Below are 55,659 nucleotides of genomic sequence, written 5' to 3' on the forward strand. Positions count from 1 at the left end.
GGTAGAGGGTGAAGCCGAGCCCGTCGACGACCACGGTGCCGAGCTTGGCGGTGCTGTTCGCGCTCACGATCGTTCCCGGCGGCCGCCCGAGCTCGGTGACGGGCGCGGTGCGGCCGGGCGATGCGGGAACGGGGACCTCGCTCACGCTGCAGGCGGAGAGTGCGACGGCGGCGACGGCAGCCAGCGCGATGGTGCGGAACATGCGGGAACCTCCGAGTCGGATCCGGCCTTCGACTCGAAGCACGGGCCGCGGCCCGGGCGGTTCGGACCTCCTCGGCGAGGGGTCCGGCGCCGTCGACGAGCGGCACCACGGAGACCGTCAGCCGAGCAGGTGGTCACGCAGCAGCGACTCGGCCGCCTCCGTACGTCCGCGGGCGGCGAGGAGCCCGGCGGGAACCACCGCGAAGTCGGAGTCGACCACGACCGGCGCGTCGGCGAGCACCGGCGCGAGCACGGGGTCGGTGCGCAGGGTGGCCACCACCGCAGGGAGGCCACCGGCGAGGTTCCGCTGGCGGAACACGCCGCCGGCCAGCACCACGAGCCCCACGTCACGCCCGGCGTCGCCGTGCACGCGCAGGTGCCTGCGTACCGCGATCACGGCCGCGAGGGCGGCGATGCGCCGGTCCTCGGCGGCGCTGCCCCGGTCGCGCGGGACGTAGCCGGTCTCGGTGGCCATCCGGGCGACGGTGGGGCCCAGCAGGTCGGCCTCCACCGGGTCGACGATGCCCTCCGCCTGGCTCTCGACGAGCACGCCGCCCGCGGCCGCGCGCACGCCGAGGTCGCCCTCGACGGTGCGGACCGGCTCGGCCCGGTCGGCGGAGTGGACGTCGGTGGTCGCGCAGCCCACGTCGACCACGAGCACCCGCGCGTCGCAGATCGCGGCGAGGCTGGTGGCCGCGTGCCCCACCGCCTCCGGCGTGACCACCCGCACCAGCCTGCGGAACCGGGGCGCGACGGCCGGGCCGCGGCCACCGATCGCGTGTCGCCGGTACAGGTCGGCGAGTGCGGCGCGCGCCGGGCCGGGCACCACCTCGCCCAGGCGGGGAAGCACGTTGTCGCACGCCACCACGCTGCGGCCGGTGGCGCGCAGCAGCGCGAGCGCGTCCTCGCGGGCCGCGGAGTTGCCGGCGAGCACGATCGGGTGGCGGATCCTGGCCCTGGCCAGACGACTGGCGTTGTGCAGCAGCCCGGCCGGGTCGTCGCCGTCCGCGCCGCCCACGAGCAGCACCACGGCCGGGCGGGCACTGCGCAGCAGCCGGACGTCCGACGGCTCCAGCGGACCGGCGTGCACGTGGACCACGTGCGCCCCGGCGGACACGGCCACCCGGTGGCCCGCCTCGGCCGCCGACAGCCGGTCGGCCCCCACCACGGCGAGGCGCAGCCCGCCCCCCGCCGACGAGCAGGCCAAGAGCTCCGGCTCCTCGCCGCCGCCCGCCGCGGACACAGCGCGCACGGCGGCGTCCATGCCGGCGAGGACGTCACCGGTGGTGGTCGGGTGCTCGGCGAACCCCGCCAACGAACCGTCCGCGTGCACCAGCGCCGCCTTGGTCCACGTCGACCCCACGTCGAGGCAGACCGATGCGGCCTGGTCGGTGGGAGTCACGGCGCACGAGCCTAATCGCTGGTGACCCGGTTGGCGCTCGATGGAGCCGATGGTGCGGCCACTCGTCCGGAGGTAACTTTCGGTGACGCATGCCACAGCCGCGCCCCAGGAGGCCCTCGATGCTCGGTCTGATGCAGGATCGACCGCTCGCCCTGCCGCACGTCTTCCACCGGGCCGAGCAGTACTTCGGGCACAAGACGATCGTCACCGCGGGCACCGCGGAGGAGACCCGCACCACCGTGGCCGAGTGGGCCCACCGCGTGCGGCGGCTGGCCACCGTGCTGGACACCCTCGACGTCAGCGCGGACGGGCGGGTGGGCACGTTCGCCTGGAACACCGCTCGTCACCTGGAGCTGTACCTCGCCGTCCCGTGCACCGGACGGGTGCTGCACACGCTGAACATCCGGCTCTTCCCCGAGCAGCTGGTCTACGTGGCGAACCACGCCGAGGACGAGGTGGTGTTCGTCGACCGCTCCGTGCTTCCGCTGTTCTGGCCGCTGGTGGACAAGCTGGAGACCGTCCGGCACGTCGTCGTGCTCGACGACGGCGCCGACACCGAGATCCCCACCGACCCGCGCGTGCACGACTACGAGGAGCTGCTCGCCGCGGCGACCCCGTTCGAGGGGCGGTTCGAGATCACGGACGAGAACACCGCGGCGGCGATGTGCTACACCTCGGGCACCACCGGCAACCCGAAGGGCGTGGTCTACAGCCACCGCTCCACCGTGCTGCATTCCCTGATCACGCTGATCGCCGACGGTGCCGCGCTCTCGGAGCGCGACGTGCTGCTCCCGGTCGTCCCGATGTTCCACGCCAACGCGTGGGGCCTGCCGTACGGGGCCCTGCTGGCGGGCGCCGACCTGGTGTTCCCCGGCCCGAACATGACCCCCCAGGCCATCGCCGGGCTACTGGAACGCCGCCGCGTCACCGTCACCGGCGGCGTGCCGACGATCTGGATGGGGATGCTGCCGCTGCTCGCCCAGCACGACCTGAGCGCGCTGCGCACGATCCTCTGCGGCGGGTCGGCCGTGCCGAAGGCGCTCTCGGAGGCCTACCGGGAGGCCATCGGCGTGCCGATGCTGCACGCCTGGGGGATGACCGAGACCAGCCCGATCGCCAGCATGTCCACCCCGCGCTCGCACCACGCGTCGCTCACCGAGGCCGAGCGCGCCGACGCCCGCGCACGGCAGGGCCAGGCCGTGCCGCTGGTCGACCTGCGGCTGGCCGACCCGGCCACGGGTGAGCCGCAGCCGTGGGACGACGTCGCGACCGGCGAGATCCAGGCCGCCGGACCGTGGATCGCCGCCGAGTACTACCGCGGCGAGGGCGGCGGCGCCCAGTTCACCGACGACGGCTGGCTGCGCACCGGCGACGTCGCGGCCGCCGACCGGTACGGCTTCCTGCGGCTCGTCGACCGCACCAAGGACCTCATCAAGTCCGGCGGCGAGTGGATCGGCTCCGTCGAGCTGGAGAACGAGATCATGGCGCACCCGAAGGTCGCCGAGGCCGCCGTGATCGCGATCCCGCACCCGAAATGGGTGGAACGTCCGCTCGCCTGCGTCGTCGTCAAGCCGGGCGAGACGCTCACCGCCGACGAGGTCATCGCCCACCTCGAGTCCCGCGTGGCGAAGTGGTGGCTCCCCGATGCGGTGGAGTTCATCGACGAGGTGCCCAAGACCAGCGTGGGGAAGTTCTCCAAGAAGACGCTTCGTGAGAAGTTCGGTGGCTACCAGGTAACCGCACCCGCAGCGGCCAGCACGACCGATGACGGCAGGACATGACAACGGCACGACTCGTCTCGACCCGCACCACCACCAACCGCCCGAACGGGAGCCTGCCGCACACGATGAGCGGTGCTTCGCGGAGCGACCCCCCGCGAACGTCACCGCTGCAGAGCCCGGAGCTCACCGCCCTGCGGATCGCGTACTCCGACATCTCGACGATCGCCTCCTCGCTCGAGGAGGAGGACTCCTGGCTGCCCACCCGCTGCCTGGGGTGGACGGTGCGCGACCTGCTCGTGCACCTGCTCGGCGACGTCCAGCGGGCGCTCGTGGCACTGGCCAGCCCGGCCGCCGGGCCCGCCGACCGCGACGCCGTCACCTGGTGGTCGGACGTCGAGCCGACCGACGACCCCGGCTTCCGCGAGCTGCGCAACCTGCGCACGATCGCCGGGGCCTGGGAGCTCGAGGACCTGGTGCGCACCTTCATGGAGACCACGCGTGCCGTCGTCGGGCTCGCCGGGCGCACCCCGCCCGAGGCGCTGGTCGCGACGCGCGGCCACGTCCTGCAGGCGGTGGACCTCGTCACCACGTTGGCGGTGAAGGCGGCCGTGCACCACCTCGACCTCGTACTCGAGCTGCGCCGCCCCGGCCCCCGGCCCGAGCCCCTCGCGCTGGTGCGCTGCACGCTCGACGCGCTGCTCGGCCACCCGGCGCCCACCGACTGGCCGGACGAGCGCTGGGCGCTGCTCGGGACGGGCCGGGTGCCGCCGGGCGGCGGCGAACGCCGGGCGCTGGGAGCGGCGGCGGCCCGCCTCCCGTTGATCTGCTGACGCGGGCCGCCGCCACGTAACCTGCCGTCGTGGAGATCGCCGCGCTCGCCCAGCGGGTACGCACGGCGGCTCCCCGGTGCGGCCCGACCCGCCTCGTCTGCATCGACGGCCCGTCGGGCTCCGGGAAGACGACGCTCGCCGCCCGGCTCGCCGCGGCGCTCGACGACCCACCGGTGCTGCACATGGACGACATCTACCCCGGGTGGGACGGGCTCGCCGCCTCCGTCCCGCTGCTGCACGAGCAGGTGGTGGCGCCGCTGGCCGCGGGCCGCTCCGCCGCCTACCGCCGCTACGACTGGCACCGCGGCGGGTTCGCCGAGGCCCACGACCTCGGGATCCCGGAGGTGCTCGTCGTCGAGGGCGCGGGTTGCGGGGCGCGCCTCATCGCCGATCGGGCCGTCCTGCTCGTGTGGATCGAGGCGCCCCGTGACGAGCGGTTCCGGCGCGGGATCGCCCGCGACGGCGAGACGTACCGCCCGCACTGGGAACGGTGGGCCCGGCAGGAGGAGGCCCACTTCGCGGTCGAGGGGACGGCGCTCCGGGCGGACATCCGCGTCGACGGCGCGCCGACGCCACCCCACGACCCGGCCCGGGAGCTGGTGCTGCTCCCCGGGTAGCCGCCTGCGGGCGCTCAGCGGCCGGTCGGCACCGACGCCAGGCGCTCCAGCAGGTCCGCGATGCGCGCGCGGTCGGCGGCGAGCGCCGCATCGGGATCGCCCCCCGTTCCGGTGTGGGTGAGCACCAGCCGGGCGCCGTGCCCGGTACCGGCCACCAGCTCCCACCGCACCGAGCCGCCCTCCTCGGCGTCGTGCTCCAGCACGTGCTCGCGGGCGGAGGCGCCCGGCGGGGCCAGCTCGGCGAGCACGCCCCACACCCCCTCGACCGGGCGGGTGAGCTGGCGCTCGTGCCGCACCCGCCAGCCGTCGGCCCCGGTCTCGACGGTGCCGGCATCCAGCCCGAACTGCGCGACGAGCCGCTCGTGCAGCGCGATGTCGTCCACGCCGGGGTCGGTGCCGGGGCGCCCGTCGAGTGCGAGGTCCAGCGCCACGATGCAGGTGTGCCAGCCGGCACCGAAGCTCGCCGCGCCCGCGCGGTCGTCGAACGTGTGCAGCAGGACCAGCCGGGTGCCCTCGCCGTCCGGATGGATCTCCCAGCGCAGGTGGTCCGTGCCCCACGTGTAGGCGATCAGGCGCGGCGGGTCGAGGTCGGTGATGGTGCCCGTATCGCCATCACCGTCCAGCTCGAAGGTGAGCGCACCGCCCGCCCGCAGGTCGAGCGTGACGTTCCCGGGGAACCAGTCCGCGAGCCGGTCCGGCTCCGTCACCGCCTTCCAGACCTTCTCCGGCGGGTGCTTCAGCCACCGCTCCATGCGCAGCACGGAACGTCCTTCGCTGGTCTGCAGGCTCTCGGTCATGTCTCCTCCGGGTCGGCATCGAGGTGCCGCTCGAGGGCGTCGAACCGGTCGGCCCACATCCAGCGGTACGGCGCGAGCCACTCGTCGACCTCGGCGAGCGGCGCCGGGTCGAGCTCGTACCACCGCCGCTGCGCATCGGCCCGCACCTTCACCAGCCCTGCCTCGCGCAGCACCCGCAGGTGCTTGGACGTGCCCGGCTGGCTGAGCCCGAGCTCGGCGGTGAGCTCCCCGACCAGACGCGGGCGCTCCCGCAACAGGTCGAGGATCCGCCGGCGGACCGGTTCCGCGAGCACCTCGAACGTCACCTGGCGAACATACCTCTAGAGCTATATAGCTGCAAGTGCATGTTCATCGCTGACGTGCACGCCGACCCAGCATCGAGTGCGAGCGTCCGTAGGCGAAGTAGACGACGAGGCCGATCACCATCCAGATGACGAACCGCAGCCAGGTTTCGACCGTCAGGTTGATCATCAGCCAGAGGCATGCCAGCACGGAGAGGATCGGCACCAACGGCACGAGGGGTGTGCGGAACGCCCGCGGGAGGTCCGGACGGGTGCGCCGCAGGATCAGCACACCGATCGACACCAGCACGAACGCGAACAGCGTGCCGATGTTGACCATCTCCTCCAGCGCCCCGATGGGGAAGAACGTGGCGACGACCGCCACGATCGCACCGACGACCAAGGTGGCTCGGTAGGGCGTGCCGTGCGCGCCGGTGTGCGCGAGCCAGCGCGGCAGCAGCCCGTCGCGCGCCATTGCGAAGGCCACGCGGACCTGCCCGAGCAACAGCACCATGACCACGGTGGTGAGGCCGGCGAGCGCGCCGATCGCGATGATCGTGGCCGCCCAGTCCACGCCGAGCGTGGCGAAGGCCGTGGCGAGCGTGGCCCGGGTGCCGTCCGGCTGGGTCTGGAGGTCCGTGTAGGGCACCATCCCGGTGAGCACCAGGGAGACACCCACGTAGAGCACCGTGACGATGGCCAGCGATCCGAGGATGCCGCGAGGGACGGACCGCTGCGGGTTCTTGGTCTCCTCGGCCGTCGTCGCGACGATGTCGAACCCGATGAACGCGAAGAACACCAGCGACGCCGCGGCGAGCAGGCCGTACACCCCGTACGTGCTGTTCGCCCCGCCGCCGAGCACCGAGAGCAGCGACTGCTGCAGGCCGGAGTCGGACGCGGTGGCCGGGGCGGGCGGCGGGAGGAACGGGCTGTAGTTCGCGGCGTTGATGTAGAAGAACCCGAGGACGATCACGAAGAGGACGATCCCCACCTTGATCGTCGTGATCACCATGCTGAACCGGCTGGAGAGCTTCGTTCCGAGCGCGAGCAGGGTCGTGAGCACGGCGACGAGCAGCAGTACGCCCCAGTCGACGTCGACGCCTCCGACGGTCACCGTGGTGGGCACGTCGGCGCCGAACTGCTTGAAGACGGTCTGCAGGTACTCCGACCAGGCCTTACCCACCACAGCGGCCGCCACGGCGAACTCCAGCACCAGGTCCCAGCCGATGATCCACGCGATGAACTCGCCGAAGGTTGCGTAGGAGTACGTGTAGGCGCTGCCCGCCACCGGCACCGTGGAGGCGAACTCGGCGTAGCAGAGCGCGGCGAGGCCGCACGCGATCGCCGCGAGGACGAACGCCAGCGAGACCGAGGGGCCCGCCACATTGCCGGCGGTGCTCGCGGTCAGGGTGAAGATGCCGGCCCCGACCACGACCGCGACGCCGAAGACGATCAGGTCCCAGGTCGTCAGGTCCTTGCGGAGCTTGGTGTCCGGATCGTCGGTGTCGGCGATCGACTGCTCGACCGACTTGGTACGCATGATCCCGTTGCGGGTCTCGCCGAGGGCCATCCGGGCAACCTAACCGTCGGCCCTGTGGGCGGCCAATCCTGCAGAAGGGGTGGTCAGCCCGCCAGAGTGGCCCGGTCGAGGTCCGGCTCCAGGTAGATCAACCGGGCGACCGGCACGCGTTCGCGCACCCTGGCCTCGGCGGCGTCGATGGCGGCCGCGACGCCCTCCAGCGGCAGGCCGGGCGCGAGCGCGATCTTCGCGGCCACCAGCAGCTCCTCCGGGCCGAGGTACTGGGTCCTGATGTGGATGACGCGCTGCACGTCGCCCGTCTCCAGGGCCGAGCAGATGTCCGCGAGCACCGGCGGTGCGACACCCTCGCCGATGAGCAGGCTCTTCATCTCGACGATCAGGATGACCGCGATGACGCCGAGCAGCACACCGATGCAGATCGTACCGACGGCGTCCCACACCGGGTCGCCGGTGAGGACGCTGAGACCGACGCCGAGCAGGGCGAAGACCAGCCCCACGAGCGCGCCGAAGTCCTCCAGCAGCACCACCGGCAGCTCCGGCACCTTCGCCTGGCGGATGAACTGCCACCAGGTGGCCCTGGCTTTCAGGGGACGGGACTCGTGGATCGCCGTGCGGAACGAGAACCCCTCCAGCGCGATCGCGACCAGCAGGATCAGCACCGCGACGATCGGCGACGTGAGCGGCTCGTGGGACTCCAGCTTGTGGATGCCCTCGTAGATCGCGAACACCGAGCCGAGCGTGAACAGCAGCAGCGCGACGACGAACGAGTAGAAGTACCGGTCGCGGCCGTAGCCGAAGGGGTGCTCCGGGGTGGCCGCTCGCCGCGCCGTGCGCCCGCCGAGCAGGAGCAGACCCTGGTTGGACGTGTCGGCGACCGAGTGCACGGCCTCGGCGAGCATCGAGGACGACCCGGTGACCAGGAACCCGATGAACTTCGCGAGCGCGATCCCCGCGTTGGCCAGCAAAGCCGCCACGATCGCCCGCGTTCCCCCACCTGCTGCCATGGAGCAAAAGCCTAGACCGGACGAATCCCGACAGCCGGGAGGATGGCCTGGTCGACGATCTCCGCCAGCAGATGAGGTCGTGAGTGGATACGAGTGCTCCAGCACTCGTATCCGCTCACGGGTTGGTCAGGCCTCGAGGGAGTCGCTCGCCAGGAAGAGCTGGGTGCCGTCGGCGCGCGGCTCGACCGTGACGGCGGTGTCGGTGGCGCTCAGCCACAGCGAGGCGCCGCGGCCGATCTCCAGCTCGCCGCCGAGGGACCGCACGTACGCCTTCCCCGCGGTGCAGAGCACGATGCGCGGTCCGCCGTCGGGCACGGGCACGGGAGCGCCCGGGGCGCCGTCGAAGCGGCGGAGCAGGAACTCCTCTGCCGGGGTGTCGTAGCGCACCCAGTCGCCGTCCGGCTTCCCGGCGACGATCGGTGGGGGCGTGGCGTGGAAGTCGAGCACGCGCAGCAGCTCCGGCACGTCCACGTGCTTGGGGGTGAGCCCGCCCCGCAGCACGTTGTCCGAGTTGGCCATGAGCTCGATGCCCGCCCCGGACAGGTACATGTGCAGGTTGCCCGCGGGCAGGTACAGGGCCTCGCCCGGCTCGATCGTGACCCGGTTGAGCAGCAGCGCGGCCAGTACGCCCGCGTCGCCCGGGTAGCGCTCCGACAGTTCGAGGGCGGTGCGCGCCTCGGTGGAGAACTCGCCGTCGCCGCCCGCGAGGCCGACGCAGCCTTCCTGCAGCGCGGGCACGAGCGTGTCGAGCACGGCCTGCGGCAGCGTGATCCAGGTCGTGAAGAGGGCGCGCAGGCCGTCGGCGTCGGGCTGGGCGGCCAGCAGCTCGGCGTGCCCGGCCAGCTCGCGAACCCCGAGGGCCCGCAGCAGCCGCACCGTGACGGCCGGGTCGCGGAAGCCGACGAGCGCGTGGAACTCGGTGAGCGCGCAGATCAGCTCGGGCTTGTGGTTGGCGTCCTTGTAGTTGCGGTCGGCCGCGTCACGGGCGATCCCCGCGGCCTCCTCGCGGGCGAACCCCTCCCGGGCCTGCTCCAGGCTCGGGTGCGCCTGCAGCGACAGCGGCTCGTCGGCGGCCAGCACCTTGAGCAGGTACGGCAGCGTGGAGTCCCAGCGCTCGCTGCGCTCGGGTCCGAGCAGCTGCTTCGGGTCGGCGCCCAGTGCGTCGAGCAGCGAGGTGCGGCCCCCGTCCGAGTGGACGAGGTGCGACGGGTCGGCCGGATGGGCCCCGAGCCACATCTCCGCCTGCGGATGCGCCGAGGGCACCTCCTGCCCCAGCAGGTCGGGAATCATCGTGCGCGAGCCCCACGCGTAGGCACGCACGGGGTTGTCCAGCAGCTCCACGTCCGGTCAGCTCTCCTCAGGCAGGCTCGATGGTGCGGGTGGCCAGTCCCAGGTACACCGCGGCCACGTCCAGCCGGGACGCGAGCAGCGCGGCCCGGAGCAGGGCCGCGTGCCGGGTGCCGCGCGCAACCTCGTCCACCGGGTGCTGCACGTCGGCCGCCGGCCATCCGCGCCCGGCACGCCGCAGCGTCACCTGACCGGGATCATCCTCCCCGGTGGCCAGTAGCACGAGCCGGACGGGGGGTGCATCGGCGGATCCGTCCGGATCGGCGAACGGGTCGCGGAAGATGTCGGTGCCGGAGGCCTCGCGGTCGAGCGCACGCACGAGCGCGGTGGCCCCGGCCCCCTCGGTGACCTCTGCGGAATGGGCGACGACGCCGGCGTGCGTGGCGAGCGCGGTGGCCCCGTGAGCGGCGACGGCCGCCGCGAGCCGGTCGGTGCCCCACAGTAGCGGGGTGTGGTCGGCGAGGCGGAGCGCGAGCGACTTGGCCGGGTTCATGAACGGTTCGTGGCCGGGCTGGTTGCGCTCGGCCTCGGCGTCGAGGGCGTCGGCGACCGCGTCCATCCCCAGGTCGAGGGGCGCGTCGAGCAGGCCGAGGGCGCGGATGGCGGCGAGGCCGACGGCCAGCGCCCGCGGCAGGTCCAGCCCGGGCGGCACCGGGATGCGCGGCTCCACCAGCCGGGCCCGGCCAGCGCCCGCCGACGCCACCGGCCCCTCGCCGGGCGAGGACAGCACCACCTCGGCACCGCGGCGCACGGCGAGCACGACGCTGTCGGCGAGTTCGGCGTCGGTGGCCTCCGCGGTGTGGGCCACCACGACGTCGAGCGGCCCGATCCAGGACGGCGTGGCGTCGGTGAGGACGACCGGCACCGGCGCCGCCGGGCCCAGCAGCGCGGCCAGGATCCCGAAGGCCGTGGCCGACGCACCCGGCCGGTGCAGCAGCACCAGCGCGCGCGGCCGGTGGCCTGCGAGCTCGCCGACGCCCGCCTCGGTGGCGCCCTGCGCGGCCGACCTCACCTGCGCGCCCGCAGTCGCCGCCGAACGCAGCACACCGCCCGTGTCGAGCGCCGCCAGCGCCCGCGGGTCGGCGAGCAGGGTGTCGTCGAGCACGGTCAGCCGCCGGCCGACGCCGGGTCGGGCGGGATCGCCTCGTCCAGCAACAGCACCGGGATCCCGTCGACGATCGGGAACCCGCGCCCGCACTCGGTGCAGGTGAGCACGTCGGCATCGGGGTCGGCCGGCGTGCCGGCCCGCAGCGGGGCGTGGTCGTCGGACGGGCAGGCCAGGATCTCCATGAGCTGGGGGTCGAGCTGTACGGCCACGAGCCTCCTCCTTCGCAAGGGCACGCGGAACTGACCGCGATGTTGCCAGTGCGCGGCGCGGTCCGCCCGGTTCGGCTGCCCGGAAATCGGGCGCCGCGGCTAGGCGCGGACCACCCCGAGCACCTCGTCGCGCAGCGCCGCCATCGCGGCGGCGTCGGCGGCCTCGACGTTCAACCGCAGCAGCGGCTCGGTGTTGGACGGGCGCAGGTTGAACCACGAGCCGTCCGGCAGGCTCACCGTGAGCCCGTCGAGCTCGTCGAACTCGACCCCCTCGCGCGCGCCGTACGCCTGCTTGACCGCGGCGATCCGCTCGGCCTGGTCGGCCACCGTCGAGTTGATCTCGCCGGAGGCGGAGTAGCGCTCGTAGACGGCCATCAGCTGCGACAGCGGCGCGTCCTGCTCGGCGAGCGCCGCGAGCACGTGCAGCGCGGCCAGCATGCCGGAGTCGGCCTTCCAGAAGTCGCGGAAGTAGTAGTGCGCCGAGTGCTCGCCACCGAACACCGCGCCGGTCTCGGCCATCGTCTGCTTGATGAACGAGTGCCCGACGCGCGTGCGCACGGGTGTGCCGCCGTGCTCGAGGACGATCTCGGGCACCGCCTTGGACGTGATCAGGTTGTGGATGACACTGGCGCCCGGGTCCTTGGCCAGCTCGCGGACGGCGACGATCCCCGTGATCGCGCTCGGGCTCACCGGTTCGCCGCGCTCGTCGATCACGAAGCAGCGGTCGGCGTCGCCGTCGAACGCGAGGCCGATGTCGGCGCCCTCGGCGACGACGCGCTTCTGCAGGTCGACGAGGTTGGCCGGGTCGAGCGGGTTGGCCTCGTGGTTGGGGAACGTGCCGTCGAGCTCGAAGTACATCGGCACGACGTCGAACGGCAGCGGCTCGAACACGGCGGGCACCGTGTGGCCGCCCATGCCGTTGCCCGCGTCGACCACCACGCGCAGCCGGCGGGACCCGCTGAGGTCGACGAGCTTGCGCAGGTACGCCGCGTACTCCGAGAGCAGCTCACGGTTGCTGACCGTGCCGCCACCCGGCCCGGCGAACACCCCCGCCTCGACGGCGGCCCGGATCGTGGCGAGCCCGGTGTCCTGCCCGATCGGCGTGGCGCCCGCGCGGCAGAGCTTGATGCCGTTGTACTTGGCCGGGTTGTGGCTGGCGGTGAACATCGCGCCGGGCAGGCCGAGGGTGCCCGATGCGAAGTAGAGCATGTCGGTGCTCGCGAGCCCGATGGAGACGACGTCGAGGCCCTGCCCGGTGACGCCCTCGGCGAACGCGGCCGAGAGCTGCGGAGAGCTGTCGCGCATGTCGTGGCCGATCACGACGCCCTGCGCGCCCTCGTCCCGTACGAGCGCGGCCATCGCCGCACCGATGTCCCTGACGGTGGAGGCGTCGAGCTGCTCGCCGACCACACCGCGGATGTCATACGCCTTCACGATCGCGCCGAGATCTGCCACGGGACAGACCCTAGCGACCCCCACCGGACGTCCCGCACATACCTCGACGGCCCAGGTTCCCGCTGGCCGCACCGCCGAACCGCCGAGTATGTCCAATACGAGGCCGGTCCGCCGGCGCACCCACCGAAAACCTGGATCCGCCGATCTACGCACCGGACGTCCGGCGGGGGCCGCTAGCGAGGCGCTCCCTCAGTCCTCCGCGGGCCCGGGGAGGACCCGCAGATGACCCCGCCGCCCCGTGCCCGTGGTAGGCACCGGATCAACGGGCCGGTCGGCACGCCCGGCCTCCCGCACCGCCTCGGCGAGGGCGGTGAGGTCGTCGCTGTTGTGCTGCGGCGGCGCGAACTCGCCCTCGAACCGCACGACCTCCCAGCCCCGCGGCGCCGTAAGGCGGTGGGCGTGCTGGGTGCACAGGTCGTAGGAATGGGGCTCGGCCTGCGTGGCCAGCGGGCCGACGACCGCCGTGGAATCGGCGTAGACGTAGGTGAGCGTGGCCACCGCGGGCTCGGTGCACCCGGTTCGTGAACACCGCCGCACACTCAGCACGTCGGGGACGATACCCCGTCCGGCCCCCGCTACCCCGCCGCGACGCGCGGCCGTCCGCGACTGACTCCCCCTACCCGGCGAGCGGTTCGGCCATCCCGGCGAGCCGCGCGTCCGTTCGGGGGAGTCGCGCGTTCGGCCGGCCGAGTCGTCCCGCCCGAGGTGCCGGCCGACGACCATCGCCGGGCCGGGTGGTGTCGCCGCCGCGGCGGTGTCGCGGAGTGGGGCGGGCGACCGCGGGGCCGTAGCATTCACGGGGTGACGACCGCGCGCCGCACGCTGCGCCGCTCTCCCCGGAGGCGGGACCGCCGGGGTCGCGGCCTGCGCGGGCTGATGTACCCCGCCACCACCCCGGCCTCGCGCACCCGGGCCGAGAAGTTCGACGCGATGGTCCTGGAAGCGCTCGAGCCGATCGAGCTGCGCTGGGGATCCGAGCTCTCCGACCTCGACCTCGCCGTCGACGAGGTCCCGGAGGTCGAGGAGACCTCGCCGGACGACGTGGTCTGGGGCCAGGGCGTGCTCGCCGACGTCGGCGTGCCGCTCGCGCAGCTCGTGCCCGCGGGCGTCGACCCGGAGGGGTTGCCGTCACGGGCCCGCATCGTGATCTACCGCAGGCCCCTCGAAGCGCGGGCCCGCGACGGCGCCGATCTCGCCGACCTCCTGCACGAGGTGCTCGTCGAGCAGGTGGCCGAGTACCTCAACATCGAGCCCGACGCCGTCGACGGCGGCGAGAGCTAGCGGCTCAGGAGGCCGCGCGGCGCAGCCTGCGCCGCTCGCGCTCCGAGAGCCCGCCCCAGATCCCGAAGCGCTCGTCGTGCGCCAGGGCGTACTCGAGGCACTCCGCCCGGACCTCGCAGCCCGAGCAGATGCGCTTGGCCTCCCGCGTGGAGCCGCCCTTCTCCGGGAAGAACGCCTCCGGGTCCGTCTGTGCGCACAGCGCACGCTCCTGCCAGTCCTGCTCCTCGCCGTCCTCCTCGGCAAGGGCGACGATGGCTTCGCCGAACGGGTCGGTGGCCGGATCCGGCACTCCCGCTGAGGTTTCGACCAGCCCCATCGTGGCTGTGATCACATTCACTATTGCCCACCTCCCCGCGCGCCCCCGGCGTGGCTGCCACCAACCCTACGGGCTGGGAATGACAGCGATGTAAGTACAGCGCTGTCGGTTCGAGGTTCGCAAGCTGAAGCTGCCGACCGGGTGATGCAGTCCACCCGGTCGGTCGCTTGTTCAGCACAATGATCCGGTGCGTGTCGAACCTCATCGGGTCAGCCCGTGGTTCCTGCTGCTCGTGGTGATCACGGCGGCCGGGGCCCTACTCACCGTGATCGGCACGCCGACCGCGGCCACCGAGGGCACCCCGGTGCTGCTCACGACGGGGGTCGTGCTGCTCGTGCTCGGCGGGTGGGCCGTGTCGCTGTGCCTGCACGAGTTCGGGCACGCCATCGTCGCCTATCGCGCGGGCGACCGCTCGGTGCGCGCCAAGGGCTACCTCACCCTCGACATCCGCCGCTACGCCGATCTCGGCCTGTCGCTGGTGCTCCCGATCCTGATCCTCCTCATCGGCGGGATCCCGCTCCCCGGTGGCGCGGTGTGGATCGACCACGCCGCGATCCGGTCCCGGGGCGCGCGGAGCCTCGTGTCGCTGGCGGGCCCCGCGACCAACCTGGTGCTCGGCGCGGTGCTCACCGCGGCCGTCGCACTGGTGGAGATGCCGATCGGGCTCGCCGTCGGGCTGTCGTGCCTCGCGTTCATCCAGGTGATCGCGTTCGTCCTCAACATCCTCCCGATCCCCGGCCTCGACGGGTTCGGCGTGATCGAGCCGTTCCTCTCCCCGAACGCGCGCCGGATGGCGGCGCGGGTGCGGCCGTGGGCGCCGCTGGTGCTGTTCCTGCTGATCATCGGCGTACCGGGCGTCAGCTCGGCGTTCTTCCAGGTCGGCGGCGCGGTCTTCGCCGCGGTCGGCGGCGAGGCCACGCTCGCGTTCGCCGGCTACGGGGAGCTCCTCTTCTGGCGCTGACCGTCCGGAGGCGGATCAGGAGAGGCGGCGGCGGGCGGCGGCGACCATCGCCGGCACGGTGTCGGTTCCGCCGGGCAGCGCGTCCAGCGGCCACCAGCGCAGGTCGTCGGACTCGGCGCTGATCCGCGGCACGGCGCCGGCCGGCGCCCGCACGAGGAACCGGACGTCGAGGTGGCGCGTGGGCAGCCCGAGCGAGCAGGTGATCGGGTGGACGTCCACGTGCAGCGGCTCCGGGTCGAGCACGAGCCCGGCCATGCCCGACTCCTCGGTGGCCTCGCGCAGGGCCGCGTCGGCGAGGGACGCGTCGCCGGGCTCGCAGTGCCCGCCCAGCTGGATCCAGCGCCCCACGCGCGGGTGCAGGGTGAGCAGCGTGTGCTGGGCGGCGGCGTCGACCACGAGCGCGGACGCGGTGAGGTGGCCGGGCACGCAGGAGCGCGAGCACGCGTCCTCCGGGCGCGCGTCGAGGAAGGCGAGCAGCGCGTGCCGCAGGCCCTGCTGGCCGGCGTCCACCGGGTCCCACGCCCGCAGCTCGGCGGCCGCGGTGGCGGGCGCTACCACTCGACCAGCCCGGCGCCCGGGTCGCCCGGTGGGCGCGGCTGCAGCGGCTCGGCCGGCACCCCGACGGCGGCGACGCCGAGCGGCCGCAGGCCGGGTGGGACGTCGCCGACGGCGTCCACCGCGTCGGTCGCCGTCCAGCGCGCACCGAGCCCCTCGGCGGCCACCGCCACGAGGAAGGCCTGCACGGCCGCGTCCTCGCCCGGCGAACCGTCGCCGAGGACCACCACCAGCTCGGGCGGTTCGTCCTCGGCGCCGACGGCGTCGAGGAACGCGGCCCGGCGGGCCGGGTCACGCACCCACGCGAACCGCACGGGCGCGGCGGACGCGGCGAGCGCGACCCCCACCGCACGCCGGAGGGCCGCCTCGTCCACCGGGTCGTCGCCGAAGTCGTGGACGTCGCGGGGCAGCAGCAGGGCCTCCCGCCGCCCTTGGGCGATGGCCTCCTCGGTGCCGAGCGAGAACAGGTCCTCCTCGACCGGGCGGACGAGGTCGCGTGCGGTGGACCCGTCGTCCACCGGGTGCAACCCGCGGACGACCGCCACGGGCAGCCCACCGAGCTTCCCCTTCACCAGGTCGGCGGCCGCCGCCAGCTCGTCGGCCAGCGCCACCTCGGTGACGAGCAGCTCGTTGCCCTCGGCGTCGTGCGTGCCCTCGTAGCGGTGCAGAACGGGCAGGCCGGCCGAACCGATCGCCACGTCGGTCTGCCCCACCCGCCAGGTGCGTCCCATGGTGTCGGTGACGACCACCGCGACGTCGACCCCGCGCAGCCGCCGCAGGTCGGCGCGCAGCCTCGCGGCGCTCGCGTCCGGGTCGGCCGGGAGCAGCGCGAGCTCGTCGCGCCGCACGTTGGAGCCGTCGACCCCGGCCGCGGCCTGCACGATGCCGAGCTTGCCCGCCACGATCAGCGTGCGCCCGCGCCGGGCGAGGACGCGCTCGGTTTCGGCGTCGACGAGCTCGCGGCGCAGCGCGTCGCGGGCCTCCGGGTCGGCGGGCGCGGGAACGAGCCTGCCCTCCGCCTTGGAGAAGACCTTCGACGTGACGACCACGACGTCGCCGTCCTCGAGCCACGGCGCCGCAGCGGCCAGCGCACCGGCGAGGTCGTCCCCGGGACGGAACTCGGGGAGCCCGCGGACCGGCAGGACGGTGATCCCCTCGGGAGCGGCGTGATCACGCAACGGTGGTCCCCGCGAGCTCCAGGGCGCGCCGCGCCATCTCCGCGGTGGCCTCGACGTCGGTCATCAGCAGCGGCACGGACCGCACGTCGACCCCGGGAACGTCGGCGGTGTCGCCGCTGTGCACGAGCCAGCCGTCGAGCACGCCCCCGTCGGCGCGCGCCCCGAGGTGCCGGCCGACGGCCTCAGCGGTGGTCTCGACGCCGATCGCGGTGAGGCAGGCGTCGGCCATCCCGCGCACCGGTTTGCCGCCGACGATCGGCGAGAGCCCGACGACCTTCGCCGTCGTCTCGCGCAGCGCGTCGCGCACACCGGGGACGGCGAGGATCGTGCCGATGCTCACCACCGGGTTGGACGGCGCGAGCAGCACGGCGTCGGCGTCCCGGATCGCGTCCCGGGCCGCCGGCAGCACGCTCGCCCGGTCCGCGCCGACCGAGACGATCTCGTGCGCGGTCGGCTCGGCGTGGTGCCGTACCCACCACTCCTGGAAGTGGATCGCCTTGCGCGCCTGCGGGCCCGTGTCCGGGTCGTCCACGACCACGTGCGTCTCCACCCGGTCGTCGGTGGCCGGGAGCAGCCGGACGCCCGGACGCCAGCGGTCGCACAGCGCTGCGGTGACATCCGAGAGCGCGTAGCCCGCGCGCAGCATCCGGCTGCGGACGAGGTGGGTGGCGAGGTCCCGGTCACCGAGGCCGAACCAGGTGGGGTCGGCACCGTAGGCGGCGAGCTCGTCGCGCACCGTCCACGTCTCACCGACCCGGCCCCAGCCGCGTTCGGTGTCGATACCGCCGCCGAGGGTGTACATGCAGGTGTCGAGGTCGGGACAGATGCGGACTCCGTGCATCCACACGTCGTCGCCGACGTTCACGACCGCGGTGACCTCGTGACCCGGGTCGCCCTCGCCGACCGCGGGCAGCCCGAGCGCCGCCTTCACCCCGAGCAGGAACCGGGCGCCACCAACACCGCCCACCAGCACCGTGACCTTCACGCGCGCGAGCCTACGCGCGCGTGATCGCCCCTCCGCTGCTCCGGGTTCCACGGCCGCGGGCGCGGCAGCCGGAGCACCTCCCACGGCGAAGCGCGCGAAGGCCGCGGTGATCACGCGGGCCGGCCGGAGGGGTCAGTCGGGCAGGGTGGAGGCGCGGATCACCAGGCGGGCCGGCATCTCCAGGGTGCCGTGGTGGGGGTGCCGGGCCACCGCGTCGAGCAGCATCCGCGCGGCCCGCCTGCCCAGCTCCTCCAGCTCCATGTCCACGGTGGTGAGCGGGGGACGGCAGGCCAGCGCCATCACGTCCCAGTTGTCGTACCCGGTGACGGCCACGTCGTCGGGGATGCGCCTGCCCAGCTCGCGGAGCCGCTCGCAGACCCCGCGGGCGATCTGGTCGCTGCCGCACGACACGGCGTCGAGGTCGGGGTGGGCGCGCAGAAGCAGGTCGACCGCGCCGCGACCCCACCGCTCGCTCCACTCCCCGTACAGCACCGGGCCGCGGAACGCCGCACCTGCCGTGTCGGCCGCCGCCGCGGCGCGCTCGACGGCGCTGCGGTGCCGCTGCGGCCCCGTGACGTGCGCGATCGCGGTGCGGCCGATGTCCAGGAGGTGCCCGACGGCCGTGGTCGCCCCGCCCCGGTCGTCCACCACGACCGAGGCGTCGGCCGGGTCGGTGGAACCCGAGAAGGCGTACACGACCGGGACCGGCACCTTGATCGGTGACCGCGGCTCGGTGCGCCGTCCGGTGACGATGATCCCGTCGACGCGCCGGGCGAGCAGCGTGCGGACGTAGTGCTGCTCGCGCACCGGGTCGTCGCGGGTGTCGCAGAGCAGCAGCGCCATCTCCCCCGCGGAGAGGGCGTCCTCGGCGCCGAGCATGATCGGGATGCTGAACCGGCCCGAGCTGTCGGTGGTGATCAGCCCGACCGTGTAGCTGCGCCCCGACGACAAGGCCCGGCCACGGCCGTCGGGGGTGAAGCCGAGCTGTTCGGCCGCGCGCCGGACCCGCTCGCGCGTCTCGCGGCGCAGCTGGCCGGTGTCGTTCAGCGCCTTGGACGCCGTGCCGGGTGACACCCCGGCCAGCGCCGCGACGTCGGTGATGCGGACGGCGCCGGTACGGCCACTCGTCACCGGCACTCCTTTCCGTACGTTCCGAACGATCGCAGCTTACCCGTGGGAGCAACCGAGTTCCGCTTGACTCTGCCGTGGCGCCCGCCTACGGTCCGTTCGGAAAACGAATTCCTAATTTTCCGCGAGATTGGGAGTGGCATGACGGCGACCTCGCCCTCGACCAGCACGAGCAGGCCCGCGGCCCCGACGTCAGCGGCCCGGGTGGCGCTACGCCCGCTCGGCATCGGCGACGTCCGGATCGGTGGCTTCTGGGCCGACCGGCAGCGGGCCAACGCGTCGGCCATCCCTTTGGGGCGGCAGCGGCTGGAGGAGGCGGGCAACCTCCAGAACCTGCGCATCGCCGCCGGGCAGGCCGACGGCGAGGCGATCGGCCCGGTCTTCGCCGACTCCGACGTCTACAAGTGGCTCGAGGCCGTCGCGTGGGAGTACGCCCGCGAGCCGTCGGACGCGCTGCTGGAGATGCAGCGGGAGGTCACCGCGCTCGTCGCGGCGGCGCAGTCGGACGACGGGTACCTCAACTCGGTGGTGCAGGTCCGCCACCGCGACCAGCGCTACACCGACCTGCCGTGGAGCCACGAGCACTACTGCGCGGGGCACCTCGTCCAGGCCGCCGTGGCGCAGGTGCGCTGCACCGGCGACACCGCGCTGCTCGACGTGGCGGTGAAGCTCGCCGACCACCTCGCGGACACGTTCGGCGAGGACCGCCGCCACGACGTCGACGGGCACCCGGTGATCGAGATGGCGCTGGTGGAGCTGTACCGCGTGACCGGCGACCCGCGCCACCTGGAGCTGGCCCGCTACTTCACCGAGGCGCGCGGTCACGGGCTCATGGCGGGCTACGGCCAGGAACCCACCTACTTCTCCGACCGGGTGCCGGTGCGCGAGGCCACCACCGTCGAGGGGCACGCCGTGCGGGCGGTGTACCTCGCGGCGGGCGCCGCCGACCTCGCCGCGGAGCTGGGCGACGACGGGCTGCTGGACGCGCTGCGCACGCAGTTCGACCACATGACCGCCACCAAGATGTACGTCACCGGCGGGCTCGGTTCCCGCTGGGACCGCGAGGCCTTCGGCGACCCCTACGAGCTGCCCACCGACCGCGCCTACGCCGAGACGTGCGCGGCGATCGGCGGCGTCCAGTGGGCGTGGCGGATGCTGCTGGCCACCGGCGACGCCCGCTACGCCGACGCCATCGAGCGGATGCTGTTCAACGGCTTCCTGTCCGGGGTCTCCCTGGCCGGCACCGAGTACTTCTACGTCAACCCGCTGCAGCACCGCAGCGACGCCCACGCCGACGGCAACCGCTCCCCGGCGCACGGCCGCCGCGGCTGGTTCGACTGCGCCTGCTGCCCGCCCAACGTCATGCGCACGCTCGCCGGCCTGGAGGGCTACATCGCCAGTCGCGATGACTCTGGCCTGCAATTGCACCAGTACGCGCCGGGCACTGTCACCGCGGGCGACACCGCGCTGACCGTCGAGACCGGGTACCCGTGGGACGGCCTGGTGCGGGTCCGCGTCGACGCCGCTCCCGGCCCGGTCACGCTGTCGCTGCGCGTGCCGGCCTGGGCGGAGGGTGCCACCGTCGGTGGCGCACCCGCCGGGCCCGGCTACGTCCGGGTGCAGGCCGCGGCGGGCGACGTCGTGGAGCTGCGCCTGCCGATGGAGGTGCGCACCACCACCGCCCACCCGCGCGTCGACGCCGTGCGCGGCTGCGTCGCAGTGGAGCGCGGCCCGCTGGTGTACGCGGCCGAGCAGGCCGACCACGACACCCCGGTCGACGACCTGCGCATCGACCTCGGCGCCCCGCGGGTGAGCGAGCACCGCCCGGACCTGCTGGGCGGCGTCACGGTCGTCACGGCGGGCGAGCTCACCCTCGTGCCGTACTACGCGTGGGCCAACCGCGGTCCCGCCCCGATGCGCGTCTGGATCCCCACCACCTAGAGCCCCAGCCCGCCTGGAGAGGACAGTGTTGACCTCACCGACGACCTCACGCCGCGGTTTCCTCCGCATCGCCGGCCTCGGCGCGCTCGCCGCCGGGCTGCCCGCGTGCAGCTCGGTGCTGCCGGCACCGGACACCACCGCGCCCGGCTTCGGCACCTCGGCCACCGGCACCGTGCGCGTCTGGTGCCGGGCGAACACCCAGACCGGGCTCACCGCGCTCGTCGACGCGTTCAACGCGAGCCAGGACCGGCTGACCGTCGAGCTCACGCCGATCCCGGACGTCCAGTACGTCACGAAGCTCGCCACCGTGATCCGTGCGCGGGACGTGCCGGACCTGGTGGACATCGACGACATCAACTCGCTGCTGTTCGTCTTCCGCGACGCGTTCACCGATCTGACCGACCTGATCGCGCAGCTGGACTTCGCCGACCGGCTCAGCCCGGGGCACCTCGCGCTGGGCACGGTCGGCGACCGCCGCTACGCCGTCCCCTACCTCGCCGACAACTCCGCGCTGTTCTGCAACACCCGGCTGTTCGAGCAGGCCGGACTGGACGTCGACGAGGCCACCACCGACCTCGACTCCCTGCTCGACGCCGCCCGGCGGATCACCGCGCTGGGCGGCGACGTGAAGGGCTGGACGTTCCCCGGCAACTCGCAGGGTGCGCTCGGGTTCGTGGTGCAGCCGCACATCTGGGCCGCCGACACCGACCTGATCCGGGGCGACGTGGGCGCCCAGTCCGGCAACGTCATCGGCAACGAGGCCGTGGCGCAGCTGCTGGAGTTCTACCGGGCGCTGTGGGTGGACGGGCTCGCCCCGCAGGAGAACTTCGCCGACGACGCCTCCCGGTGGGGATCGGACTACCTGGCCGGCCGGATCGGCATGATGCCCACCAACTACAGCACGATCACCACGGACGCCGACCCGGCGATCGTGGCGGCCACGACGGTGCGGCTGCTGCCGGGGCCGGGAGGCGGCCGCGCGTTCTTCGACGGCGGCGACAACATGTGCATCCCGCGCGGCGCCGCCAACGCGTCCGGGGCCTGGGAGTTCGTGCGGTTCGCGCTCGACGTCCCGCAGCAGTCCGCGCTCCCCGAGGGCGGCTACACGCCCGTGCGCTCCGACGTCGCGACGCCCGAGTTCGCGGCGAAGTACCCGCTGGTGCTGCCGTCGCTGCAGGCGCAGAACGAGGGCTACGCACCGAAGACGCTGTCCTACAACGAGATCTACAACCAGCCGGACGGACCGTGGCTGACGATGTTCCGCCGCGCGGTCTTCGACGGCGAGATCGAGGCGGCCATGGCAGAGGCGCAGCAGGGCTACGACCGGATCCTCGGGCAGGCGAGGGCATGAGCGAGCTTGCGAGCGCGCCATCGACACGCCGCCCGGCGAAGCCGCACGAGCGCAGCGAGGGCGAGCGATGAGCACGGCGACCGCGCCCGCGCCCGCAAGGGCGTCGGCCGCTCACCGGCGCGGCACCGGGCGGCACCACTCCCTGACCCATCCGCCCCGGGTGGGGTTGCTGCTGGTGGCCCCGGCGCTGCTGATGATCGCGGTGTTCGTCCTCGCGCCACTGCTGTTCGCGCTCGGGATCTCGTTCACGAACTGGCCGCTCATCGGCGACGTCGCGCCGGCCGGGCTCACGAACTACGTGAACATCGCGGGCGACACCGGCTTCCTGCGGGCGATCGGCTACACGCTGCTGTACACCGCCATCGTCACGCTGCCGATCCTCGTGCTCGGCTACGTGCTCGCGGTGCTGGTGCGCGGCAGGCGCCGGGGCTCGACGCTGCTGCGCACCGTGTTCTTCCTGCCGTTCGTGGTGGGCCTGTCCACGCTGTCGTTCATCACCATCCTCGAGGCCCAGCCGACGAGCGGCGCGGTCAACCTCGTGCTGGCGGCGCTCGGCATCACCGACGGCAGCACGGCGTGGCTGGTGGACGGCCCGCTGGCCACCGGCCTGATCTCGGTGCTCGTGATCTGGGGCGTCGCGGGGCTCACCATGCTGCTGCTCATGGCCGGCATGCAGGCCATCCCGCGCGAGGTCTACGAGTCGGCCGACCTCGACGGCGCGAGCTGGTGGCAGCAGGAGTGGCGGATCACGATCCCGATGCTGCGCCGCACGATCGCGATGAGCCTCGTGATCTCGGTGATCGGCTCGCTGCTGGCGTTCACCCAGTTCTACGTGCTGACGAACGGCGGGCCGGGGTCGGCGACGACGACCGTCGTGCTCTACATCTACAAGCGCGCCTTCGTGCAGCTCCAGCTCGGCGCGGCGTCGGCGCTGTCGATCGTGCTCGTCGTCGTGGTGGCGCTGGTGACGGCCGTGCAGCTGTGGCTGCTGCGGGGCGAGGAGTGAGGCGATGACACGTTCCACGACGGGCAGGCGCGAGACGCACACCAAGCAGGTCCTCTACGCCGTGGGCGGCACCGGCGCCTTCCTCGTCTTCGCCGTGCCGCTGGTGTGGGCGCTCCTCCGGTCGGTGCAGCCGGGCGACGTCATCGTCGCCGCGCCGGACCCGGCCACGTTCTTCGACCTCACCGGTGAGAACTTCGCGGCGCTGGTGACCGGCCCCGGCAACCTGATCCGGGCGGTCGGCAACAGCCTCGTGGTGGCGCTGTCCACGGCCGCGCTCACCACCGTGCTCGCCACCGCGGCGGGATACGGCTTCGCCCGGTTCCGATTCCGGTCGGCGCCGGTGCTGTTCGCGCTGGTCGTCGCGTCGATGATGGTGCCGTTCCAGGCGATCCTCACCCCGCTCTACCTGCAGATGAACCTCATGCGTCTCACCGACAGCCTCCTCGGGCTGGTGCTGTTCAACACCACGGTCCACCTGCCCTTCGGCATCCTCGTGATGCGCAACGCCTTCTCCTCCGTGCCCGGGGAGCTGGAGGACTCGGCGCACATCGACGGCGCGAACACGTTCCGGATCGTCACGTCCGTGCTGCGGCCGCTGATCGTGCCCGGGGCGGCCACGGTGGCGCTGTACGCGTTCCTCGCCGCGTGGACCGAGTTCCTCGGTGCGCTCACGTTCCTCACCGACCGCGACCTCTACACGATCCCGGTCGCGCTCGTGAACCTCCAGCAGGGCACGTACGGGCAGATCGACTACGGGTTGCTGGCGGCCGGTGCGGTGATCGCGATGATCCCCTGCGTCGTGCTGTACGTCGCGCTCCAACGCTTCTACGTGGCGGGGCTGGCCTCGGGGGCGGTGAAGGGCTGACCCGTCCGCGTCACCCGCCCGGGGCGATCTGCGTGACGAGCGAGAGCACGGCACCGGGGCCGTCCTCGGCGCGGACCCGGCGGGCGAGCTCGGTGGCGCGGTCGCGGTAGGTCGCCCGGTCGAGGCAGGAACGCAGCGCGTCGGCCAGTGTCTCGGCGGTCAGCTCCGGCAGTGGCAGCGGGCGCGGCGCAACGCCGAGTAGGTGCAGCCTGGACGCCCAGAACGGCTGGTCGACCAGTACGGGCACCGGGACCGCCGGCACTCCGGCACGCAGCCCGGCCCCGGTGGTGCCTGCTCCGGCGTGGTGGACGACGGCGGCCATCCGCGGGAACAGCCACTCGTGCGGCAGGTCGCCGACCAGCAGGATGTCGTCCCCGACGGGGCCGAGCTCCGCCCAGCCGGACTGCACCACGGCCCGCACGCCGGCCCGTTCGACGGCGGCCGCGACGACGGCGTGCAGCCGCCCGTGGGACGGGGTCATGCTGCCGAACCCGACGAACACGGGAGGGGGACCGGCCTGCAGGAAGTCCACGAGCCGGGCCGGCGGCCGCCACCCCGGCGACGGGGCGGGCCACCAGTACCCGGTCACGTGGGTCGTGACCGGCCAGTCGGCGGGTCGCGGGACCACCGCCGGGCTGAAGCCGTGGCAGATCGGCCAGTCGTCCGGCGGGGCCTGCTCCCCCGCGGCAGCGGGGAGATCGAACCGGGTGCGCAGCCGCCGCAGCACATCGGCGTGGAGGGAGCCGGTCCGGGCGAGCACCTCACGGGCCGCGGCGAGGTTGTCGGCGGGCGAGACCTGCCCGGGCTCGGGCCACCCGGGAGGTGGGAACTCCCGGGTCGGCACGCCCGGCGCGAGGTAGACCCCGATGCTCGGGATGCCGAAGCCCCCGGCGACCAGCCGGCTGAGCGGCGCCGGGCCGAAGGCGGTGAGCAGGAGGTCGGTGCCTGCGGCCACGGCGGCGACCACACCATCGCCCAGCTCGTCGAGGAACTCGGCGAAGACCGACCGCGCGTCCTCAGGGGAGGGGGCGGCCGTGCGTGCGCGCACGAGCTCGACCGGATCGCCGGGGAGCGTCCGGTGCTCCAGCCCGCTCCCGCGCACGAGTTCGGCGAACCGGTCGTGTGCGGCGAGCGCCACCTCGTGACCCGCCTGCTGCAACCGCACGCCCAGCCCCGTGAACGGCGCGACGTCGCCCCGGGAACCCGCTGTCACGATCAGAATCCGCATCGACTCGCCCCACCACCCAGGCGTTCGGCCGGACCCTGGTGCCCCAGCCGGAGTACGTGATCATTCTTCTCGCGGTCCCGGCTCGGGGCGGGCGGATCGGCTCGGGTGTGTGTGATCGGCCCGCATGCCGCTCCGCCCATGGGTCCGGGTCCCGACGCCCGCTCCCGCGCCGCAAAAATGATCATGACAGCGACGACGACCCCCCGCAATCGGATCTCGTGCCTCGGCCTACGTCATGGCTGCGTGCAAGACCGCGGCGTCCTCCTCGGGAGGCCTCCTGGCGGCGCCACGCATCGTGCGGGGCCGCCCCTCGCAGCTCAAGGGCGCTGCGCGTCGCTCCGCGATCGCTGCGCGACCCGTGACCCGTGACCCGTGAGCCTCCGATCTGGCCGCCCTTTCGCCTTGAGTGTGCTGCACGTCGGATGACACTCGGGTCAGATCGCGCGGTAGTCCTTCGCCGCGAAGCGCGGGCCGAAACGGGGCCTGCGGAACCCCGAGGCCTCGATGTAGCGCACCGCCCGGTGGCGCTGCGGCGCGTACGGGGCCAGCACGGCGAGCATCCCGGCGTCGTCGAGGGGGCGGCCGAGCAGCGCCCAGCCGACGACCGACGGGATGTGGAAGTCGCCGACGCTCACCGCGTCCGGGTCGCCCCACACCCGCTGGGCCACCTCGGCCGCGGTCCACACCCCGATGCCGGGCACCTTGCGCAGCAGCTCCCGCCCGCGGTCGCCGCGCAGCTCACAGGCCGCCTCCAGCCGGTGGGCCACCACGGCCGAGGCCAGTACCGCGCGCCGGCGTGCCAGATCAACTCCTGCCCGGTGCCACTCCCAGTCCGGGATCGCGCGCACCTGCGCCGGCGACGGCGGGAGCCGCATGCCGTCCGGGACGGGCCCCGGCGCCGGGTCGCCGTAACGCCGGCACAGCTCGCGCCACGAGCGACGTGCCTCGGTGCCGGTGACCTTCTGCTCCAGCACCGACGGCACCAGCACGTCCCACACCCGCATCGACGCGCCGAGGCGCAGCCCTGGCATCCGCTTCGCCGTGTCGGCGACCAGCGGGTGGTGGGCGACGAACTCCTCCGGCCGGTCATCCGCGCCGAGCAGCGCCGGGACCCCGTCGAGGGTCCACGCGCTGCCCGGCCCCCACGCCTGCGCGACCACGGTGCCGTCGGAGCGCCGGTGCAGCCGCAGCGTTGCCGATCCGTCCGGTGTGGTGCCGGTCCGCCAGATCGCCGAGCCGTCGGCGCGCCACGTGGGGTCGCCGCGGCCGCGCCGCAGCGGGCCGAGCACGCCGGCCACGTCCAGCCGGAAGTCCGGCCGCCACTCCCGCGTGCTCGCGCCGGTCACGATCAGACGTCGGGGGAGAAGCGCAGCCCGTGCGGGGGCAGCGTGACGTCGGGCCAGATCCGCATGCCGTGCCGCAGCTCGCAGTGGGCGCCGACGACGGACCGGTCCCCGATCACGGCGTCGTACACGGCCGCGCTCTCCTCGATGCGCGCAGCGTTCCCGACCACCGAGTTCACCACGCGGGCGTTCTCCCCGACGACGGCGCCGTCGAACAGCATCGAGCCGTCGACCCGGGCCCCCTTGCCGATCTCCACGTCGCGGCCGACGATCGTGCCGCCGAACACGCGGGCGCTGTCGTCGACGTGTGCGCCGTCCAGCAGCAGCGACTCGCCGGTCGGCCCGGGCAGCGCGTCCGACGGCGCGACACCGCGGACCAGGTCGGCGGAGCCCTTCACCAGGTCGAGCGGGGTGCCCAGGTCGCGCCAGTAGGCGGCGTCGACGTGCCCGGAGACGCGGGCGCCCGACTCCAGCATGCCGGGGAACGTCTCACGCTCGACCGACACCGCCCGGCCCTCCGGGATCGACTCGATCACCTCGCGGCGGAACACGTAGCAGCCGGCGTTGATCTGGTCGGTCGGCGGGTCCTCGGTCTTCTCCAGGAACGCCGTGACACGGCCGTCGTCGTCGGTGGGCACGCAGCCGAACGCGCGCGGGTCCTGCACGCGCACGAGGTGCAGGGTGGCGTCGGCCTTGGTGCGGCGGTGCGTGTCCACCACGGCGTTCAGGTCCGTGCCGCACAGCACGTCGCCGTTGAAGACCAGCACGTCGGGGGCGGTCAGGTACTTGTAGACGTTCCGGATGCCACCACCGGTGCCCATCGGCTCGGTCTCGACCACGTACTCCAGCTCGAGGCCCATCTCGGAGCCGTCACCGAAGAACTCGGAGAAGGTCTCGGCGAGGTAGCTCGTGCCGAGCACCACGCGGCGCACGCCGGCCGCCTGGATCCGCGAGAGCAGGTGTGCCAGGAACGGCACGCCGGCGGTCGGCAACATGGGCTTCGGCGCCGACAGCGTGAGCGGCCGCAGCCGCGTTCCCTTGCCGCCGACCAGCACCACGGCCTCGACGTCGTCCAGCACGCGCTCTCCTCCTACGGTTTCGGGTCAGGTGCGCGGCGCGCGAGCGCCGCCAGCGCCCGCGCCGGTCCACGAGCGCGGTCGCGCACGTACCGGTGCCTCCCGGCCGCGTGCGGCTCCAGGATGCCGTGCCCGTTCCCGATCGTGTCATCGGGCTCGACATCCGCCGCCGCCTCCGCCACGGACACGACGAGCCATCCCGCCCGGCCCAGCCGGTCGCCCAGGTCGACGTCGCCGATCCCACCGGGTCCGTCCAGGTAGCGGCCGTCGAAGCCGTCGACGGAGTCCCACGCGGCCCGGCGGACGAGCGCGCCCGCCGTGGACACCCACCCCGTCCGCCCGGCGCCCGCGGCGGCCGGGAGCCGGCCGCGCGCGACGGCGAGCAGGCCCGGCACCGGGCCCCCGGTGGGCCCGCCGACGCCGCGCAGCGCCGCCCCCAGCAACCCGGCCCGAGGGTGGCGCGCCGCGGCCGCGAGCAACGCCCCGATCGCGCCCGGACGCCACCTCACCCGTGGGTCGGCGAGCACGACCATGCCCACCTCCGGTTCCAGCCCGGCCACCGCCCGGTTGACCGCCGCCGCCCGCCCCACGTCCTCGGGCAACCGCAGCACGTCGCCGTCCCCCCTGTCCCCGTTGCTCGCGGACGCGGTGTCGACGACGACCAGCCGGGTGCCGGCGGGCAGCGAGGCCCGCAGGCCGTCGACGGACGGCCGCCCCCGCCGCGTGACGGTGACGACGGTGAGCGCCTCGCCGTACTCCCGCACGGGATCGGTCTCCACGCACCGGACGGTAGCCGGAGGCCGCGGGTCCCGAGGTTCGGGAACGCCACGTTCCTGTGCTCCAGGATCACGAACGTGGCGTTCCCGAACCTCGCACGGCCTCGACGAGCGCCGCGATGTCCCCCGGGCCCACCCGGCAGCACCCACCGACGATCCGCGCCCCCGCCGCGACCCACCGGCGGGCGTCGGCGGCGCTGAAGCAGGAGGGCCCGGTCCACCCCCTGCCGTCCCAGCTCTGCCCGCTGTTGGGGTAGGCGATCACCGGTTTGCCCGTCACCGCACGGGCCAGCGCGACGGCGGCCGGGACGTCCGCGGGCGCGCAGCAGTTGACCCCGACGGCCACGATCCCCGGCCGGCCGGCGACCACGGAGAAGGCGTCGGCGAGCGGCTGGCCCGCCCGGGTGCGGTCGCCGTCGATGCTGTAGGTCAGCCACGCCGGCACCCCGAGCCCGGCGACGACGTCGACGAGCGCCTCGGCCTCGTCGGCGTCGGGCACGGTCTCGAGCGCGAGCAGGTCGGGCCCCGCCGACGCGAGCACCTCCGCCCGTGGCCGGTGCCACGCCCGCAGGGCGGCGACGGAGAGCCCGTAGCGGCCGCGGTACTCCGACCCGTCGGCCAGCGCGGCACCGTACGGGCCGACCGAGGCGGCGACCCACCGCCGGCGTCCGCCCGCGGCCGCCGCCGCGTCCCGCGCCAGCCCGACGCTGCGCCGCAGCAGCGCCTCCGCCCCGGACCGGTCGACGCCGTGGGCGGCGAAGCCGTCGAAGGAGGCCTGGTAGCTCGCGGTGATCGCGATGTCTGCACCCGCGGCGAAGAAGGCGCGGTGCACGGCCGTGATCTCCGCGGGCGCATCGACCAGCAGCCGCGCCGACCACAGCGCGTCGGAGAGGTCGTGCCCGCGCGCCTCGAGCGCGGTGGCCAGGCCGCCGTCGGTGACCCACGGCACTTCCGAGGGGCCGCGATGCAGCGGGAGATCAGTACTCGTCGACGTCCACCCCGTCCAGTTCGGCGAGCGCGGCGAGCGCGTCCTGGTCGCCCTCGTCGACCGCGATCTGCAGGCACCGCCGCGCGTCGTCGACCCTACCGTCGTCGAGGAGGAAGCGGCCGAGGGCGAACGCCCATCCGGGCTCGGCGATCCGCTCGGCCTCCCGGAGCTCCTGCTCCGCCGTCTCCCGGTCGCCGCGGGCGAGGAGGAACTGCGCGTACGCGATGTGCGCCCGCAGCGCGCCGAGCTCCCCCGCCCGGCGGTACAGCTCGTCGGCGTCGGCGGCGCGGCCCTGCTGCGCGCGCACGTCGGCGAGCGCCAGGATCGTGTCGGGGCGCCGCTCCGACGCGTACCGCTCCGCCGCGGCCGCCGCCGCGGGCAGGTCACCGGCCTCGAGCTGCAGCTCCACGAGGTTGGCCGCGGCGAGCTGGTCACCGTCGGCGGCCGCGTCTACGAGCAGGTGCACGGCCTCGACCAGGCGGCCCTCGTCGCGGAGCAGGATCGCGAGGTCGTTCGCCGCGGGGACGTCCCCCGTCTCGACCGCGAGCCGCAGCGCGTCCTCGGCCCGCTCGCGCTCGCCCAGCTGCACCAGCGCCACCCCCAGCCGGCCGGCGAAGCGCACGTGTCCCTGCTCCACGAGCGGCCCGAGCCAGTCGACGACGGCGCGGAAGCTCCCGCTGTCGAAGTACGCCCGCACCAGCAGGTCGGGCGCCGAGGGGTCCCCGCCCGCCATCGCCTGCCGCAGCACGTCGATCGCCTCGAGCGGACGGCCGTCGGCGAGCAGGGCGGCGCCCTGCACGGCGAGGTCCTCCGGGGCCGGAACGGATGGCCGGTTCATCGCTCCCCCTCGTTCGGGTGGCGCGATGCTGCCACTCGACCCGGGGGAGCTCACCGGCGGTAAGGGGCAATCAGCTTTCGGTACGCCGAACGGCGGAAACCCTCGGGGACCAATCGGTAGCCGCCGCGTACGACGAGGTTGCGCGCGTACTGCGCGCGCGTGGTGAACCCGAGATCACGGAACCGGCGCTGGAGGGCGATCTCGGCACGCAGCAGGTCCCGCCCGCCGCGACGGGCGTACGCCCCGGCGCCCACCCGGTACCTCACGAGCGGCTCGGCGACGTTGGCCACCCGCGCGTCGGCGAGGATCAGCTTCGCCCAGAGCAGGTAGTCCTCCATCTTCGCGAAGTCGGTGTAGCCGCCCACGCCGGTGACGAGCGGGCGCCGGTACACGACCGTCGGGTGGTTGAACGGGGTCGCGAACCGGGCTCGGCGCCGGATCTCGTCCGGATCGGTCGGAACGGTGCGGGTGGCGACGATCTCGTCCGGGTCGTCCGCGAACTCCACCAGGCCGGAGCCCACGATGTCGGCCCCCGACTCGATGATCGGCAGCTGCACGGCGAACCGGTGGGGCAGCGAGATGTCGTCGGCGTCCATGCGGGCCACCACGTCGTGCTTGCAGGCCGCGAGCCCGGCGTCGAGCGCGGGCCCCAGCCCGACGTTGTGCTCCAGCTCCACGAGGTCCACCGGCACCGGGCTGCCCTTCGCGAGCTCCTGGATGGTCTCGGCCAGCGGATCGGGCACCGGCCCGTCACGGACGATGACGACCTGATCGGGGCGACGGGTCTGCGCGTCCACCGACGACCGGAACGCGTCGGTGAGGAAGTCGGGCCGGTCACCCGCCCAGACGGGCAGCAGAACCGACAGCTGCTCGGGCATCGAGAGCTCCCTCCGCTCCGGCCGCGTACACCGGAGTAACGGTGCGTAACTGGCGGTGCCGCGATGACGGTCACCCGCGACACGCCCCTCGGCGGTGTGGACGAGCGCGCCCCGTGTTGCACCCTAGGAGACAGGGTGATCAGGACGAGCGGAGGTGCACCGATGAACGGGCGGAGCACCGGACGCTCGACGCTCACGCGGCCGGTCGGCGGGGACCGATCGCCCGCCGTCCCGGCGCGGCGACGCCCGGGGGCCGATCCGCCTCCCCCGCGCAACCGGACGCGACCCGCCCGTCCCGAACGGGCGACGGCCGGCATCCGGCGGCGGATCCGCACGGCCCTCGTGGTGGCGTCGGCCCTGGTCATGGTGCTCACCGGCACCGCGTGGGGCCTGTACCGCGACGTCACGGCCGGCATCACCACCACCGACGTCATCTCGGGCGGCGGGGACGGCGGCGACCTGAACATCCTGCTCGTCGGCGTCGACAGCCGCACCGACGCACAGGGCAGGCCGCTGCCGCCCGAGGTGCAGCGGATGCTCTCGAGCGGCCCCGACACCGGCGTGCTGAACTCCGACACGATCATCCTGCTGCACGTGCCGCAGGGCGGCGGGGCCGCCACCGCGTTCTCCATCCCGCGCGACGCCTACGTGGACATACCCGGCTACCGGCGCGACAAGATCAACGCCGCGTACCCGGCGACCAAGGCGCTCGCCGCCGAGCGGCTGGCGGCCGAGGGCGTGAAGGAACCGGAGCGGGAGGCCGAGTCGGCGAAGGAAGGCCGCACCGCCCTGATCCGCACCGTCGAGAACCTGACCGGGCAGACCATCGACCACTACGCCGAGGTCAACCTGCTCGGCTTCTACAACCTCACGACCGCGATCGGCGGCGTGGACGTCTGCCTGCGCAAGCCCGTCGACGAACCGCTGTCGGGGGCCCACTTCCCGGCGGGGCCGCAGACGATCGCGGGGACCGATGCGCTCGCGTTCGTCCGCCAGCGCCACGACCTGCCCGACGGTGACCTGTCCCGCATCCGCCGCCAGCAGGTGTTCCTCGCCGCGGTCGCCGACAAGATCCTGGCTGCGGGCACGCTCACCGACCCGGGCAGGCTCGGGGCGCTCGTCGGTGTGGCACAGCAGTCCCTGGTCATCGACGAGGGCTGGGACCTGCTCGGGTTCGCGCGGCAGGCGGCCGACCTCGCCGCCGGGAACCTGCAGTTCGTCACCATCCCCACGGAGGGCCGCGACTCCAACTCGCGCGGCGACGTGGTGATCGTCGAGCCGCGTGCCGTCGAGGGGTTCGTCGAGCAGCGGATCAGCGAGCAGGCCCAGGCCGCCCAGGCCGCCGCGGCAGCCGCCGAGGCCGCCGCCGACGTGCCGCCCCCGCCGCCCGACCTCATCGCCTCCCGCTACGTCGTGGACGTCCGCAACGGCTCGGACCTCGGGGGCATGGCCGCCTCGGTGGCCGACCACCTGCGCGGCCTCGGCTTCGCCCGCGGGATCGTGACCAACACCCACGCCACCGACACCTCCGTGGTGCGCTACGCGGGGCCGGACGCCGACGCGGCGCGGGCCGTGGCGGAGCAGCTCGGCGACATCAGCACCGAGAACGACGGATCGGTGGCCCGTGGGCACCTGAACGTCGTGCTGGGCGCCGACTTCGACCCCGCGGTGGTGCCCGCGCCGGCCGACGGGCCGCCCGCGCCCACCCCCACGGCCGAGCCGGAGCCGACCGAGCCGATCACGGCGGCGGGCGTGCCCTGCATCGACTGAGTCGGCCCGCGGGGGCCACCATATGGTGGGGGCGTGACGCTCACCGCCGCCCTGCTCGGTCCGTTGCGCACCGGCGCGGCCGCCGCTCGCCCGCTCATCACGTTCTACGACGACGCGACCGGTGAACGCGTGGAGCTGTCCGGGACCACCACGGCGAACTGGGCCGCCAAGGCGGCCAACCTGCTGCGCGAGGAGTGCGACGTGGAGCCCGGCACGCCGGTGGCGCTGCTGCTGCCCGCGCACTGGCAGACGGCCGCCGTGCTGCTGGCGGCCTGGTGGTGCGGGGCGGCCGTCGTCACGGAGCCGGGGGACGCCGAGTGGGTGCTGTGCGACGCCGACCGCGTCGACATCGCGCTGGCGTCCGGCCCGGCGGGTGGCGTGGTGGCGCTGTCGCTCGACGCCTTCGGCAAGGGCATCGCGGGCCTGCCGCCCGGCGTGGTCGACTTCGCCACCGAGGTGCGGCTGCAGGGCGACGAGTTCGTGCCGTGGGAGCAGGTTCCCGACAGCGCCCCCGCGCTGGACGGCTCGGGCATCGGCGAGGTCCTCGCCGCCGCCAGGGCGCGCGCGGGCGAGCTGGGCCTGTCGCGCACGGACCGCGTGCTGTCCACCCTGGACTGGAACACGACTGACGGGCTGCGGGACGGCCTGCTCGCGGTACTGGCCGCGGAGGCGTCGCTGGTGCAGGTCCGCAACCCCGACGAGGCGGCGCTGGCGCGGCGCGCCACCACCGAACGCACCACCGTCCGGCTCGAGTAGCCGCGTGCTCTCCAGCGAGCTGCTGGGCTTCCCGCCCGAGGCCCGGGTCCTGATCGTGAACGCGGACGACCTCGGCATGAACGACGCGGTGAACGCCGGTGTGGACGGACGAGCAGATCGGGCGGCTGCTCGCGCGGGCGAGCGTCGAGGAGGTCGAGCGGGAGTTCCGCGCCCAGCTCGACGTCGTGCTCGCGGCGGGGCTGCACCCCACCCACCTGGACTTCCACAGCATCGCGGACGGCGGCCGCGACGACGTCCTCGACGACGTCCTCGACCGCACGGTGGCCCTCGGCGCGGAGCACGGCCTCGCCGTGCGCGTGTGGCTCCCGGCCGGCAGGCGCGCGGCCCGCGGGCGCGGCCGCCCGGTGGTGGACCACCCGTTCCGCGACAGCACCCGGCTCGATCCGGCGACCGAGGCCTGCCGCTACGCGGAGCTCCTGCGCGCCCTGCCACCCGGGCTCACCGAGTGGGCGGTGCACCCGGCCACCACCGACCTGGAGGGCGAGCGCGGCAGGGGCGCCGACCTCGACTTCCTCGTCTCGCCGCTGGCCCGCGAGCTCGTCGCCGAGGAGGGCGTCCTGCTGATCGACCACCGACCGCTGCAGGACGCCTGGAACGCGCGCCGCGTCATGCCGTGACCGGCGCCGGTGCGCGGTACGCGAGCCGCGACGGCAGGGTGAACAGCCACGTCGCACCGCCCGCCACCAGCACGCGGTGCGTCAGCAGCGACAGCAGCGTGCACCCGACGGCCAGCACGGCGGGAAGCGCGTAGGCCGCCGCGGGCGGGACGTCGACGTGCTGCAACCCGACCATGACGACCGCGATCCAGAAGATGTGGATCAGGTAGACCGGCAGCGTCTGCGCCCCGAGCGCGACGAGCGGGCGCCCCAGCCGGTAGCGGGAGATCCAGGCGGCGAACAGCACCCCGAACGTGACGGCGAGGACGTTCAACCCGAGCGCGACGCCCGGGATCCACCGGATCCCCAGCACGACCGCGGCCGCCGCGCAGGCGACGCACGCGGCGGCCGCCGCCGTCACCCGGAGCGCGGTGGCCGCCCTGGCCACGCGCTCGACCAGCGTCCGGGCGTGCCAGCCGAGCAGGAAGAAGAACAGGTGGCGGGCCATGCGCGCCCAGACGTCGCTCTCGAGGTGCAGGAGGTCCGCCCCGACCACCGCCGACAGCACGCCCGCGACACCCAGCTGGAGCGACATCGGGACCCCCCTGACCAGCTTCGCGATCACCGCGAACAGGGCCAGCGCGTAGATGAACCACATCCCGGAGCCGGGGATCACGAGCGCTAGCGCCAACGCCCCGACGTCCGTGTCGTCGACGTACGGGTCCACGGCCGCCACGGCGGGGGTGTGGAAGAAGGCGAAGCGGAGCACGGTCCACGCCACGAAGAGGTGGAGGAAGAAGGCGACGCGCTTGTGCAGGAGCGTGCGCCACGACGCCGCGAGCGGGCCGGCGACGAAGAGCCCCGAGACGAGGAAGAACAGCGGCATGCGCATCGACGCGAGCGCGGTGTTCGCGACGACCACGGCGGGTGGCGCCAGCCCGGACGTGTGCAGGAACGACACCGCGTGGTGGGCCACCACGAGCAGGATCGACATGCCCTTGGCCGCGTCGACCCAGGCCATCCGCGACGAGTCGCGCGCCGGGAGCAGGGACGCTGGGGAGCCGTGTTGCGCCGACATCCGCGCGGAGGATTCCAGCCTTCGCCACGAGGCACAACCGGCGACGGCGTAGCCGTGCCGTCGGCGACCCCCGCGCCGTCACCATCCGCTGAACCCCGTCGGCGGCGTCACCGATTCGGGTGTTCTCGCAGTGGTGGTGGCCGGCCCGCAGGTTCGCGCACCACATGCCCTCTGACCAGCCGCGGCGCCCCGCGCCGGCCGGGCCGTGCGTTCAGCTCGGACCGCCCGGCCGTGCGGTCGGCATCCCCCGGCCCTCTTCGGGGTGAATCGTGCGGATCGGACATTCGATGAGGCTGCCGCCCGAGTTCGGTGCCGTCGGACCGGCGGTTGGACACCGCTCGAACCGACCCCCCGTTCAGCCGCTGACGATCAACCGGTAGCCCGCGTCGAGCCGGTCGAGGGTCGACAGCTCGGCGTGACGCCCGTGCCAGGCGCCGGCGCAGACGCTCACGACGCTCGTCATGCCGGAGAGCGCGCTCGTGACCTGGGCCGCGATCCGTGGGTCGGGCCTGCGCGTGTTCCGGTAGCCGCAGCCGATCCGGTCGTAGACGGTGGTCACTTGAGCAGGGCGCGCGCCATCACCATCCGCTGGATCTGATTGGTGCCCTCGTAGATCTGGGTGATCTTGGCATCGCGCATCATGCGCTCCACCGGGAAGTCCTTCGTGTAGCCGTAGCCGCCCAGCAGCTGGACGGCGTCGGTGGTGACGCTCATCGCCGTGTCGGACGCGAAGCACTTCGCCGCGCTCGAGATGAAGCCCAGGTTCGGCTCTCCGCGCTCTGCGCGCGAGGTGGCGACGTAGACGAGCTGGCGGGCGGCCTCCACCTTCATCGCCATGTCGGCGAGCATGAACTGGACGCCCTGGAACTCGCCGATGGTCTTGCCGAACTGCTTGCGCTCCTTGATGTACGCCGTGGCGGCGTCGAGCGCGCCCTGTGCGATCCCCACGGCCTGCGCGCCGATGGTCGGGCGGGTGTGGTCGAGCGTGGCGAGCGCGGTCTTGAAGCCGGTGCCCTCGGCCCCGATGATGCGGTCGGCCGGGATGCGGCAGTCGGTGAAGTAGATCTCGCGCGTGGGCGAGCCGTTGATGCCGAGCTTGCGTTCCTTCGGCCCGACCTCGAAGCCGGGGTCGTCGCGGTGCACCACGAACGCGGAGATCCCGTTGGCCCGCTTCGCCGGGTCGGTCACCGCCATCACCGTGTACCAGGTGGACTCGCCGGCGTTCGTGATCCAGCACTTGGTGCCGTTCAGCACCCAGTGGTCGCCGTCGCGCCGCGCGCGGGTCTTCATCGACGCGGCGTCCGAGCCCGCCTCGCGCTCCGACAGCGCATAGCTGATCATCGCCTCGCCCGCCGCGATGGACGGCAGGACCTGGCGCTTCAGCTCGTCGGACGCCGACAGCAGGATCGGCGTGAGCCCCAGCCCGTTGACGGCCGGGATCAGCGAGGACGAGGCGCAGACCCGCGCCACCTCCTCGATCACGATGCAGCCCGCCAGCTCGTCGGCACCCTGCCCGCCGTACTCCTCGGGGATGACGACGGCCTGGAAGCCCGCCTTGACCAGGGCGTTCTGGGCCTCGACCGGGTAGCGGCCCTGCTCGTCGACCTCCGCGGCGTACGGGGCGATCTCCTTCTCCGCGAGCGCCCGTACCGCCTCGCGCAGCGCCTCGTGCTCGTCGCTGAGCCGGTAGGTGTCGAAGTCGCGGTTCATACCGACCAGCTTAACGGCACTCAGTGCCGCTGTACACCGCCGCTGTTACCCTCCGTGCCATGAACTCCCGGCGCGGCCGCTCGGCCGAGGGACGCGCGGAGGTGCGGCGCGATCTGGTGGCCGCCGCCGTGCGCCTGTTCCGCACGCGCGGCTACGAGGAGACGACGGTCGACGACATCGCGGCCGAGGCCGGCGTCGGGCGGCGGACGTTCTTCCGCTACTTCCCGAGCAAGGAGGACGCGATCTCCCCCGACCACGAGGTCGGCCTGGCGCGGGTCGCCGAGGTGTTCGCCTCCGCCCACCCCGCGGAGCCGACGGCGGCGCTCGTGCTGCGCGCGGGCGAGACCGTCTTCGACCTCTACGCCGACGACCCCGCGCTCTCCGTGGAGCGCTTCCGCCTCACCCACGAGGTGCCGGCCCTGCGCGACCGCGAGTCGGCGCGGGTGGACCACTACCGCCGGCTGTTCACGCGGCAGCTGCGCGAACGTTTCGCCGGTGACCCGGACGGCGAGCTGCGGGCCGCGGTGACCGGCGCCGCCGTCGTGGCCGCCCACAACCTGGCGCTACGGGCGTGGCTCGCCGACGGTGGCCGGGCCGACCGACTGGACGACTACCGGGCCCGGTTCCGGAAGGTCGTCGACATGCTGCCGGGCGAGCCCGCGCGAGACGAACCGGCTCTGCACGGCGTCACCGAGCGGCTCGAGGCCGCCGTCGCCCGCCTGGAACGCCACGCCTGACCGCCGGCGCGGCTGGTGCTCCCGCCGGGAACCGCTAACACACCGGCGGGAGCCCGTCCACCGCAGGCCTGGGGGGCAGCCCCCATCGTGAAGGTGATGCTGGCAGCAGTCCGACGGGAGGGCAGCGGGGTGGTCCGGCCGTCGCCGGGTGCCGGATCCTTCTTGGTGCCGCAGACGGCGATCTGTCGGACGGAGATCGGCGATGAGCACGCAGGCGCCCCCTCAGCCACAGTGAGCTCGCCGCTCTCCCCACTCCCGATCGCCACGGGATCCCCTGCGGCAGGGTCGGCGGACTGGTCGTGGGTGGCAGGCACCTCCACGACCGGTCCGCCGCACACCGACCAGCGGGAGGACTGCATGTTCATCGCCGACACGGTCCCCGTCCTCACCCGCCAGGACCTCTGCGACCGCTGCCCGGCCGCTGCCCACGTACGGGCCGTCCTCCCGGCCGGGAACGACCTGCTGTTCTGCGAGCACCACGCCCGCCAGCACGCGCCTCGGCTCCGTGAGATCGGTGCGCTGCTCTCACCCGAGCCCTGAGCTCCCCGGCAGCCGCCGCGAGCCCGGCCGCGCCGCGACCGGGCTCGCGGTGGTTCCGGGCCCGGACGTGCGTGATCCCCGGGCCGCAGCTGGTGCCGCGCAAGCCGAGCTGGACGGGCTCGGGCCCGGGGATCACGGGTGACTGCCTGGAATTCGCCGGCACCACACCGGCTTCCACTTGGCCGTCGGAACGAGTCCTGTGGTGCTAGCGGACAGCCACCTCACGAGTCCTGTAGCTATTCAACGCTGGACCACCTCCTCTCACGTGTACCGCCACACTACGGCCGGGAGCCGCGGGGGCGCCACGAGAATTCCGCAGATCACTTCGGCGCGGCCGCGGCGGCACGCAGCGCGGCGTCCTTGGCGAGCACGGAGTCGGCGAGATCGGCCTGGAAGCGCTCCATCCGCCCGCGCAGCGTGGCGTCGCCGGCCGCGAGGATCCGGACGGCGAGCAGCCCCGCGTTGCGGGCACCGCCCACGGCCACGGTGGCCACCGGCACGCCCGCCGGCATCTGGACGATCGAGAGCAGCGAGTCGAGGCCGTCGAGCTGGGCGAGCGGCACGGGCACGCCGATCACGGGCAGCGGAGTGGCGGCCGCGACCATCCCGGGCAGGTGCGCTGCTCCCCCGGCGCCGGCGATCACCACGCGCAGGCCCCGCCCCGCCGCGCTCCCGGCGTAGTCGAGCATGCGCTGGGGTGTGCGGTGCGCGGAGTACACGCCCACCTCGTAGGGCACCTCGAACTCGGCGAGCGCATCGCCCGCGGCCTCCATGACGCGCCAGTCCGAGTCGCTTCCCATGATCACGCCGACCCGCGGCTCGTTCTCAGGCACGCTGCACCTCCTGCCGGCGGGCGCCGGTGTGCGGCGACCAGCCGTCCGGCCACTCGGCCGTGGACAGCCACGCCGCGGCGAGCGCCGCCCGCGACCGCAGCGCGGCCATGTCGTCGCCGAGCACGGTGACGTGCCCGACCTTGCGGGCCGGCCGCTCGGCCTTGCCGTAGAGGTGCACCTTGACGTCCGGGAACCGGGCGAACAGGTGGTGCACCCGCTCGTCCATCGACATCGCGGGCGCGCGGGCCGCCCCCAGCACGTTGGCCATCACGACGGCGGGCGCCGTCGGAGCGGTGGCGCCGAGCGGGTAGTCCAGCACGGCGCGCAGGTGCTGCTCGAACTGCGACGTGCGGGAGCCCTCGATCGTCCAGTGTCCCGAGTTGTGCGGCCGCATGGCCAGCTCGTTGACGACGAGCACGCCATCGTTCCGCTCGAACAGCTCGACGGCCAGCAGGCCGGTGACGCCCAGCTCGGCGGCGATCCGCAGGGCCATCCCCTGGGCCCCCGCGGCCACGTCCGGGTCCAGGCCGGGAGCCGGCGCGAGCACCTGCACGCACTGGCCGTCCTCCTGCACGGTCTCCACCACCGGCCACGCGGCCGCCTGCCCGAACGGGGAGCGCGCGACGAGCGCGGCCAGCTCCCGGCGCATCGGCACGGCCTCCTCCACGAGCAGTGGCGTGCCGGCCTCCAGCAGCTCGGCGACGAGCCCGGGGTCGGGGGCGCGCAGGAACCAGACGCCGCGCCCGTCGTAGCCGCCCCGGGCCGCCTTGAGCACCACGGGCCAGCCGTGCTCGGCGGCGAACCCCGCGACGTCGGCGGGCTCCCGCACCTCGGCGAACGCGGGCCCGGCCAGTCCCAGCCCGGAGAGCCTGCGGCGCATCACGAGCTTGTCCTGCGCGTGCAGCAGCGCGTCCGGGCCGGGGTGCACGGGCACCCCGGCGTCGACGAGCGCGCGCAGGTTCTCCTGCGGGACCTGCTCGTGGTCGAACGTGACGGCCGAGCAGCCGCGGGAGAACGCGCGCAGGGCGGTCAGGTCGGAGGCCGCGCCTGCGTGCACGTCGGCGCAGACGACGGCGGCCGGGTCGGCCGGGTCGGCGGCGAGCACGCGCAGCGACTGGCCGAGCGCGATGGCGGCCTGGTGGGTCATTCGGGCGAGCTGCCCTGCACCCACCATCCCGACGACCGGTTGGCCCCCGGTGGGGTGCGAGCGGGAGGCGTTCACGGTGGAGGAAGCCTACCGGCGAGCGGTCCGGCACCGGCGTCTGGCACGATCGAACAGGTGTCCGTTGTCGAGTCGGCGCTCGCGATCATCCCGCAGCCCTACCGCGACATCGCCATCAAGCACCGTGAGCTGGTGAAGTTCGCGTTCGTGGGCGGCAGCACGTGGGTGATCGACACCGTGGTGTTCCTGCTGCTCAAGTCCACGGTGCTGGCCGAGAAGCCGCTCACGGCGAAGATCATCGCGGTGCTGGTGGCGACGATCGTGTCGTACGTGCTCAACCGGGAGTGGTCGTTCCGCACCCGAGGTGGCCGGGAACGCCACCACGAGGCCGCGCTGTTCTTCCTCGTCAGCGGCGTCGGCGTGGCGGTCTACTCGGCACCGCTCGCGATCTCGCGCTACGTGTTCCACCTCTCGGTGCCCGAGGTGAGCCTCCTCACCCAGGAGGCCGCCGACTTCGTCAGCGGGCAGATCATCGGCGTGCTGGTCGGCATGGCGTTCCGCTGGTGGGCCTTCCGCCGCTTCGTCTTCCCGGACCAGGACGTCCGCAGGCGGGTTCCGGCCGGCTGACGCGGTCAGCGGGGGGACGACGCGCGGCGCGGTGCCGCTGACACCACGTCGTCCGCCCTGGCCGCCGGCAGGAAGATCGTGAAGACCGGGGGGCGGGCCCGGGACAGCTCCAGCCGCCCGCCGTCGGCCTCCACCAGCGCACGGGCGAGGGCGAGCCCGATGCCGGTGGACGAGCCGACCGACACGCCGCGGTCGAACACGTGCGGCACGAGCTCCTCGGGCACGCCGGCGCCCGCGTCGGTGACCTCCACCAGGAGGCTGGTCTCGGCCGCACGCGCGCTGAGGGTCACCGTGCCGGAGCCGTGCTGGACCGCGTTGTCCAGCAGTGCCCCGATCGCCTCCCGGATGCGGGCGGGCGTGACCCGGGCGAGCAGCCCGTCCGGCACCCGGACCTTGAGCGACCGGCCGTTCGCCTTGAGCGCGGGCCGCCACTCCTCGGCCACGGCCGAGAGCGCCTCCCGCAGGTCCTGGGGCTCGGCGCCGGCGGCCCGTGCGACCCGGGCGGCCTCCAGCAGCTCGTCGAGCACCTCCGCGAGCCGTTCGGCCTGCTCGAGCGCGGCGAGCGCCTCGCTGCGCGCCGTGGGGTCGGGATGGGAGGCGAGCTCGTCGAGCCGCAGCTGCAGCGCGGTGAGGCGGCTGCGCAGCTGGTGGGACACGTCGCCGACGAGGGCCCGCTCCCGTTGCAGCAGGTCCGCGAGCGCGACCGCGGAGGTGTCGAGCACGTCCGACACCCGGTCCAGCTCGGGGATCCCGTGGCGGCCGGGCACCGCGCGGAAGTCGCCTGCCCCGAGCCGCGCCGCCCGGTCGGCCACCCCCTGCAGCGGCTCCGCCAGCCGCCGTGCGGTGACGGTGGCGACCACGGCGCCGGTGCCGACCGACAGCACGACGAGCAGCAGCACCACGGCCGTCACCTGCAGCTGCTCGGTGCGCATCAGCTGCAGCGGCTCCTGCATGACGAGCACGTCGCCCGGCGCGAACGGCAGCGACTCGGAGACCGGGTCGTCCCCCACGTCGGCGCCCACCACCTGGTCCGGCTCGCCGGCGCGCTGCAGCACGAGCCGCCCGCCCGTCGGCACCGCCAGCTCGATGGACGCGCGGTCGATCGTGGCGCCCGCGGTGTCCAGCCGGGCGGCCACCTGTTCGAGGCGCGACAGCAGGTCGGCGCGGTGGATGTCCTCCACCAGCCGCCACGTGGTGATCGCGAGCGGCCCGCCGAGCACGAGCGCCGTGATGGCGACCACGAGCAACGTCGACTGCAGTATCCGGCGGCGCACGGCTAGTCGTGGTTGAAGCGGAAGCCGACGCCGCGCACCGTGGCGATCCTGCGCTCACCGCCGATCTTGCGGCGCAGCCACGACATGTGCATGTCCAGCGTCTTGGACGTCTTCATGTCCGGGTCGTTCCACACCTCGCGCAGGATCTCCTCCCGCGTGACGACCTGGCCCGCGCGCAGGAGCAGCACCCGCAGCAGCTCGAACTCCTTGTTGGCGAGGCCCACCTCGGCGCCGTCCACGAGCACCCGGCGGCCGGAGAGCTCCATCCGCACCCCGCCCACCTCGACCGCCTCGGGGGTGAGCCTGCGCAGCAGGGCCCGCACGCGCGCGAGGAGCTCGGCGAGCCGGAAGGGCTTGCCGACGTAGTCGTCGGCGCCCGCGTCCAGCCCGACGACGAAGTCGACCTCGTCGGTGCGGGCGGTGAGCATCAGCACCGGCAGGTCCGGGTCGTCCAGCCGCACCCGCCGGCAGACCTCGAGGCCGTCCATGCCGGGCAGGCCCAGGTCGAGCACGAGCAGGTCCACCTGGCCGCGCCGCACGCGCTCGAGCGCGGCGGTGCCGTCGGTGGCGACCTCGACGACGTACCCCTCTCGCTGCAGCGCCCGGGACAGGGGCTCGGCGATCGCGGCGTCGTCCTCGGCCAGCAGGACGGTGGTCACAGAACCCAGTCTAGGCAGGGGATCATCCGAGGGTGTCCGACGACGAGCGACCCCGTCCACCTGCCGCTGCCGACGAGCGCACCATGCTCGCGGGCTGGCTCGACTGGCACCGCGCCACCCTCGAGGTGAAGTGCGCCGGGCTCGGTCCCGCGCAGCTCGCCACCCGGGCCGTGGAGCCCTCCGGGCTGACCCTGCTCGGCCTCGTGCGCCACATGGCCGACGTCGAGCGCGCCTGGTTCCGCCGACGGCTCGGCGCCGAGGACGCGCCGCCCCTGCACTACTCCGACGCCGATCCGGACGGCGACTTCGACAACGTCGACCCGGCCACCGCCGACGCCGCCACCGTCGAGGCCGCATTCGCCACCTGGCGCGCCGAGTGCGCCCGCGCCCGGGAGATCGCCGCCGCACTCCCGTCCCTGGACGTGATGGTCACCGACCGCGCGGGACGGCGCCTGTCGGCGCGCTGGGTGCTCCACCACATGGTCGAGGAGTACGCGCGCCACAACGGCCACGCCGACCTGCTGCGGGAGCGGATCGACGGCACCACCGGTGAATGAGGCAGGCTTCGTAGCCGTGGATGCCGACCTCGAGCTCGCCCTGCGCCTCGCCGACACGGCCGACGCGATCACCATCGCGCGGTTCCGGGCCGCCGACCTGCGGGTCACCCGCAAGCCGGACCGCACGCCCGTCACCGACGCCGACACCGCCGTCGAGGACGCGCTCCGCCAAACGATCGACGCGGAACGGCCCGGCGACGCGGTGCTCGGCGAGGAACGCGGCGGTGCCGTGGTCGACGCGGAGCGCGGCTGGGTGCTCGACCCGATCGACGGCACGAAGAACTACTCCCGCGGCGTGCCGGTCTGGGCCACCCTGATCGCGCTCACGGTGCGGGGCGAGCCGGTGGTGGGGGTGGCGAGCGCACCCGCGCTGGGCAGGCGCTGGTGGGGCGCGCGCGGCGAGGGCGCCTGGGCCTCGGACCCGTCGGGCACGCGGCGCATCGCGGTCTCGGGCGTGAGCGAGTTGGCCGACGCCTACCTCTCGACCACCGACGTCAAGGCGTTCGCCGAGATCGGCAGGCGCGATGACTACCTGCGGCTCGTCGACGCCTGCTGGGAGACCCGCGCGTTCGGCGACTTCTGGATGTACTGCCTGGTCGCCGAGGGCGTGCTCGACGTCGCGGTGGACGCCGTGGCGAGCCCGTGGGACCTCGCCGCCCTCGTGCCCATCCTCACCGAGGCGGGCGGCGCGCTCACCGACCTCGGGGGCGCCGCGACGTTCACAGGCGGCGACGGGCTCGCCTCGAACGGTGCCGTCCACAAGGCCGCTCTGGAGATCATCGGGCGATGACGGAGCTCTACTTCGAGGACTTCACCCCCGGCCGGGTCTTCGACCTCGGCACCGTCGCAGTGGACCGCGACGAGATGCTCGCCTTCGCGCGCCGGTTCGACCCGCAGCCCTTCCACGTGGACGACGAAGCGGGCAAGGCGTCGATCTTCGGCGCCCTCGCGGCGTCGGGCTGGTTCACCGCGTCGCTGTGGATGCGCACCTACGTCGACGGCGTGCTCGCGCGCGCCGCCTCCCTCGGCTCACCGGGCGGTGAGGAGATCGCATGGCCCGCTCCGGTGTTCGCGGGCGACGAGCTGCGGGCCGCGATGGAGGTGCTGGAGGCACGCCGCTCCCGCAGCCGCCCGGAACTGGGCCTGGTGAAGCTGCGCGCTTCCCTGCAGCGCGGCGACGAGACGGTCTTCCGCAGCGTCTTCACGGGCATGTTCGGCACCCGGGACGGGACGAGAACCTCCTGACGACGCTGCGCCGCGGAGCGACCGCCGGCGTGGTGGGTCAGCCGCGGTCGGCCAGCTCCTTCTGGTACTTCTCCGTCATGTGGGCGACCGCGGCCACCTGCTGCTCGGCGTGGCCGGAGCGGGTCTCGCTGGCCCGCGCCTTGGCGTCGAGCGTGGCCTGCGCCTGGCCCTGGAACCGCGGCATCACGTGCTGCGCGATCAGCTCGTAGGAGCGACGGGTGGCCTGCGGGTTGGCCCATTCGTGCGCGAGCAGCAGCATGGCGCCGAACCCGCCGGACTGGTCGACGAGCCGCTGCACCTGCGCGGCCGCGTCGTCCGGCGTGCCGATGGCCCCGATCCCGGCCTCGTTGACGAAATCGATCATCTCCCGCACGTCGCCGCCCTCCACGGCCATCTGCGGGAACGCGGCCACCTTCTGGAAGTAGCGGAACCACTGCTCGATGCCGTGTTCGACCTCGCGATAGGCCTGCTCGCGCGTCTCCGCCACGTGCATCAGCCCGACGAGCCGCCACGCCGCCCGGTCCACCGTGGTGCCGAAGGTGGCCGCCCGCTCCTCCATGACGTTCCAGTGGTGGGCCAGCGCGTCGAAGCCCTCCTTGGTGAGCGTGGCCCCGATCGAGAGCAGCCCGACGCCGTGCCGGCCCGCGAGTCGCGGCCCGGTGGGCGAGGCCACCGCGGCGACGGCGACGTCGAACAGCGGGTCGGAGTAGGGCCGCAGGTGCAGCCGGGCGTCGATCAGCTGGTGGGTCCGGGTGGTGGCGGTGACCGGCTCGTCGCCTCGCAACAGCCGCATCACGATGTCGAGGTTCTCCTCGAGCAGCTCGCGGGTGTCGGTGGGGTTCAGCCCGATCATCGCCGAGTCGGTGGGCAGGGAACCGGGACCGACGCCGAGCATCACGCGCCCGCGCGTCAGGTGGTCGAGGAGCACCATGCGCTCCGCCACCCACAGCGGGTTGTGGTAGCTCAGCGAGATCACGCCGGTGCCGAGCCGGATGCGCTTCGTGCGCTCGGCCGCAGCGGCGATGAAGATCTCCGGCGACGCGATGATCTCCGAGCCGGCGGAGTGGTGCTCACCGATCCACGCCTCGTCGTACCCCAGCTCGTCGAGGTGCTCGACGAGCCGCAGGTCGCGCCGCAGCGCGCTGGTCGGGTTCTCCCCCGCGGGGTGGAAGGGGGCCAGGAAGATGCCGAACCGCAGTCGGGACACGGGCTGCTCCAGTCGTTGCTGACGGGGAGCTTCGACCGTAGGCACGTTCGGCCCGCCAGGTCACCCCTCCGATCGGTGGGGCCGCCGGTCGAGCAGCGCGTCGACGTCGATCCGCATCTCGAACGGCTCGGCGACGACGAGCTCGCCGCTCGCGGTCCGACTCTCCACGTACCCGTCGCCCGGAGCCGCGAGGGTGAATGCCGTGATGGTGGGCGCAGGTGGGTCCAGGTCGACGAGCCAGTAGTGCGGAATGCCTGCTTCCGAGTACTCGAACGGCTTCAGGTGGGTGTCCACACGGCGGGAACGAGGAGAGATGATCTCGACGATCAGGAGCACATCGGACGCGCTGAGCTGCTCCTGGTCGCTTCGAGCACGGGTGATCACGACGCCAACGCCCGCACCACCCGCGACGGCGACGGCCGCCCGAGCTTCTCGGCCATCCACACGCTCGTCCCGACCAGCGCGTCGAGGTCCACGCCGTGCCCGACGCCGAGGCCGTCGAGCATCCACACGAGGTCCTCGGTGGCGAGGTTGCCGGTGGCCGACTCGGCGTAGGGGCAGCCGCCGAGCCCGCCGGCGCTCGCGTCCACCGTGCGAACGCCGTGGCGCAGGGCGGCGAGCGTGTTGGCCAGCGCCTGGCCGTAGGTGTCGTGGAAGTGCACCGCGATCTGGCGGACGGGAACCCCGGCCGCGACGCACGCGTCCAGCACCGCGTCCACGTGCCCGGGGGTGCCGGTGCCGATCGTGTCGCCGAGGGAGATCTGGTGGCAGCCCATCGCGGCGAGCCTGCGCGTCACCGCCGCCACCTGCTCCGGCGCGACCGCGCCCTCCCACGGGTCGCCGAAGCACATCGAGACGTACCCGCGCACCCGCAGGCCGGCCGCGAGCGCCCGCTCCACCACCGGCTCGAACATGGCGTACTGCGAGTCGAGCGTGCGGTTGAGGTTGCGCTCGGCGAAGGTCTCCGTGGCGCTGGCGAAGATCGCGACGTGCGAGACGCCCGCGTCGAGCGCCCGGTCGAGGCCGCGCTCGTTGGGCACCAGCACCGGGTAGTCCACGCCGTCGGCGCGCACGAGCCTGCGCAGCAGGTCGCCCGCGTCCGCCAGCTGGGGAACCCACTTCGGGTGCACGAAGCTGGTGGCCTCCAGCACGCGCAGGCCCGCGGCCGCGAGCCGGTGCAGGAACTCGGCTTTCACCTCGACCGGCACGATCGCGGACTCGTTCTGCAGCCCGTCCCGCGCGCCGACCTCGTAGATCGTGACGTGCTCCGGCAGCCCGGGGGCGGGCACCGGCATCGGAAGCGGTCTGGTCACTGTTCCACCTCGTTACCGGCCCAACTCGTCGTAGAGCACGGCGTGCACGTGCCGCACGCCCGGGACGTCGTCGAACTCGAGGGAGTCGTCGGACTCCGACTCGACGACCAGCGTGCCGGTTCCGAGCATCCGTTCCAACAGGCCCTGCCGGAACTGCACGCCGCTGATCCGCTTCAGGGGGATGTCCATGCCGTGGCGCGTGAGCACGCCCTCGCGCACGAGCACGCGGCGATCGGTCACCACGAAGTGGGTGGTGCGCCAGCGCACCACCGGGTACGCGGTGAACCGCCCGACGAGCGCGAGGCCGGCCACCGCGAGCCCGAGCCACGCCCACGGCGCCCACGTCTGCGCGCTCACGAGCGCGGCGAGGAAGCTGGCCACCCCCACGACGAGCAGCAGCACGACCACGGGCACCACGAGCATCTTCCAGTGCGGGTGCCGGTGCACGACCACCTGCTCGTCATCGACGAGGAGGTCGTCCGGGTAGACCACGCACCCCACGGTAGGCGTTCGCCGCGTGGCCCCGTCCGAGGACGCGCTGACTCACGACCCGGACGGGCGCACGTGCACGACGTCGCCCGCGGCGACGGCGCGGCGGTGGCCCGCCGCGTCGAGGATCAGGAGCCGCCCGTCGCGGTCGACGTCCTCGGCGATGCCGTGCAGCGCAGCACCCCCGGGCAGCTCGACCCTCACCTCGGAGCCGAGGGTGACGCACCCGGCGCGGTAGTCGGCGCGCAGCCGGGCGGACTCCGCGTCGCCGCGGCCGTCGCGCCACTGCGCCTCGCGCTCGGCGAGGCGGTCCAGGAAGGTGGTGAGCACGCGGGTGCGGTCGACCACGGCGCCCTCGTCGGCGAGCGATGTGGCGCCCGGCTGGTCGGGTGGCGAGGCCGCGACGTTCAGCCCGACGCCCACGACGACGGCGGGCCGGACGGCGTCGGCGACCTCGGCGAGGATGCCCGCCGCCTTGCGCTGCCCCGCGCCGAGCAGCAGGTCGTTGGGCCACTTGAGCCCGGCCGGGACGTCGCAGACCGCACGGATGCTGTCGAGCAGCGCCAGCCCGGTGAGCAACGGCAGCCAGGCGAAGCGGGCCGGCGGAACGCCGGTGGGACGCAGCAGCACGCTGACCGTGATCCCGGTGCCCGGCGGCGCCACCCAGGTGCGCGCCAGCCGGCCGCGCCCGGCCTCCTGGTGCTCCGCGACGAGCACGGTGCGATCCGGCGCCCCGGCCGCGGCGGCGGCGAGGAGGTCGGCGTTGGTGGAGCCGGTGCGGTCCACGACGTCGACCTGCGCCCACGCCCCGGTGAGCGCAGCCCTCAGCGCGGCTGCGTCCAGCGGCTCGACGGTCCGGTGCATGGCTCGGGACGCTACCGGCGAGCCATCGGGCCCGCTCGCCTTTCCCAGCCCCCGCGACGGACGGCGGCCGAGCGTCGCCGGGCGCGCGCCGGGTCGCGTCGGGAGGTCCGTCGGCGGCAACCCGATCACCCTGCTGCAACCCCGCGGCTGCGTGACGCGCATCGCGTCGGCGGAGCGGCGGGCGGCGTTAGGCTGCCTGGCCATGAGCGCCGCAACGGAGCCGTTCGCCTCCGGCCCCGACGAGCCCGACATCCACACCACCGCGGGCAAGCTCGCCGACCTGTACCGGCGCACCGATGACGCGGTGCACGCGGGCAGCGAGGCCGCGGTCGAGCGGCAGCACGCGAAGGGCCGCCAGACCGCGCGCGAGCGCATCGACCAGCTGCTCGACCCCGACTCGTTCGTCGAGATCGACGCGCTCACCCGGCACCGCTCCACCAACTTCGGGATGCAGGACAAGCGCCCGCTCGGCGACGGCGTGGTCACCGGCACCGGCACCATCGACGGGCGGCCGGTCGCGGTGTTCAGCCAGGACGCCACGGTGTTCGGCGGCGCGCTCGGCGAGGTGTACGGCGAGAAGATCGTCAAGGTGATGGACCTGGCCGCCAAGATCGGCTGCCCGGTCATCGGGATCAACGACGGTGGCGGCGCGCGCATCCAGGAAGGTGTGGTCGCGCTCGGGCTCTACGGCGAGATCTTCGTGCGCAACGTCCGCAGCTCCGGAGTGGTCCCGCAGATCTCGCTGGTGATGGGGCCGTGCGCGGGCGGCGCGGTGTACTCGCCGGCCATCACGGACTTCACGGTGATGGTCGACGGCACGAGCCACATGTTCATCACCGGCCCGGACATCATCAAGACCGTCACGGGCGAGGACGTCGACTTCGAGGAACTCGGTGGCGGCCGGGCGCACAACACGAAGTCCGGGGTGGCGCACTACCTCGCCGAGGACGAGGCCGACGCCTTCTCCTACGTGAAGGAGCTGCTGTCGTTCCTGCCGTCGAACAACCTGTCCGAGCCGCCGACCTACCCCGCGCCGGAGCCGACCGGGGGTGCGATCGCCGACTCGCTCACCGACAGCGACCTCGAGCTCGACGCGATCGTCCCGGACTCGCCCAACACCCCGTACGACATCCACGACGTCATCACCCGGGTGCTGGACGAGGGCGAGTTCCTCGAGGTGCACGCCCTCTTCGCGCCCAACATCGTGGTCGGCTTCGGGCGGGTCGACGGCCGCTCGGTCGGGGTGGTCGCGAACCAGCCCACCCAGTTCGCGGGCTGCCTGGACATCGACGCCTCCGAGAAGGCGGCCCGGTTCGTCCGCACGTGCGACGCGTTCAACGTCCCGATCCTCACGTTCGTGGACGTCCCCGGCTTCCTGCCCGGCACGGAGCAGGAGTGGAACGGCATCATCCGCCGCGGCGCGAAGCTGATCTACGCCTACGCCGAGGCCACCGTCCCCAAGGTCACGGTGATCACCCGCAAGGCCTACGGCGGGGCGTACGACGTGATGGGGTCGAAGCACCTCGGCGCGGACGTCAACCTCGCATGGCCCACCGCGCAGATCGCCGTCACCGGGGCGGCGGGCGCGGTCAGCATCCTGTACCGCAAGGAGCTCGCCCAGCTGGCGGGTGACGAGCTCGCCGCCCGCCGGGCGGAGCTGCAGCAGGAGTACGAGGACACCCTCGCCAACCCCTACATCGCGGCCGACCGCGGGTACATCGACGGCGTCATCCCGCCATCGCACACCCGCGGTCACGTCACGCGCGCGCTGCGGCTGCTCGCCACGAAGCGGGAGGCCGTACCGGCGCGCAAGCACGGGAACATCCCGCTGTGACGCCCGAGGACGGTACGACGGGCGGCGGTACGACCAACGACGGGCCGAGCACCCCTGAGGAGCGCCGGGCGGCGTTCCGGGTGGTCAGGGGCGATCCGTCGGACGCGGAGCTCGCCGCGCTGACGGTGGTGCTCGCGGCCGTCGCCGCACCCCGGCCCGCCCCGGCGCCGCGCGTCCCGGACCGCTGGTCCGACCCGGCCGCGCGCTTCCGCACGCCGCTGCACCCGGGCCCCGGGGCGTGGCGTGCCTCGGCATGGCCTCGCTGAAGCGCACCTCAAGGCTTCCTCAAGATGCTGGCCCGGTCCTCGTGGCGCCGCCCACACTCGGGCCCACGGCCGGGGCGATCGGCGTCCAGGGGGACGGTGCGCCTGCGGCCACGAGGAGGCGATCGAGATGGAAGCAGTCATCTGGTTCGGAATCGCCGCGCTCATCGTGATCGCCGCGGTGATCGCCGCGATCGGCCGTCCGGGCGACGGCCCGGGCCGAGGCGGCCGGAACGTCGCGAGCCGCGGCTCGCGGCGGCGGGTCGGCAGCTACAGCGGTGTGGCCGGCTACGGCGCGTGGAGCGGCGACAGCGGCTCGAGCGGCTGCGGCGACAGCTCCGGCGGTGGCTCCAGCGGCGGTGACTGCGGCGGCGGAGGCTTCTGACCACGAGCACGACGGACCGGCCCGTCCCCTCGGGGGCGGGCCGGTCCGCTGCGTCCTGAGGTGATCAGCCCGCTCGGGCCATCGCGGTGCGGGCGAGCGCGTGCTCGACCAGCCTCACCAGCGCGTCCCGGCTCGACTTCGGATCCCGCGCGTCCATCCACACGAGCGGGCAGTCCGACGAGAGGGCGAGCGCGTCGCGCACGGTATCGACGTCGTAGTCGTCGGCGCCGGGGAACCGGTTGACCCCGACGACGAACGGCAACCGCCGGTTCTCGAAGAAGTCGATCGCGGGGAAGCAGTCGTCGATCCGGCGCAGGTCCACCAGCACGACGGCGCCGACGGAGCCGCGGGCGAGCTCGTCCCACATGAACCAGAACCGGGACTGCCCCGGGGTTCCGAAGAGGTAGAGGATCAGCGAGTCGTCGACGGTGATGCGCCCGAAGTCCATCGCCACCGTCGTGGTGGTCTTGGTGGGCACCATGTCCGCCTCGTCCACCCCGATCGACGCGCTGGTCATGGCCTGCTCGGTGAGCAGCGGCGGGATCTCCGAGAGCGACGTCACGAGCGTCGTCTTGCCCACCCCGAACCCGCCGGCGATCAGCACCTTCAGCGGAATCAGGTCGCCAGGCTCAGTGTGAGCGTGCACGTAGTCCCTCCAACAGCCGTTCCAGGATCTCGGGTGTCGGCCCGCCCTCCGCCGCAGGCGGGAGGTGCACGGCCAGGTAGCCGGCGTCGACGAGGTCGCTGACGAGCACCCTGGCCACGCCGACCGGTACGCGCAGCGCCGCCCCGATCTCGACCACCGAGATCGGCCGTGCCGCGAGGTCGACGGTCGCGCGGTACTCCAGGTGCAGCTCGTCGGCGCGCTGGCCGGTCGGCGTGACCGTCACCAGCGTCTCCACCGGCAGCTCCGCACCGTTCGAGGAGCGGGTCCGCCCACCGGTGAGCGCGTACACCGGTACCACCCGGCCGCCGTGTTCCTCACGGACGCCGAACGAGTTGCTGCCCATCGCGTCGGGGAGCACCACCACTACCTTCCGGCGCTCGCGCGCGGAGCCGGGGTGAGGGCGTGGCCCACGCGCGACGCGAGCATCGTCATCTCGTACCCGACCATGCCGATGTCGCACTGCCGTTGGGTGAACACCGCCAGCGTGGCCCCCTGGCTCACCGACGAGACGAACAGGTAACCCCCGGCCATCTCGAGGATGGTCTGGGTGACCGGACCCGCGTCGAGCAGGTGTGCCGTTCCCCGGGCCAGGCTGACCAGCCCCGAGGCGGCGGCGGCCAGCTGGTCGCCCAGCGCCACCCCGACGTCGGGCGACGTGGCCAGCCGCAGCCCGTCGCCGGAGACCACGACGCCGTGGACGACCCCCGGGACGTCCCGGGCGAACTCTGCGAGCAACCAGTCCAGCTGCCCCGATCGGATGCTCACCGACGCATCCCTTCTGTTTCTCCAGCTTCCTCGACGACGGCCTGCGCCGCCTGCCTGCTGGCCTGGTACCGCGAGAGGGCGCTCGCCGCGGCGTTGTCGATCGGTGGTGCGGCGTCCGGCTCGTCGGCCGTCGCCTGCCGCAGCTCCGGCGCGAGGTGCGCCTGGGGCACCCGCCGCCGCAGCCCCGGCTTGCCGTTCGCGGGGACGGCCTCTCCGTTGCGCCGCGGGGCGGGGATGTCCGAATCGGCCGCCGCGTCGGGGACGTCCTGCGTGGGCCCCGTCTCGGAGACCGCGGGCAGCGCCTGCCGCTGCCGCGGGGTGGGCGAGGGCTGCCAGGAGGCGGGCGCCGGCGTCTCGGCGGTGCCGGTCGTGCCGTCGGCGCGGCCGGTGTCGACCGGCTCGCGGTCGCTGTGGCGCGTCGTCGCGCCGACCGACTCCGGGTTCCACCACCCGCGCCAGCCGCCCTCCGGTGCGCCGTCGAGCCCGTGCCGGTTCGGCTCGGCAGGCCCGCCGGACCACTGGACGCCCGAGGAGCCGTTCGCGCTCCGGGCGGTGCCCGCGGTGGACACCGGCTCGACCCAGCCGGTGCTCTCCGGCCGCTGGTCGACCCGCGGCTCGCGGTGGCTCACCCCGCCGGTGACGTACGGCCGCGCCTCCGTGATCCCCACGTCGAGCGGGAGCGTGACGTCCGCAGGGGCCGCGGTGAAGAGCGCCGCGGGGAGCGCGACGACGGCCGTGACGCCCGACCCCGGGGTGTTGCCGAGCGAGACCGAGATGCCGTGGCGGGCGGCGAGCCTCGCGACCACGTGGAAGCCGAGCCGCTGCGCGACGGCGAGGTCCACCTCTCGCGGGCTCGCGAGCAGCTCGTTGGCCGCGACGAGGTCCTCGGGCGGCATGCCGACGCCCCAGTCCTCGATCGTCAGCAGGTAGCCGCGCTCGTCGCGCCGGTCGGGCCGGGCGCGGATCGTCACGGCGGTGTCCGGAGGCGAGAAGCGCACCGCGTTCTCGGTGAGCTCGGCGAGCAGGTGGGTCAGGTCGGCCACGGCTCCGCCGGAGACGGCGATGCGGTCGTCGATCGCGAACACGACGCGGTCGAGGTCCTCGGTCTCGGCGATCGCCGCGCGCACGACGTCGCGCAGCGGCACGGGTGCGGACCAGGTGCGCGGCGGCTGCTCGCCCGCGAGGACCAACAGGCTCTCGGCGTTGCGGCGCACCCGGGTGGCGAGGTGGTCGAGCGTGAACAGGTTGGAGAGGGTGTCGGGGTCCCGCTCCTTCTCCTCGAGCTGGTTGATGATGTCCAGCTGCCGGTAGAGCATGCTCTGGTTGCGGCGGGCGAGGTTGACCAGCATGTCCGAGGTGAACTGGCGGCGCCCGATCTCCGCGTCCGCGGTGATGAGCCGCCGGCCGAGCGCCTCCTTCTCCGTCTGCTCCTCCTCCGTGATCCGCCAGAAGATCACCATGCCGACGCAGGCGATCAGCACCGAGATGCCGTGGATGAACGACCACAGCCACGGATGGGCCTGGGCCGCCGGGTGGTTGAAGATCAGGTTGCCCAGCCAGATCGTGCCGATGCCGTGGCTCACGAAGGTGAACGCGACGTTCCAGAGGAACGGCACCCAGTCCTGGTAGAGCGCGATGAACCCGATGATGATGAAGAAGTGGAAGTGCGCCTCGATGGTGCCGGTGGTCAGCACGACCAGCCCCGCCGAGCAGAACACCAGGCCGCCCGTCACGCAGAACGACGCGAGCCTGCGGGTGCGCAGCACGTGCCCGAGCACGAGGAAGGCCACAGGCGCGATCAGCGTGTAGCCGATCTCGAGCGGCGGGACGCGCAGCGCGAGCCCGAGCACGAGCATGGACGGGATGTGGATCAGCAGGACCCACTGCAGCAGTGTGTGGCGCCGCTTCCACTGCTTGTCGTCGAGCGTGTTGCCGCGCGGCAGGTAGGCCAGCAGGCGGTTCAACGCCCGGCCCTTTCCGTCGGTTCCCTCCTCGGGAGGGCCGATCGGCGCACTGGTCTGCATGGAGGTCTGCTCCGTCCGGTCGCCTACACGATTTCCGTGCACGGTCGGCGGGACAGTACAAGGCGAACTCGAGCACCCGGCGATGCTCGCGGCGGCGATACGCGAAATGGCCTAACCGCTGGACCGCTCGGCCTCGGCCTTCGCCCGTTCGGCTCACTCGCAGGATAGAAAATGGTCGGTTAGCGACCAGGCACAATTACGGCTAGCAGGCATGCAAATGCGTTGCGTCACAACCTAGCGTCTCTGAGCGCGGCGGAGCCGCCGCTGGGCGCGTCACGCTCAACGGTACGTATCGTCAGCATGAGGAGTAGTGAGGATCGGCCAAATGGCCGCACGAGAGCGTCCATTCGGGCCGACTTCCCGCCGCCGAGGGCGGGTTACAGTGCGATCACGCACCTCTCCCCGCTCCCTACAACGATCAACTCGCCGGGAAGGTGCGCCGGAAAGCCGACGACGTCAGGGCCGACGCCGTCATCGGCGAACATCCGTACGGCTCGCGGCATTCGCCGAATCATTCTTTGCTGTGCTCGAAAATCTCGACTACGGAGATCCGCGTGAGAATCCTGCTGCTGTGCTCGTCGTTCAACGGCCTCACCCAGCGGATATGGACCGATCTGCGAGGGGACGGGCACGAGGTCACGACCCAGACGGCGAGCTCGGACGCCGCCATCAGAGGAGCGGTCGCCGCCACCGATCCGGACGTCATCATCTGCCCGTTCCTGAAGGAGCGAGTTCCGGACGACGTGTGGTCCTCCCGCCCCACCGTGATCCTCCACCCCGGGCCGGAGGGCGACCGCGGCCCCTCGTCGCTGGACTGGGCGATCAGCGAGGCGGAGCCGGCGTGGGGCGTCACCGCGCTCGGCGCGATCGGCGAGATGGACGCCGGCCCGATCTGGGGCACCCGCACGTTCGCCCTCCCGGCCGACCCACCACGCAAGAGCACGCTCTACGCGGGCCCGGTCACCGAGGCCGCCGCCGCGCTCGCCCGCGAGGTCGTGGCGAAGGTGGCGGACCCGGCGTTCGCGCCGCGGCCCCTCGACTACTCCCGCCCGGGTGTCCATGGTCGGCTGCGGCCCA

The 55,659-nt window shown here is 73.7% G+C and carries 61 protein-coding genes (2 of these 61 cut by a window edge); 22 read left to right on the plus strand and 39 right to left on the minus strand.

All coding sequences use genetic code 11. The annotated features are described in order from the left end of the window. A protein-coding gene (locus ABEA81_RS02940; protein ID WP_345603037.1) for a hypothetical protein crosses the window boundary here: on the minus strand, positions 1 to 202 show its 5' portion. Its footprint begins 140 nt before the window's first position; the window shows 202 of its 342 coding nt (coding positions 1-202); the start codon lies at positions 200 to 202; the stop codon falls past the left edge of the window. A 117-nt stretch (positions 203 to 319) separates the two neighbouring features. Continuing rightward, positions 320 to 1,603, minus strand: a complete 1,284-nt coding sequence (locus ABEA81_RS02945) for a glutamate mutase L (RefSeq protein WP_345603038.1) — start codon at positions 1,601 to 1,603, stop codon at positions 320 to 322. 119 nt (positions 1,604 to 1,722) lie between these two features. Here ABEA81_RS02945 and ABEA81_RS02950 point away from each other — a divergent pair, with 119 nt between their 5' ends. From ABEA81_RS02950 to ABEA81_RS02960, 3 genes are read left to right on the plus strand one after another with little or no spacing between them, the layout of a single operon-like run. Beyond that, positions 1,723 to 3,384 (plus strand): long-chain fatty acid--CoA ligase, encoded by a 1,662-nt coding sequence (locus tag ABEA81_RS02950; RefSeq protein ID WP_345603040.1) that lies wholly within the window; start codon positions 1,723 to 1,725, stop codon positions 3,382 to 3,384. After that, positions 3,381 to 4,154 (plus strand): maleylpyruvate isomerase N-terminal domain-containing protein, encoded by a 774-nt coding sequence (locus ABEA81_RS02955; RefSeq protein ID WP_345603041.1) that lies wholly within the window; start codon positions 3,381 to 3,383, stop codon positions 4,152 to 4,154. The genes ABEA81_RS02950 and ABEA81_RS02955 overlap by 4 nt, the downstream gene beginning before the upstream one ends. A gap of 29 nt (positions 4,155 to 4,183) precedes the next feature. Beyond that, complete coding sequence (locus tag ABEA81_RS02960) at positions 4,184 to 4,771, plus strand: uridine kinase family protein (protein ID WP_345603042.1); 588 nt, start codon at positions 4,184 to 4,186, stop codon at positions 4,769 to 4,771. A 14-nt stretch (positions 4,772 to 4,785) separates the two neighbouring features. Here the strand turns inward: ABEA81_RS02960 and ABEA81_RS02965 are convergent, their stop codons facing one another. The 9 genes from ABEA81_RS02965 to ABEA81_RS03005 all read right to left on the minus strand — a co-directional run bounded on the left by ABEA81_RS02965 (position 4,786) and on the right by ABEA81_RS03005 (position 13,058). Then, positions 4,786 to 5,568 carry an SRPBCC family protein gene (locus tag ABEA81_RS02965; protein ID WP_345603044.1) on the minus strand — a complete coding sequence of 261 codons (783 nt, stop codon included), beginning with the start codon at positions 5,566 to 5,568 and terminating at the stop codon, positions 4,786 to 4,788. Beyond that, the gene (locus ABEA81_RS02970; protein ID WP_345603045.1) at positions 5,565 to 5,873 is read right to left on the minus strand and encodes an ArsR/SmtB family transcription factor; all 309 of its coding nucleotides are present in this window, start codon (positions 5,871 to 5,873) and stop codon (positions 5,565 to 5,567) included. The genes ABEA81_RS02965 and ABEA81_RS02970 overlap by 4 nt, the downstream gene beginning before the upstream one ends. 43 nt (positions 5,874 to 5,916) lie before the next feature. Next, complete coding sequence (locus ABEA81_RS02975) at positions 5,917 to 7,419, minus strand: amino acid permease (protein WP_345603047.1); 1,503 nt, start codon at positions 7,417 to 7,419, stop codon at positions 5,917 to 5,919. Positions 7,420 to 7,472: 53 nt separating this feature from the next. After that, complete coding sequence (locus ABEA81_RS02980) at positions 7,473 to 8,393, minus strand: cation diffusion facilitator family transporter (RefSeq protein ID WP_345603048.1); 921 nt, start codon at positions 8,391 to 8,393, stop codon at positions 7,473 to 7,475. A gap of 126 nt (positions 8,394 to 8,519) precedes the next feature. Next, positions 8,520 to 9,734: a mannose-6-phosphate isomerase, class I gene (manA, locus tag ABEA81_RS02985; protein ID WP_345603049.1), complete on the minus strand. Its 1,215-nt coding sequence runs from the start codon at positions 9,732 to 9,734 to the stop codon at positions 8,520 to 8,522. 16 nt (positions 9,735 to 9,750) lie between these two features. Beyond that, complete coding sequence (locus tag ABEA81_RS02990) at positions 9,751 to 10,845, minus strand: SIS domain-containing protein (RefSeq protein ID WP_345603051.1); 1,095 nt, start codon at positions 10,843 to 10,845, stop codon at positions 9,751 to 9,753. A gap of 2 nt (positions 10,846 to 10,847) precedes the next feature. Beyond that, a complete protein-coding gene (locus ABEA81_RS02995) occupies positions 10,848 to 11,057 on the minus strand; it encodes a Trm112 family protein (protein WP_345603052.1) in 210 nt (69 codons plus the stop codon). 99 nt (positions 11,058 to 11,156) lie between these two features. Then, positions 11,157 to 12,512, minus strand: coding sequence for a phosphomannomutase/phosphoglucomutase (locus tag ABEA81_RS03000; protein ID WP_345603053.1), 1,356 nt, complete (start codon positions 12,510 to 12,512; stop codon positions 11,157 to 11,159). A 189-nt stretch (positions 12,513 to 12,701) separates the two neighbouring features. After that, positions 12,702 to 13,058, minus strand: coding sequence for a DUF3499 domain-containing protein (locus ABEA81_RS03005; protein WP_345603054.1), 357 nt, complete (start codon positions 13,056 to 13,058; stop codon positions 12,702 to 12,704). A gap of 255 nt (positions 13,059 to 13,313) precedes the next feature. Between ABEA81_RS03005 and ABEA81_RS03010 the strand changes: the two genes are divergently transcribed. Next, the gene (locus tag ABEA81_RS03010; protein ID WP_345603055.1) at positions 13,314 to 13,793 is read left to right on the plus strand and encodes a metallopeptidase family protein; all 480 of its coding nucleotides are present in this window, start codon (positions 13,314 to 13,316) and stop codon (positions 13,791 to 13,793) included. 4 nt (positions 13,794 to 13,797) lie between these two features. On the opposite strand, the gene ABEA81_RS03015 is transcribed toward ABEA81_RS03010, so the two are convergent. After that, positions 13,798 to 14,109 carry a WhiB family transcriptional regulator gene (locus tag ABEA81_RS03015; RefSeq protein WP_425570438.1) on the minus strand — a complete coding sequence of 104 codons (312 nt, stop codon included), beginning with the start codon at positions 14,107 to 14,109 and terminating at the stop codon, positions 13,798 to 13,800. A 187-nt stretch (positions 14,110 to 14,296) separates the two neighbouring features. Between ABEA81_RS03015 and ABEA81_RS03020 the strand changes: the two genes are divergently transcribed. After that, positions 14,297 to 15,070: a site-2 protease family protein gene (locus ABEA81_RS03020; RefSeq protein ID WP_345603058.1), complete on the plus strand. Its 774-nt coding sequence runs from the start codon at positions 14,297 to 14,299 to the stop codon at positions 15,068 to 15,070. A 15-nt stretch (positions 15,071 to 15,085) separates the two neighbouring features. Here ABEA81_RS03020 and ABEA81_RS03025 read toward each other — a convergent pair whose 3' ends face one another. The 4 genes from ABEA81_RS03025 to ABEA81_RS03040 form a co-directional block, all read right to left on the minus strand. Next, positions 15,086 to 15,628 (minus strand): NUDIX hydrolase, encoded by a 543-nt coding sequence (locus ABEA81_RS03025; protein WP_345603060.1) that lies wholly within the window; start codon positions 15,626 to 15,628, stop codon positions 15,086 to 15,088. After that, a complete protein-coding gene (locus tag ABEA81_RS03030) occupies positions 15,622 to 16,803 on the minus strand; it encodes a coenzyme F420-0:L-glutamate ligase (RefSeq protein WP_345603061.1) in 1,182 nt (393 codons plus the stop codon). The genes ABEA81_RS03025 and ABEA81_RS03030 overlap by 7 nt, the downstream gene beginning before the upstream one ends. Continuing rightward, a complete protein-coding gene (gene cofD / locus ABEA81_RS03035; protein WP_345603062.1) occupies positions 16,796 to 17,788 on the minus strand; it encodes a 2-phospho-L-lactate transferase in 993 nt (330 codons plus the stop codon). The genes ABEA81_RS03030 and cofD overlap by 8 nt, the downstream gene beginning before the upstream one ends. A 132-nt stretch (positions 17,789 to 17,920) precedes the next feature. Further along, positions 17,921 to 18,919 carry a LacI family DNA-binding transcriptional regulator gene (locus ABEA81_RS03040; protein ID WP_345603063.1) on the minus strand — a complete coding sequence of 333 codons (999 nt, stop codon included), beginning with the start codon at positions 18,917 to 18,919 and terminating at the stop codon, positions 17,921 to 17,923. 138 nt (positions 18,920 to 19,057) lie between these two features. Here ABEA81_RS03040 and ABEA81_RS03045 point away from each other — a divergent pair, with 138 nt between their 5' ends. From ABEA81_RS03045 to ABEA81_RS03060, 4 genes are all read left to right on the plus strand, one after another. Beyond that, positions 19,058 to 20,857, plus strand: coding sequence for a glycoside hydrolase family 127 protein (locus ABEA81_RS03045; RefSeq protein ID WP_345603065.1), 1,800 nt, complete (start codon positions 19,058 to 19,060; stop codon positions 20,855 to 20,857). Positions 20,858 to 20,885: 28 nt separating this feature from the next. Then, the gene (locus tag ABEA81_RS03050; RefSeq protein WP_345603066.1) at positions 20,886 to 22,208 is read left to right on the plus strand and encodes an ABC transporter substrate-binding protein; all 1,323 of its coding nucleotides are present in this window, start codon (positions 20,886 to 20,888) and stop codon (positions 22,206 to 22,208) included. 67 nt (positions 22,209 to 22,275) lie between these two features. Next, positions 22,276 to 23,214: a carbohydrate ABC transporter permease gene (locus ABEA81_RS03055; protein ID WP_345603068.1), complete on the plus strand. Its 939-nt coding sequence runs from the start codon at positions 22,276 to 22,278 to the stop codon at positions 23,212 to 23,214. Positions 23,215 to 23,218: 4 nt separating this feature from the next. After that, entirely contained in the window at positions 23,219 to 24,079 is an 861-nt protein-coding gene (locus tag ABEA81_RS03060; RefSeq protein ID WP_345603069.1) for a carbohydrate ABC transporter permease, read from the plus strand. A 10-nt stretch (positions 24,080 to 24,089) separates the two neighbouring features. Here ABEA81_RS03060 and ABEA81_RS03065 read toward each other — a convergent pair whose 3' ends face one another. The 7 genes from ABEA81_RS03065 to ABEA81_RS03095 form a co-directional block, all read right to left on the minus strand. Further along, the gene (locus ABEA81_RS03065) at positions 24,090 to 25,292 is read right to left on the minus strand and encodes a glycosyltransferase (protein WP_345603070.1); all 1,203 of its coding nucleotides are present in this window, start codon (positions 25,290 to 25,292) and stop codon (positions 24,090 to 24,092) included. Between the two features lie 449 nt (positions 25,293 to 25,741). After that, on the minus strand, positions 25,742 to 26,653 hold the full coding sequence (locus ABEA81_RS03070; RefSeq protein WP_345603071.1) for a DNA-3-methyladenine glycosylase family protein: 912 nt from the start codon (positions 26,651 to 26,653) through the stop codon (positions 25,742 to 25,744). A gap of 2 nt (positions 26,654 to 26,655) precedes the next feature. Next, a complete protein-coding gene (manB, locus tag ABEA81_RS03075; RefSeq protein WP_345603277.1) occupies positions 26,656 to 27,726 on the minus strand; it encodes a mannose-1-phosphate guanylyltransferase in 1,071 nt (356 codons plus the stop codon). 14 nt (positions 27,727 to 27,740) lie between these two features. Next, a complete protein-coding gene (locus tag ABEA81_RS03080) occupies positions 27,741 to 28,505 on the minus strand; it encodes a glycosyltransferase family 2 protein (RefSeq protein WP_345603072.1) in 765 nt (254 codons plus the stop codon). A gap of 67 nt (positions 28,506 to 28,572) precedes the next feature. Beyond that, complete coding sequence (mmuM, locus tag ABEA81_RS03085; protein ID WP_345603073.1) at positions 28,573 to 29,451, minus strand: homocysteine S-methyltransferase; 879 nt, start codon at positions 29,449 to 29,451, stop codon at positions 28,573 to 28,575. Positions 29,452 to 29,479: 28 nt separating this feature from the next. After that, complete coding sequence (locus tag ABEA81_RS03090; protein ID WP_345603074.1) at positions 29,480 to 30,328, minus strand: hypothetical protein; 849 nt, start codon at positions 30,326 to 30,328, stop codon at positions 29,480 to 29,482. A gap of 50 nt (positions 30,329 to 30,378) precedes the next feature. Next, complete coding sequence (locus tag ABEA81_RS03095) at positions 30,379 to 31,206, minus strand: glycosyltransferase (RefSeq protein ID WP_345603076.1); 828 nt, start codon at positions 31,204 to 31,206, stop codon at positions 30,379 to 30,381. Between the two features lie 162 nt (positions 31,207 to 31,368). Here ABEA81_RS03095 and ABEA81_RS03100 point away from each other — a divergent pair, with 162 nt between their 5' ends. The 3 genes from ABEA81_RS03100 (at position 31,369) to ABEA81_RS03110 (ending at position 34,370) form a co-directional block, all read left to right on the plus strand. Beyond that, a complete protein-coding gene (locus ABEA81_RS03100) occupies positions 31,369 to 32,976 on the plus strand; it encodes an LCP family protein (protein ID WP_345603077.1) in 1,608 nt (535 codons plus the stop codon). A 33-nt stretch (positions 32,977 to 33,009) separates the two neighbouring features. Beyond that, positions 33,010 to 33,732, plus strand: a complete 723-nt coding sequence (locus tag ABEA81_RS03105) for a TIGR03089 family protein (protein WP_345603078.1) — start codon at positions 33,010 to 33,012, stop codon at positions 33,730 to 33,732. Between the two features lie 98 nt (positions 33,733 to 33,830). Beyond that, the gene (locus ABEA81_RS03110) at positions 33,831 to 34,370 is read left to right on the plus strand and encodes a ChbG/HpnK family deacetylase (protein ID WP_345603080.1); all 540 of its coding nucleotides are present in this window, start codon (positions 33,831 to 33,833) and stop codon (positions 34,368 to 34,370) included. Here ABEA81_RS03110 and ABEA81_RS03115 read toward each other — a convergent pair. The 3 genes from ABEA81_RS03115 to ABEA81_RS03125 all read right to left on the minus strand — a co-directional run bounded on the left by ABEA81_RS03115 (position 34,360) and on the right by ABEA81_RS03125 (position 37,137). Further along, positions 34,360 to 35,427, minus strand: a complete 1,068-nt coding sequence (locus ABEA81_RS03115; RefSeq protein ID WP_345603081.1) for an acyltransferase family protein — start codon at positions 35,425 to 35,427, stop codon at positions 34,360 to 34,362. The two genes, ABEA81_RS03110 and ABEA81_RS03115, sit on opposite strands and share 11 nt — an antisense overlap. Before the next feature lie 355 nt (positions 35,428 to 35,782). Continuing rightward, positions 35,783 to 35,986: a hypothetical protein gene (locus ABEA81_RS03120; RefSeq protein ID WP_345603082.1), complete on the minus strand. Its 204-nt coding sequence runs from the start codon at positions 35,984 to 35,986 to the stop codon at positions 35,783 to 35,785. Next, the gene (locus ABEA81_RS03125; protein ID WP_345603083.1) at positions 35,983 to 37,137 is read right to left on the minus strand and encodes an acyl-CoA dehydrogenase; all 1,155 of its coding nucleotides are present in this window, start codon (positions 37,135 to 37,137) and stop codon (positions 35,983 to 35,985) included. Before ABEA81_RS03125 ends, ABEA81_RS03120 begins: the two co-directional genes overlap by 4 nt. A gap of 59 nt (positions 37,138 to 37,196) precedes the next feature. Here ABEA81_RS03125 and ABEA81_RS03130 point away from each other — a divergent pair, with 59 nt between their 5' ends. Next, the gene (locus ABEA81_RS03130; protein WP_345603084.1) at positions 37,197 to 37,874 is read left to right on the plus strand and encodes a TetR family transcriptional regulator; all 678 of its coding nucleotides are present in this window, start codon (positions 37,197 to 37,199) and stop codon (positions 37,872 to 37,874) included. A 303-nt stretch (positions 37,875 to 38,177) separates the two neighbouring features. Then, the gene (locus tag ABEA81_RS03135) at positions 38,178 to 38,414 is read left to right on the plus strand and encodes a DUF7455 domain-containing protein (protein WP_425570427.1); all 237 of its coding nucleotides are present in this window, start codon (positions 38,178 to 38,180) and stop codon (positions 38,412 to 38,414) included. A 320-nt stretch (positions 38,415 to 38,734) separates the two neighbouring features. On the opposite strand, the gene purE is transcribed toward ABEA81_RS03135, so the two are convergent. Together purE and ABEA81_RS03145 are read right to left on the minus strand one after the other, a co-directional pair. Next, positions 38,735 to 39,247, minus strand: a complete 513-nt coding sequence (purE, locus tag ABEA81_RS03140) for a 5-(carboxyamino)imidazole ribonucleotide mutase (RefSeq protein WP_345603086.1) — start codon at positions 39,245 to 39,247, stop codon at positions 38,735 to 38,737. Beyond that, positions 39,240 to 40,469: a 5-(carboxyamino)imidazole ribonucleotide synthase gene (locus ABEA81_RS03145; RefSeq protein WP_345603087.1), complete on the minus strand. Its 1,230-nt coding sequence runs from the start codon at positions 40,467 to 40,469 to the stop codon at positions 39,240 to 39,242. Before ABEA81_RS03145 ends, purE begins: the two co-directional genes overlap by 8 nt. 57 nt (positions 40,470 to 40,526) lie before the next feature. Here ABEA81_RS03145 and ABEA81_RS03150 point away from each other — a divergent pair, with 57 nt between their 5' ends. Next, the gene (locus ABEA81_RS03150; protein WP_345603088.1) at positions 40,527 to 41,036 is read left to right on the plus strand and encodes a GtrA family protein; all 510 of its coding nucleotides are present in this window, start codon (positions 40,527 to 40,529) and stop codon (positions 41,034 to 41,036) included. A gap of 5 nt (positions 41,037 to 41,041) precedes the next feature. Here the strand turns inward: ABEA81_RS03150 and ABEA81_RS03155 are convergent, their stop codons facing one another. Together ABEA81_RS03155 and ABEA81_RS03160 are read right to left on the minus strand one after the other, a co-directional pair. Then, a complete protein-coding gene (locus ABEA81_RS03155; RefSeq protein ID WP_345603089.1) occupies positions 41,042 to 42,310 on the minus strand; it encodes an ATP-binding protein in 1,269 nt (422 codons plus the stop codon). A gap of 2 nt (positions 42,311 to 42,312) precedes the next feature. Continuing rightward, the gene (locus ABEA81_RS03160) at positions 42,313 to 42,969 is read right to left on the minus strand and encodes a response regulator transcription factor (protein WP_345603090.1); all 657 of its coding nucleotides are present in this window, start codon (positions 42,967 to 42,969) and stop codon (positions 42,313 to 42,315) included. Positions 42,970 to 43,001: 32 nt separating this feature from the next. On the opposite strand from ABEA81_RS03160, the gene ABEA81_RS03165 reads away from it, so the two are divergent. From ABEA81_RS03165 to ABEA81_RS03175, 3 genes are read left to right on the plus strand one after another with little or no spacing between them, the layout of a single operon-like run. Beyond that, positions 43,002 to 43,526: a DinB family protein gene (locus tag ABEA81_RS03165; RefSeq protein ID WP_425570428.1), complete on the plus strand. Its 525-nt coding sequence runs from the start codon at positions 43,002 to 43,004 to the stop codon at positions 43,524 to 43,526. Between the two features lie 16 nt (positions 43,527 to 43,542). Next, on the plus strand, positions 43,543 to 44,316 hold the full coding sequence (gene hisN / locus ABEA81_RS03170; RefSeq protein ID WP_345603092.1) for a histidinol-phosphatase: 774 nt from the start codon (positions 43,543 to 43,545) through the stop codon (positions 44,314 to 44,316). Beyond that, positions 44,313 to 44,771 (plus strand): MaoC family dehydratase, encoded by a 459-nt coding sequence (locus tag ABEA81_RS03175; protein WP_345603093.1) that lies wholly within the window; start codon positions 44,313 to 44,315, stop codon positions 44,769 to 44,771. The genes hisN and ABEA81_RS03175 overlap by 4 nt, the downstream gene beginning before the upstream one ends. A 37-nt stretch (positions 44,772 to 44,808) precedes the next feature. Here ABEA81_RS03175 and ABEA81_RS03180 read toward each other — a convergent pair whose 3' ends face one another. From ABEA81_RS03180 to ABEA81_RS03200, 5 genes are read right to left on the minus strand one after another with little or no spacing between them, the layout of a single operon-like run. Next, complete coding sequence (locus ABEA81_RS03180; protein ID WP_345603094.1) at positions 44,809 to 45,978, minus strand: LLM class flavin-dependent oxidoreductase; 1,170 nt, start codon at positions 45,976 to 45,978, stop codon at positions 44,809 to 44,811. A gap of 60 nt (positions 45,979 to 46,038) precedes the next feature. After that, positions 46,039 to 46,362 carry a Uma2 family endonuclease gene (locus ABEA81_RS03185; protein ID WP_345603095.1) on the minus strand — a complete coding sequence of 108 codons (324 nt, stop codon included), beginning with the start codon at positions 46,360 to 46,362 and terminating at the stop codon, positions 46,039 to 46,041. Next, positions 46,359 to 47,273 (minus strand): hydroxymethylglutaryl-CoA lyase, encoded by a 915-nt coding sequence (locus ABEA81_RS03190; RefSeq protein ID WP_345603284.1) that lies wholly within the window; start codon positions 47,271 to 47,273, stop codon positions 46,359 to 46,361. Before ABEA81_RS03190 ends, ABEA81_RS03185 begins: the two co-directional genes overlap by 4 nt. 30 nt (positions 47,274 to 47,303) lie before the next feature. Further along, a complete protein-coding gene (locus tag ABEA81_RS03195) occupies positions 47,304 to 47,783 on the minus strand; it encodes a PH domain-containing protein (protein ID WP_345603097.1) in 480 nt (159 codons plus the stop codon). Between the two features lie 51 nt (positions 47,784 to 47,834). Next, positions 47,835 to 48,644 carry a biotin--[acetyl-CoA-carboxylase] ligase gene (locus ABEA81_RS03200; protein WP_345603099.1) on the minus strand — a complete coding sequence of 270 codons (810 nt, stop codon included), beginning with the start codon at positions 48,642 to 48,644 and terminating at the stop codon, positions 47,835 to 47,837. 202 nt (positions 48,645 to 48,846) lie between these two features. Between ABEA81_RS03200 and ABEA81_RS03205 the strand changes: the two genes are divergently transcribed. The 3 genes from ABEA81_RS03205 (at position 48,847) to ABEA81_RS03215 (ending at position 51,126) form a co-directional block, all read left to right on the plus strand. Then, on the plus strand, positions 48,847 to 50,478 hold the full coding sequence (locus tag ABEA81_RS03205) for an acyl-CoA carboxylase subunit beta (protein ID WP_345603100.1): 1,632 nt from the start codon (positions 48,847 to 48,849) through the stop codon (positions 50,476 to 50,478). Further along, entirely contained in the window at positions 50,475 to 50,744 is a 270-nt protein-coding gene (locus ABEA81_RS03210) for an acyl-CoA carboxylase subunit epsilon (RefSeq protein WP_425570429.1), read from the plus strand. The genes ABEA81_RS03205 and ABEA81_RS03210 overlap by 4 nt, the downstream gene beginning before the upstream one ends. Before the next feature lie 127 nt (positions 50,745 to 50,871). Next, entirely contained in the window at positions 50,872 to 51,126 is a 255-nt protein-coding gene (locus ABEA81_RS03215; RefSeq protein WP_345603101.1) for a hypothetical protein, read from the plus strand. A gap of 64 nt (positions 51,127 to 51,190) precedes the next feature. Here ABEA81_RS03215 and ABEA81_RS03220 read toward each other — a convergent pair whose 3' ends face one another. From ABEA81_RS03220 to ABEA81_RS03235, 4 genes are read right to left on the minus strand one after another with little or no spacing between them, the layout of a single operon-like run. Continuing rightward, on the minus strand, positions 51,191 to 51,772 hold the full coding sequence (locus ABEA81_RS03220) for a GTP-binding protein (RefSeq protein ID WP_345603103.1): 582 nt from the start codon (positions 51,770 to 51,772) through the stop codon (positions 51,191 to 51,193). Then, positions 51,756 to 52,151, minus strand: coding sequence for a DUF742 domain-containing protein (locus ABEA81_RS03225; protein ID WP_345603104.1), 396 nt, complete (start codon positions 52,149 to 52,151; stop codon positions 51,756 to 51,758). The genes ABEA81_RS03220 and ABEA81_RS03225 overlap by 17 nt, the downstream gene beginning before the upstream one ends. A gap of 5 nt (positions 52,152 to 52,156) precedes the next feature. Continuing rightward, positions 52,157 to 52,558 (minus strand): roadblock/LC7 domain-containing protein, encoded by a 402-nt coding sequence (locus ABEA81_RS03230; protein WP_345603106.1) that lies wholly within the window; start codon positions 52,556 to 52,558, stop codon positions 52,157 to 52,159. Beyond that, a complete protein-coding gene (locus tag ABEA81_RS03235; protein ID WP_345603107.1) occupies positions 52,555 to 54,582 on the minus strand; it encodes an ATP-binding protein in 2,028 nt (675 codons plus the stop codon). The genes ABEA81_RS03230 and ABEA81_RS03235 overlap by 4 nt, the downstream gene beginning before the upstream one ends. A gap of 554 nt (positions 54,583 to 55,136) precedes the next feature. Between ABEA81_RS03235 and ABEA81_RS03240 the strand changes: the two genes are divergently transcribed. Next, a protein-coding gene (locus ABEA81_RS03240) for a hydrogenase maturation protein (protein ID WP_345603108.1) crosses the window boundary here: on the plus strand, positions 55,137 to 55,659 show its start. It continues 1,181 nt past the right edge of the window; 523 of the gene's 1,704 nt are visible here — the first part of the coding sequence; it begins with the start codon at positions 55,137 to 55,139; the stop codon falls past the right edge of the window.

Origin of the sequence: Pseudonocardia adelaidensis, from assembly GCF_039543345.1 — a bacterium.
GTDB classification, from domain to species: Bacteria; Actinomycetota; Actinomycetes; order Mycobacteriales; family Pseudonocardiaceae; genus Pseudonocardia; species Pseudonocardia adelaidensis.

Bases quoted from the DNA above. Each gene is read 5' to 3' on its own strand.
- ABEA81_RS02950 (WP_345603040.1), top strand. From the start codon at position 1,723: ATGCTCGGTCTGATGCAGGATCGACCGCTCGCCCTGCCGCACGTCTTC.
- ABEA81_RS02955 (WP_345603041.1), top strand. From the start codon at position 3,381: ATGACAACGGCACGACTCGTCTCGACCCGCACCACCACCAACCGCCCG.
- ABEA81_RS02965 (WP_345603044.1), bottom strand. From the start codon at position 5,568: ATGACCGAGAGCCTGCAGACCAGCGAAGGACGTTCCGTGCTGCGCATG.
- ABEA81_RS02975 (WP_345603047.1), bottom strand. From the start codon at position 7,419: ATGGCCCTCGGCGAGACCCGCAACGGGATCATGCGTACCAAGTCGGTC.
- ABEA81_RS02980 (WP_345603048.1), bottom strand. From the start codon at position 8,393: ATGGCAGCAGGTGGGGGAACGCGGGCGATCGTGGCGGCTTTGCTGGCC.
- ABEA81_RS03015 (WP_425570438.1), bottom strand. From the start codon at position 14,109: ATGGGGCTGGTCGAAACCTCAGCGGGAGTGCCGGATCCGGCCACCGAC.
- ABEA81_RS03045 (WP_345603065.1), top strand. From the start codon at position 19,058: ATGACGGCGACCTCGCCCTCGACCAGCACGAGCAGGCCCGCGGCCCCG.
- ABEA81_RS03055 (WP_345603068.1), top strand. From the start codon at position 22,276: ATGAGCACGGCGACCGCGCCCGCGCCCGCAAGGGCGTCGGCCGCTCAC.
- ABEA81_RS03060 (WP_345603069.1), top strand. From the start codon at position 23,219: ATGACACGTTCCACGACGGGCAGGCGCGAGACGCACACCAAGCAGGTC.
- ABEA81_RS03090 (WP_345603074.1), bottom strand. From the start codon at position 30,328: ATGAACCGGCCATCCGTTCCGGCCCCGGAGGACCTCGCCGTGCAGGGC.
- ABEA81_RS03095 (WP_345603076.1), bottom strand. From the start codon at position 31,206: ATGCCCGAGCAGCTGTCGGTTCTGCTGCCCGTCTGGGCGGGTGACCGG.
- ABEA81_RS03100 (WP_345603077.1), top strand. From the start codon at position 31,369: ATGAACGGGCGGAGCACCGGACGCTCGACGCTCACGCGGCCGGTCGGC.
- ABEA81_RS03115 (WP_345603081.1), bottom strand. From the start codon at position 35,427: ATGTCGGCGCAACACGGCTCCCCAGCGTCCCTGCTCCCGGCGCGCGAC.
- ABEA81_RS03125 (WP_345603083.1), bottom strand. From the start codon at position 37,137: ATGAACCGCGACTTCGACACCTACCGGCTCAGCGACGAGCACGAGGCG.
- ABEA81_RS03130 (WP_345603084.1), top strand. From the start codon at position 37,197: ATGAACTCCCGGCGCGGCCGCTCGGCCGAGGGACGCGCGGAGGTGCGG.
- ABEA81_RS03175 (WP_345603093.1), top strand. From the start codon at position 44,313: ATGACGGAGCTCTACTTCGAGGACTTCACCCCCGGCCGGGTCTTCGAC.
- ABEA81_RS03190 (WP_345603284.1), bottom strand. From the start codon at position 47,273: ATGCCGGTGCCCGCCCCCGGGCTGCCGGAGCACGTCACGATCTACGAG.
- ABEA81_RS03200 (WP_345603099.1), bottom strand. From the start codon at position 48,644: ATGCACCGGACCGTCGAGCCGCTGGACGCAGCCGCGCTGAGGGCTGCG.
- ABEA81_RS03205 (WP_345603100.1), top strand. From the start codon at position 48,847: ATGAGCGCCGCAACGGAGCCGTTCGCCTCCGGCCCCGACGAGCCCGAC.
- ABEA81_RS03215 (WP_345603101.1), top strand. From the start codon at position 50,872: ATGGAAGCAGTCATCTGGTTCGGAATCGCCGCGCTCATCGTGATCGCC.
- ABEA81_RS03235 (WP_345603107.1), bottom strand. From the start codon at position 54,582: ATGCAGACCAGTGCGCCGATCGGCCCTCCCGAGGAGGGAACCGACGGA.